Annotated in this window: 48 protein-coding genes and 3 pseudogenes (2 of these 51 only partly in view); 39 read left to right on the top strand and 12 right to left on the bottom strand. The window is 65.8% G+C overall.

Going from position 1 to position 57671, the window contains the following annotated elements:
- Together EDD27_RS01010 and EDD27_RS01005 are read left to right on the top strand one after the other, a co-directional pair.
- On the top strand, positions 1–312 hold the final stretch of the coding sequence (locus EDD27_RS01010; RefSeq protein WP_241563790.1) for an IS1380 family transposase. 1116 nt of this gene lie to the left of the window's left edge; 312 of the gene's 1428 nt are visible here — the last part of the coding sequence; its start codon lies off the left edge, out of view; it ends in the stop codon at positions 310–312.
- A 663-nt stretch (positions 313–975) separates the two neighbouring features.
- The gene (locus tag EDD27_RS01005; protein ID WP_127930630.1) at positions 976–1197 is read left to right on the top strand and encodes a hypothetical protein; all 222 of its coding nucleotides are present in this window, start codon (positions 976–978) and stop codon (positions 1195–1197) included.
- 28 nt (positions 1198–1225) lie between these two features.
- On the opposite strand, the gene EDD27_RS01000 is transcribed toward EDD27_RS01005, so the two are convergent.
- Both EDD27_RS01000 and EDD27_RS00995 read right to left on the bottom strand, forming a co-directional pair.
- Positions 1226–1534: a YrhB domain-containing protein gene (locus EDD27_RS01000; protein WP_164903415.1), complete on the bottom strand. Its 309-nt coding sequence runs from the start codon at positions 1532–1534 to the stop codon at positions 1226–1228.
- A gap of 13 nt (positions 1535–1547) precedes the next feature.
- Positions 1548–3158 (bottom strand): toxin glutamine deamidase domain-containing protein, encoded by a 1611-nt coding sequence (locus EDD27_RS00995; RefSeq protein WP_164903414.1) that lies wholly within the window; start codon positions 3156–3158, stop codon positions 1548–1550.
- 547 nt (positions 3159–3705) lie between these two features.
- Between EDD27_RS00995 and EDD27_RS00990 the strand changes: the two genes are divergently transcribed.
- From EDD27_RS00990 to EDD27_RS00960, 7 genes are all read left to right on the top strand, one after another.
- Positions 3706–4872 (top strand): hypothetical protein, encoded by a 1167-nt coding sequence (locus EDD27_RS00990; protein ID WP_127930627.1) that lies wholly within the window; start codon positions 3706–3708, stop codon positions 4870–4872.
- Positions 4873–5061: 189 nt separating this feature from the next.
- Entirely contained in the window at positions 5062–6921 is a 1860-nt protein-coding gene (locus EDD27_RS00985; protein WP_127930626.1) for an ADP-ribosylglycohydrolase family protein, read from the top strand.
- Positions 6922–6924: 3 nt separating this feature from the next.
- Complete coding sequence (locus tag EDD27_RS58515; protein WP_421914541.1) at positions 6925–7104, top strand: ADP-ribosylglycohydrolase family protein; 180 nt, start codon at positions 6925–6927, stop codon at positions 7102–7104.
- A complete protein-coding gene (locus tag EDD27_RS00980; RefSeq protein ID WP_127930625.1) occupies positions 7097–7945 on the top strand; it encodes a carbohydrate kinase family protein in 849 nt (282 codons plus the stop codon). Before EDD27_RS58515 ends, EDD27_RS00980 begins: the two co-directional genes overlap by 8 nt.
- 139 nt (positions 7946–8084) lie before the next feature.
- Entirely contained in the window at positions 8085–8669 is a 585-nt protein-coding gene (locus tag EDD27_RS00975) for a hypothetical protein (protein WP_241563789.1), read from the top strand.
- Complete coding sequence (locus EDD27_RS00970; protein ID WP_127930624.1) at positions 8666–9649, top strand: nucleotidyl transferase AbiEii/AbiGii toxin family protein; 984 nt, start codon at positions 8666–8668, stop codon at positions 9647–9649. The genes EDD27_RS00975 and EDD27_RS00970 overlap by 4 nt, the downstream gene beginning before the upstream one ends.
- Before the next feature lie 694 nt (positions 9650–10343).
- The gene (locus tag EDD27_RS00960) at positions 10344–10817 is read left to right on the top strand and encodes an NUDIX hydrolase (RefSeq protein ID WP_127930623.1); all 474 of its coding nucleotides are present in this window, start codon (positions 10344–10346) and stop codon (positions 10815–10817) included.
- 491 nt (positions 10818–11308) lie between these two features.
- Here EDD27_RS00960 and EDD27_RS00955 read toward each other — a convergent pair whose 3' ends face one another.
- Positions 11309–11887, bottom strand: coding sequence for a dihydrofolate reductase family protein (locus EDD27_RS00955; RefSeq protein ID WP_127930622.1), 579 nt, complete (start codon positions 11885–11887; stop codon positions 11309–11311).
- 360 nt (positions 11888–12247) lie between these two features.
- A complete protein-coding gene (locus EDD27_RS00950; protein ID WP_241563788.1) occupies positions 12248–12712 on the bottom strand; it encodes a macro domain-containing protein in 465 nt (154 codons plus the stop codon).
- 594 nt (positions 12713–13306) lie between these two features.
- On the opposite strand from EDD27_RS00950, the gene EDD27_RS00945 reads away from it, so the two are divergent.
- The 8 genes and pseudogenes from EDD27_RS00945 (at position 13307) to EDD27_RS00920 (ending at position 17660) form a co-directional block, all read left to right on the top strand.
- Positions 13307–14434 (top strand): IS630 family transposase, encoded by a 1128-nt coding sequence (locus EDD27_RS00945; RefSeq protein ID WP_206641188.1) that lies wholly within the window; start codon positions 13307–13309, stop codon positions 14432–14434.
- 94 nt (positions 14435–14528) lie between these two features.
- A complete protein-coding gene (locus EDD27_RS00940; RefSeq protein WP_206641187.1) occupies positions 14529–15404 on the top strand; it encodes an IS481 family transposase in 876 nt (291 codons plus the stop codon).
- Positions 15405–15605: pseudogene (locus EDD27_RS00935) on the top strand (transposase); the annotation flags it as partial.
- Between the two features lie 7 nt (positions 15606–15612).
- Positions 15613–15912, top strand: a pseudogene (locus tag EDD27_RS00930) (integrase core domain-containing protein); the annotation flags it as partial.
- On the top strand, positions 15909–16244 hold the full coding sequence (locus EDD27_RS59170) for a DUF6339 family protein (protein ID WP_479680926.1): 336 nt from the start codon (positions 15909–15911) through the stop codon (positions 16242–16244). The pseudogene EDD27_RS00930 and the gene EDD27_RS59170, both read left to right, overlap by 4 nt.
- 155 nt (positions 16245–16399) lie before the next feature.
- Complete coding sequence (locus EDD27_RS55205; RefSeq protein WP_206641186.1) at positions 16400–16897, top strand: transposase; 498 nt, start codon at positions 16400–16402, stop codon at positions 16895–16897.
- Positions 16827–17234, top strand: coding sequence for a transposase (locus EDD27_RS55200; RefSeq protein WP_206641185.1), 408 nt, complete (start codon positions 16827–16829; stop codon positions 17232–17234). The genes EDD27_RS55205 and EDD27_RS55200 overlap by 71 nt, the downstream gene beginning before the upstream one ends.
- 99 nt (positions 17235–17333) lie before the next feature.
- Positions 17334–17660 (top strand): hypothetical protein, encoded by a 327-nt coding sequence (locus EDD27_RS00920; protein ID WP_206641184.1) that lies wholly within the window; start codon positions 17334–17336, stop codon positions 17658–17660.
- A 177-nt stretch (positions 17661–17837) separates the two neighbouring features.
- Here the strand turns inward: EDD27_RS00920 and EDD27_RS00915 are convergent, their stop codons facing one another.
- Complete coding sequence (locus EDD27_RS00915) at positions 17838–18257, bottom strand: very short patch repair endonuclease (protein ID WP_127930618.1); 420 nt, start codon at positions 18255–18257, stop codon at positions 17838–17840.
- 336 nt (positions 18258–18593) lie between these two features.
- Here EDD27_RS00915 and EDD27_RS00910 point away from each other — a divergent pair, with 336 nt between their 5' ends.
- Both EDD27_RS00910 and EDD27_RS00905 read left to right on the top strand, forming a co-directional pair.
- Positions 18594–19550, top strand: coding sequence for an HNH endonuclease (locus EDD27_RS00910; protein ID WP_127930617.1), 957 nt, complete (start codon positions 18594–18596; stop codon positions 19548–19550).
- Positions 19551–19813: 263 nt separating this feature from the next.
- Positions 19814–20914 (top strand): DNA cytosine methyltransferase, encoded by a 1101-nt coding sequence (locus EDD27_RS00905; protein ID WP_127930616.1) that lies wholly within the window; start codon positions 19814–19816, stop codon positions 20912–20914.
- A 171-nt stretch (positions 20915–21085) separates the two neighbouring features.
- Here the strand turns inward: EDD27_RS00905 and EDD27_RS00900 are convergent, their stop codons facing one another.
- Positions 21086–21742 carry a hypothetical protein gene (locus tag EDD27_RS00900; RefSeq protein ID WP_127930615.1) on the bottom strand — a complete coding sequence of 219 codons (657 nt, stop codon included), beginning with the start codon at positions 21740–21742 and terminating at the stop codon, positions 21086–21088.
- A gap of 217 nt (positions 21743–21959) precedes the next feature.
- Here EDD27_RS00900 and EDD27_RS00895 point away from each other — a divergent pair, with 217 nt between their 5' ends.
- The 5 genes and pseudogenes from EDD27_RS00895 to EDD27_RS56180 form a co-directional block, all read left to right on the top strand.
- Positions 21960–26621, top strand: a complete 4662-nt coding sequence (locus EDD27_RS00895; RefSeq protein ID WP_164903411.1) for a sacsin N-terminal ATP-binding-like domain-containing protein — start codon at positions 21960–21962, stop codon at positions 26619–26621.
- Between the two features lie 2 nt (positions 26622–26623).
- Entirely contained in the window at positions 26624–28201 is a 1578-nt protein-coding gene (locus EDD27_RS00890; RefSeq protein ID WP_164903410.1) for a nuclease-related domain-containing DEAD/DEAH box helicase, read from the top strand.
- Complete coding sequence (locus EDD27_RS00885) at positions 28198–31344, top strand: helicase-related protein (protein WP_127930612.1); 3147 nt, start codon at positions 28198–28200, stop codon at positions 31342–31344. The genes EDD27_RS00890 and EDD27_RS00885 overlap by 4 nt, the downstream gene beginning before the upstream one ends.
- Entirely contained in the window at positions 31341–33158 is a 1818-nt protein-coding gene (drmB, locus tag EDD27_RS00880; protein ID WP_127930611.1) for a DUF1998 domain-containing protein, read from the top strand. Before EDD27_RS00885 ends, drmB begins: the two co-directional genes overlap by 4 nt.
- A 471-nt stretch (positions 33159–33629) precedes the next feature.
- Positions 33630–34858, top strand: a pseudogene (locus tag EDD27_RS56180) (IS1634 family transposase); the annotation flags it as partial.
- 139 nt (positions 34859–34997) lie between these two features.
- On the opposite strand, the gene EDD27_RS00870 reads toward EDD27_RS56180, so the two are convergent.
- Positions 34998–35741, bottom strand: coding sequence for an ABC transporter ATP-binding protein (locus EDD27_RS00870; RefSeq protein ID WP_127930610.1), 744 nt, complete (start codon positions 35739–35741; stop codon positions 34998–35000).
- 1436 nt (positions 35742–37177) lie between these two features.
- On the opposite strand from EDD27_RS00870, the gene EDD27_RS00860 reads away from it, so the two are divergent.
- Positions 37178–38500 carry an IS256 family transposase gene (locus EDD27_RS00860; protein ID WP_421917242.1) on the top strand — a complete coding sequence of 441 codons (1323 nt, stop codon included), beginning with the start codon at positions 37178–37180 and terminating at the stop codon, positions 38498–38500.
- Positions 38501–38575: 75 nt separating this feature from the next.
- Here EDD27_RS00860 and EDD27_RS00855 read toward each other — a convergent pair whose 3' ends face one another.
- Positions 38576–39883 (bottom strand): FAD-binding oxidoreductase, encoded by a 1308-nt coding sequence (locus EDD27_RS00855; protein WP_338324627.1) that lies wholly within the window; start codon positions 39881–39883, stop codon positions 38576–38578.
- Positions 39884–39998: 115 nt separating this feature from the next.
- Between EDD27_RS00855 and EDD27_RS00850 the strand changes: the two genes are divergently transcribed.
- The 4 genes from EDD27_RS00850 to EDD27_RS00835 all read left to right on the top strand — a co-directional run bounded on the left by EDD27_RS00850 (position 39999) and on the right by EDD27_RS00835 (position 43211).
- The gene (locus EDD27_RS00850; protein WP_127930608.1) at positions 39999–40892 is read left to right on the top strand and encodes a LysR family transcriptional regulator; all 894 of its coding nucleotides are present in this window, start codon (positions 39999–40001) and stop codon (positions 40890–40892) included.
- Positions 40893–40972: 80 nt separating this feature from the next.
- Positions 40973–41443, top strand: a complete 471-nt coding sequence (locus tag EDD27_RS00845) for a hypothetical protein (protein ID WP_127930607.1) — start codon at positions 40973–40975, stop codon at positions 41441–41443.
- 180 nt (positions 41444–41623) lie between these two features.
- On the top strand, positions 41624–41830 hold the full coding sequence (locus EDD27_RS53815) for a hypothetical protein (protein WP_164903408.1): 207 nt from the start codon (positions 41624–41626) through the stop codon (positions 41828–41830).
- 220 nt (positions 41831–42050) lie between these two features.
- Positions 42051–43211 carry a DUF418 domain-containing protein gene (locus EDD27_RS00835; RefSeq protein WP_127930605.1) on the top strand — a complete coding sequence of 387 codons (1161 nt, stop codon included), beginning with the start codon at positions 42051–42053 and terminating at the stop codon, positions 43209–43211.
- 295 nt (positions 43212–43506) lie between these two features.
- On the opposite strand, the gene istB is transcribed toward EDD27_RS00835, so the two are convergent.
- Positions 43507–44286 carry an IS21-like element helper ATPase IstB gene (gene istB, locus EDD27_RS00830; RefSeq protein WP_127930604.1) on the bottom strand — a complete coding sequence of 260 codons (780 nt, stop codon included), beginning with the start codon at positions 44284–44286 and terminating at the stop codon, positions 43507–43509.
- Positions 44283–45770: an IS21 family transposase gene (gene istA / locus EDD27_RS00825; RefSeq protein ID WP_127930603.1), complete on the bottom strand. Its 1488-nt coding sequence runs from the start codon at positions 45768–45770 to the stop codon at positions 44283–44285. The genes istB and istA overlap by 4 nt, the downstream gene beginning before the upstream one ends.
- A gap of 640 nt (positions 45771–46410) precedes the next feature.
- Here istA and EDD27_RS00820 point away from each other — a divergent pair.
- From EDD27_RS00820 to EDD27_RS00800, 5 genes are all read left to right on the top strand, one after another.
- A complete protein-coding gene (locus EDD27_RS00820; protein WP_127930602.1) occupies positions 46411–47004 on the top strand; it encodes an RNA polymerase sigma factor in 594 nt (197 codons plus the stop codon).
- A gap of 3 nt (positions 47005–47007) precedes the next feature.
- Entirely contained in the window at positions 47008–48126 is a 1119-nt protein-coding gene (locus EDD27_RS00815; RefSeq protein ID WP_127930601.1) for a hypothetical protein, read from the top strand.
- A 200-nt stretch (positions 48127–48326) separates the two neighbouring features.
- Positions 48327–48836, top strand: a complete 510-nt coding sequence (locus EDD27_RS00810) for a SigE family RNA polymerase sigma factor (RefSeq protein WP_127930600.1) — start codon at positions 48327–48329, stop codon at positions 48834–48836.
- Entirely contained in the window at positions 48836–49630 is a 795-nt protein-coding gene (locus tag EDD27_RS00805; protein WP_127930599.1) for a hypothetical protein, read from the top strand. The genes EDD27_RS00810 and EDD27_RS00805 overlap by 1 nt, the downstream gene beginning before the upstream one ends.
- 459 nt (positions 49631–50089) lie before the next feature.
- Positions 50090–50356: a hypothetical protein gene (locus tag EDD27_RS00800; protein ID WP_127930598.1), complete on the top strand. Its 267-nt coding sequence runs from the start codon at positions 50090–50092 to the stop codon at positions 50354–50356.
- A 323-nt stretch (positions 50357–50679) separates the two neighbouring features.
- On the opposite strand, the gene EDD27_RS00795 is transcribed toward EDD27_RS00800, so the two are convergent.
- The gene (locus EDD27_RS00795) at positions 50680–51171 is read right to left on the bottom strand and encodes a hypothetical protein (RefSeq protein WP_127930597.1); all 492 of its coding nucleotides are present in this window, start codon (positions 51169–51171) and stop codon (positions 50680–50682) included.
- A 198-nt stretch (positions 51172–51369) separates the two neighbouring features.
- Between EDD27_RS00795 and EDD27_RS00790 the strand changes: the two genes are divergently transcribed.
- The 4 genes from EDD27_RS00790 to EDD27_RS00775 all read left to right on the top strand — a co-directional run bounded on the left by EDD27_RS00790 (position 51370) and on the right by EDD27_RS00775 (position 57039).
- Complete coding sequence (locus EDD27_RS00790) at positions 51370–51945, top strand: hypothetical protein (protein ID WP_127930596.1); 576 nt, start codon at positions 51370–51372, stop codon at positions 51943–51945.
- Positions 51946–52304: 359 nt separating this feature from the next.
- Complete coding sequence (locus EDD27_RS00785; protein ID WP_241563787.1) at positions 52305–52979, top strand: RNA polymerase sigma factor; 675 nt, start codon at positions 52305–52307, stop codon at positions 52977–52979.
- Complete coding sequence (locus EDD27_RS00780) at positions 52966–53865, top strand: CU044_5270 family protein (protein WP_127930595.1); 900 nt, start codon at positions 52966–52968, stop codon at positions 53863–53865. The genes EDD27_RS00785 and EDD27_RS00780 overlap by 14 nt, the downstream gene beginning before the upstream one ends.
- 135 nt (positions 53866–54000) lie before the next feature.
- Positions 54001–57039: a S8 family serine peptidase gene (locus EDD27_RS00775; protein ID WP_164903407.1), complete on the top strand. Its 3039-nt coding sequence runs from the start codon at positions 54001–54003 to the stop codon at positions 57037–57039.
- 219 nt (positions 57040–57258) lie between these two features.
- Here the strand turns inward: EDD27_RS00775 and EDD27_RS00770 are convergent, their stop codons facing one another.
- On the bottom strand, positions 57259–57567 hold the full coding sequence (locus EDD27_RS00770) for a hypothetical protein (protein WP_127930593.1): 309 nt from the start codon (positions 57565–57567) through the stop codon (positions 57259–57261).
- Between the two features lie 83 nt (positions 57568–57650).
- Between EDD27_RS00770 and EDD27_RS00765 the strand changes: the two genes are divergently transcribed.
- Positions 57651–57671 carry the 5' end (the start) of a tyrosine-type recombinase/integrase gene (locus EDD27_RS00765; protein WP_164903406.1) on the top strand. 696 nt of this gene lie beyond the right edge of the window, so only the first 21 of its 717 coding nucleotides appear in the window; its start codon is at positions 57651–57653; its stop codon lies off the right edge, out of view.

Here is a 57671-nt window from a genome sequence, read left to right as displayed (position 1 = left end):
CGGGTGCGCGCCGGCAAGGCGATGGGCCTGCGCAACCTGCCCAGCCAGGACTGGACCGTCAACCAAGGCTGGATCGTGGCCGCCAACCTCGGCCACGATCTGGACTGCTGGGTACGCCTACTCGCTCTACACGATCAAGACGGCCTTGAGCGCGCCGAACCGGACACCATGCGCTACCGGCTCTACCACCTGCCCGCCCGCCTGAGCGCCCACGCCCGGCGTCGCTACCTGCGGATCGAACGCACCTGGCCCTGGGCCCAGGCGTTCGTCCTGGCCTGGCAGCGCCTCACCGACCTGCCCGCCCTCGCCTGAGGGCCGGACCTCGCCGCAACGATCAGGAAGGAGCCCAGCCCCGGGCCCGTGGAACCCGGCGCCCCCGCAGCGACATGCGACGGCCCACCCCAACCGCCTCGGGGACATTACGGGCAAACTGCGGAGCCACTCACGCAACACAGCCCGCTGACGAATTGAGGCTAACACCTCTCTACTTTAGTTGAATGACAATAGCGAACTATTCTTTACCTTTATTCAAGATCGCTGTGCAATGTGAAAAAAATCACGCGAAAAAAACACGCAACCCCGTAACGCTCGCGAAGTATTGGCCGATAAGTATGGCTATAAGTGCACGCTGAAGTGGTAATTCTCATTTTCGTCACAGGTCGTCTACCTGTCGTTGCGCAGCGCGATCTTTGCCATGATGGCGCCCTGTGTTTTCACCGTCGCACAGCAGGCGGCGCGCAGGATGGGTGACCAGCCTGGGGAACGCCCGTACAGCACGAATCCAAGCCGAAGCGTCGGCCAAAGCTCAGCGTCACGCTCAGATTCGCGAGGCACGTCGCACGGCCTACCTCGAATTCCTGGAGCAGGCCCACATCAGAGGCGAGCTCTACTACAGGCTCGGTGACGTCTACATGCAGCTGACGCAACCGGACGAGCGGCGGAAGAAGCCTCAGAACTTATGTACCGCTCTGCGGGATGCCTACGATCCGCTGGCCCGATGCGCCAGACTGGTCCTCCTCGAAAGCGGAAGCGATCACTGCAAGGGTGGAACCCGTCCAGGACGCGGTCTCGGACGCCAACGAAGCGCTGTGGGACATCACACAAGGTGCCCCTGATGCACAGGCGCGCTTCAACCACGCCCACCAGGTGTTCCGCGATCGGCTACAGAGCTACACCGAAACGGCCGAACAGCCATAGGGTGTCCGTAGCTGTCGTCCCTTCGGGGTCAAAGGTTCGGGCCGGGAGATATGCCGTGTTTTGCGGCATAGGCGGAGAGCTGTTCGTCTTCTGGCGCAAAGCCGCCCATCATCCACGTATCGCCGCTGTCCTTGACCACGACGATCGGGCCATATCCCGGGCCGCGGACGTGAGAGATATCACGCGTCTCAATGTATCGGACTGTGTTCCATGGGAAAACGAAACACCATCCTAGGTCGTCCACGGACTCGTCGTCATAAAAAGCCAACGGCTCCTCGGCGGTTGAGAAGCGCGCCAGATACCGCTCGGCGAGCACTTTGGCCTGCTCGATTTCCAATTCACCCTCCTGATCAGTTCGTGCGGAGGAATTCCAGCTGAGCGAACTGCTCGGGCCTTGCCCAGGTGCCGGTCTGGCCGTCGACGAAGTATATCTTGCCGCCACGGTTCACCACATTGAAGACGTGGCCTGCCCGAGGCAGGCCCGTTTGTGGATCAACGCGCATGCCGTGGATGATCCCACGCGCGCCGTCTCCAGCCCTGAGCAACTCTGCAACTATTTCGTCATAGTCCTTGACCGGGCGGAACGACCTTCCTCCGCCAACGCTGTCCGTCACGCTGTTGGGCCAGTTGAACGGATGCGTGGGGTGGTGCGGGACTGCGGATATCGGCGCCGATCCCGATAGAACCTGGTCTACGACCACCACGCAGCTCTGGCAATTATTCGTGTATTCCCATGCTTGCGAAGAGAACTGGGGGTTCACACCCTTGAGGTCAGAGAACCTTGCGTCGAACTCCTGCTGCGTAGCGTTGCCGCCATGGCGCGTGATATTCGGATCCTGGAATGGCGACTTCACAGGCAGCCCGGGAATTGTTGGTCCCTGGCGGCGGCTGCCGTCATCGAAGCCCTTGCGGAGCCGGTTGGCGGCGGTGACTCCGCTACCCGTCCCGGCAGTGACAACGGAGAGGATGACGTCAGGAAGCAGACGGCCGAACCAGCGGGCCGGATCCTTCTGCAGAGTTTCCAGATCGATGAGGGCCTTGCCGAACTCGACCGGCTGCTGCGTAGCGAATACGGTCGTCTCTCCGACCCCGCGCAGACGGTTCAGATAGCCGAGCGGATCGGTGATCAAGCCGAGCTGCGACCAGTTCCACGCGCCCTTGAGCAGCCCCCAGGCGCCCTCGTTCGCACCCTGGACGAACGGCGCGGCCACCGTGTCGACGTATTGCTGAGCGGCCTTGCCGATCTGCGGCTGGCCCAGTTTCACGCTGAGCCGCTCCACATTGCCGGCCCAGAAGTCGCCGTACCATGCGATTCCCTTGTTGATGAAAGAGGTCGCTTGCTCGGTGAATTCTTCGACGGGAGAGCTGACTTGGCCCCGTAGATCGAGGAGGGTGGGGATCCACCCGAGGATGGGTGCGGGTGGCGCCCCGCCGGCGGTGCCCGACGCTGTCTGCGTGCCCTCCATGACCGGCTGGGACGGGGTCTTCAGGAGTTCGGCGCGGCGTCGCTGAAGGTCGGTCCGCTGGTCGAGGATCCAACTCCCGGCCATGGTGACGGCCTGACCCGAGGTGGTGGCTAGGCCCAGCCGGGACAGCACGGCGGAAAGCTGATGGCCCGCCTCCTGCCAGTCCCTTCCCACACGGCCGAATTCGGCGTCCAACGCCTGCATGAGAGCGGGAGAACCACCGACATATCCGCCGGGCGGCGGCGGAAGAGCCGCCGGAGGCGGGCGAAGGTGCGGAGCGTCAACCTTGGGCAGGTGTCCCTCGGCCGTCGCGATCTGCTCGACCGCGTCGAAGGCGCGGAGAAACGCCTGCCGTACGATCGCGTGCCGCTCGGTCAATCCCTCGTGCATTCGCGTGGCGCCGGGTCCGAGCAGTGCGCCGTCGCCGAAGAGCCGGAACGTCTGTTCCAAGGCGTTTCCCTGCTCTTCGGCTAATCGCGCGATCGTCACCAGCATCAGCTGGGCTTCTTCGGGAGGGGCCATGCGCTCCCACCTGTCGCGGTATACGGCTTGCGCTACGCAAGAGGCTAAGAACGCCGAATGTCTGGCATGTCGAGGTATTACCAATGCGCATGATCCATCCACAGATACGTGGACGAGGGCGCGTGTCCGGGACCCCAAAACTGCGCAGCCGAGCACGTCCGCTCTGGCAGGCTTCTACAGGAGATCAGTCATGAGTCGGCGCATTTGGCGGTCATGACACGTTGATCAATAGCACTCTCCGCATGCCTCCCTGAGGGAGAATGCGCAAGATCTACAATTGCAGATGTTCGGCGCTGCGGAGCTGTAGAACAGGAGGCCCATTTCCAAGTGGGGGGAAGCGGGTCGACGCCCGGTGTAAAGCCGATCGAGACGGCTTCACACCACATCGGTCGTGACGAACAGCCTGGGCCGTACAACCCCGTTGAGATGCTCGTCTACCCGGGACGGGATACCACATGCGACTCACACACATATCGAGCTGACTGTGCCAATCTTTCAGGAGGGAGAAACCCGATCTGTAGTGGCACATGACCGCTCGCTCGATCTGTTCGCGAACCGCTTCGAGCTGACCCGGCATGTCGTCACACTTCTCAACGAGGACCCACCACCAGAGCGGATCCTCTACCTGCACGGACTGGGTGGTAACGGCAAGTCCCTGCTGCTGCGTCATCTGGAGAAGCACTGCTGCCTGCGTACCGACCGGTGGGAGAACGTTCGCGACGCCCCAGACCCCGAACTGCTGGAGCGGCTGGCCGAGCACGGTCGGCAGGTGCCAGTGGCCAGGATCGACTTCGGAGCCAGGCCGGCGGGCGAGAATCGTCCGCAGGAGGCGTTCTCGGCGTTGTTCATGCTCAAACGCCAACTCGCCCTGCACGGGATCGCCACGCCACGCTTCGACTTCGCCGCCATCACCTACCTCCACAAGCTCGGCTTCGACATCGCACATCGAGTGCCCGAGCTGTTCCCTCGCGGCGAGGTCAACATCGCGTTGGACATCGCCGATGCCGTGCTGGCCCTGCCGGTTCTACGCGTGGGGCAGCAACTGTTCCAGATGCTCAACACGCGCATGGACAAGGCCTTCACCCGCCGGCGGATGCAACGCCGTCCCTCCCAGCAGGACGCGGCAAACATCTTGGCCCTGGTGCCTGAGCCGGACCTCCTGCATGAGCTGCCGCGACTGTTCGCCAAGGATCTCAACGACGCTGCCGGTGACCATGCGCGGATCGTGTTGCTCTTCGACACCCACGAGGCGTTCTTCGGCGAGGCCATCGGGGATGCCGACAGCCTGATCCACGCTGACAAGCTGATGCGCGATGAGTGGCTACGCTGCCTGCTCGGCCACCTCGATCTAGGAGCCGGGATCATCGCCATCGTGGCAGGCCGCACCCGTCCACCATGGCCATCCGCGCCCGTCTTCCCCATCCCGGAGCGCTACATCGACCATCGGCTGGTCGGCCACCTGACCACCGCGGATGCGACGCAGTACCTCACCCTGGCCGGCATTACCGATCCAGCCATGCAGGCAGCGCTGGTGAACTACGCCTCCACCGCTCCCGATGAGGTGCACCCCTACTTCCTGGGCTTGTGCGCCGACGTGGCGCTGGCCGCCGGGTCCCGTCTGGATCCTGCCGACTTCGCCACGTTGGTGGACAAGGAACGGGACTTGGCTCGCAGGTTGCTGCAGTGAACGCCTGCCGAAGCCGAGTACGGCATCCTGGCCGTGAGTGCCTGCCGCGCCTTCACCGCCGAGACCTTCCACCACCTCGGCCAGGCGCTGGACTTCCCGTGCGATCGCAGCGCCTTCAGCAAAGTGACGGCCTTCTCCTTCATCTCGCCGCTACGGGGAGGTACGGCCAGCGGATCCGGCGCGTACACCATGCACAACATCCTGCGCCGGTCACTCCAACACGTCCGCCTGGCGGAGGTGCGCCGATCCCATGAGGTACTGGCCCGGCACTACAGCAGGCGTCAGGAGTTCACCGCCGAGCTGGAGGCCGCCTACCACCTGAGCCAGCTCGACACCGCCCGAGGCGTCACGGCCTGGGTCACGCTCATGGATCGCAGCCTGGCCACAGGCCGCTTCGACCGATGCCGCGCCCTCGCAAGCCTGCTCAGCGACCTCCGCATCGACCGCGACGAGGACAAAGGCCGCTGCCTGTACCGCGTGGCCCGCGCCTACCTCGGACTCGGCCGATGGAGCCAGGCCGAAGCCCTGCTGGACGGGCTACCTCACCGGTCAGCACACGCCGAGCTGCTCCGCGCCGAAGTGGCCTTCTGCAGAGGCGACTTCGCCAAGGCCGACAATCTCGCCCAAGCGGCGTTGGCGCTCACTGAAGGGGACGCTCGGGAAGGCTTCCTGTTCCGGTTGGCCGAGATCGAGCTGTATCGAGGGCACTTCGCGGAAGGACGCCAGCACGCCACCGAGGGCATGAACGCCACGACCGATCAGGCGCCCTGGCTCAAACTTCTCGGCGAGATCGAATACTTCTCCGGCAACGTCGATCGTGCCGACACACTCATCAGCCAGGCGCTGCAGGATGTGGCTGCCCGTCCCACCCACCTGCGCGACCAGGCCCTGTACGCCGGCCTGCTGCAGGACGCAGCGCTGGTCGCCGAGGCCACCGGCGCCTGGCAGATCGCGTTGGACAGCCAGAACAAGGCCCTCGACATCCGTAAAGCGTCAGAAGATGCCCGCGGAATCGCTCAGTCCCTCCACGGGCTGGGCAAGGCCCAATGCGGTCTCGGCCTAGTGCAACAAGCCGCTCAGACTCTCGCCCAGGCCGGACGCGCAGCCCGAGATCTCGGCGACGGCCTGCTCGCGGCGAAGGTCACCCACAGCGAAGCCGACGTACGCCAGGCCAACGGCGACCATATCGGCGCGTGGCAACTGACCATCCAGGCCCTGAAAGAGTTCGAGCACCACGGCACTCCCTATGACGTGGCCTCCGCCTGCCTTTCACTGGCCCGCCTGGCGCAAGGTCGCGAACGCGTCCGCTACGCTGACCGCGGACGGCGCGCCATCGAGCGGGGTGGCTTCGGTGTCCTCGCCCAGTTGTTCCCCGACCAGGCGATCCCATCTGCGGTCCGCCTCCTCAACGGGCTCACCGGTTTCTGCTGCGGCGACGCGCTCGGCGTCCCCTGGGAGGGCAAGCCTCCCCAGGACATTCGTCTCTCCGACACCCTCACCACGCGAGAGGGCTGGCCGCTCGGCAGCACGTCAGACGACACCGAACAGCTCATCTTGCTCGCCCGGAATCTGATCGACACGGGCGGCTCAGAGGCGGCGTTTCTCACCGCCCTCGCTGCGGCGCTGCCGACCATGCGGGGAGCCGGCCCCACCACTCGGAGAGCGGTGGCGCGCTTTGAGGCAACCGGGTCACTGGTCGCCGATGGCGGAGCGACCAACGGCGCCATGATGCGCGTGTTCCCCATCGGCTGGGCCCTGCCCGCCACCGATGCCGAACGCCGCCGTGAGCTGGCCATACGAATGACGAAAACGACCCATGCTGACCCGAAGGCCATAGCCACCGCCTGCGCTGTGGCCGCTATGGGATCGTGGGCGTTCGAGGCCTGCACTGCCGAGGACTTGATCTCCGTCGCCCGAGAAGAACTCGACCACTTCAACGTCCCCTTCACTGCAGGATGGGTGCCCGATTCGAGCGGAGTGTCGCTGGATGTCATGGACACATTGGGCGCGATCCTGCATGTACTCCACCTTCACGACGAACCGGTCTAGGCAATGCGGTATGCGGTCAGCCTTGGTGGGGACACTGACACCGTGGCTGCAATCATCGGAGGCATCCTGAGTTGCCGCCAGGACTCGGCGGACATCCCCTGGGCACCACAAGTCGCTCTCCCGGCAGGGCTGGACGCGCTTGCCGAAGGGCTGTGGGCCATGCGACGGGCGGCGTATGCGTGACTTCTGGATCACCGGCCCCATCGCCTGGGACCTCGCCCTGTACGTGGACCGCATCCCCGCCAGCGGTCACTTCGTCCAAGCCGGCGAAAGCGCCGAGCGTCCAGGCGGAACCGGCGCCAATGTCGCCGTCGCACTGAGCCAGGCCGGGGCCCGTGTCCACATGGTCGGCTACGTGGGGGCCGATGCCGCAGGCCAGAACATGACGAAGACGCTCACTGCCGCCGGGGTCGACGTCGATCACGTGCAGGTGCTGCCGGGGCACACGTCCTCCGTAGTTCTGCTCATCGAACCCAACGGCGAACGGACCATCATCGGCATCCACGCCGACCTGCTGAACACCATCACGATCCCGATCGACGCCGTGGCGCCAGAAGACATCATCTATTTCGCCGCCTGGCACCACTCCTTCACCGCCGCAGCCCAAGCCATGGCAGCCGCAGGAGCGCTGGTCACCAGCGTCCCGCCGGGCACCACCCCCGCCATGCGCTACCTGATCGGATCCCGTAACGACTTCTCCGAGATCCCTGAGGAAGCCACCGCCATCGTGACCGAAGGCGCCAAAGGCGTCACCGTCTACTCACCGGGCAAGAGCGACCACTACCCGGCCATCCCAACAGACGCAGTAGACGCCACCGGAGCAGGCGACGCCTTCGCCGCCGGCCTTCTCTGGGAGATCGGCAATGGAAGACCTCTGGCCGAAGGCGTGCATCTTGGTCTCGCCTGGGCCGCTACTACTGTTCGGGCGAAGTCATCCATGCCAAACACAACTTCGGTGCGTCTGCCCGGGACGTCAGACCCACGACCTAAGGAATCGCCAAGCGCTGATCGCTTTCGCTCCTGATGATGCTACGTACACGTCGGTCCTGCACTAACCGAGGAGAAAACCCGGTCGAACCGGGCGCCGTCCGATGGAACGATGTGCGGTCACGGGGAACCGATCGCCATCCGGCCTGGAGTTCGCAGGTGTCTTCGACATCCATGTGACCGTCGCGGCCGACACCGCATTCGAGCGCCTGGCCCCCTGGGCGGCCCGCAACGGCGGAAAACTCACCCACATCATGCTCGCCCGCGGCGAGGTCCCCTCCCAGCCCATGCTCACCTTCACCGGCCGCGGCACCCTGGCCAGCCAGCGGGCCGCCGCCGCGATCAGCATGGCGCGGCTGCGTGACGACGGCTTCGACGTCGTCCGGGTCAAGATCGAGGCCGCGCCGTGGAACGATGACGTGCCGGCGAGCGCAGAGGCGGCGGCCGCGCTGGCCGCGTGCTATTTCGAGCACCACGCCAAGGTGTCGGTCCGCGACGACCCGGCGGCGCTGGCCACGATCGCCGCACGCCATTCGGCGCACGTGTCACGGAACGCCAGGCGGCTGCGTGGCGACGGCTCCCACGAGCGGTTCGTGACGCAGCGCTGCAGGAACGTCGGCCTGCCCGAGGCAAGACGGCGGTTCGACGCGCTTCTGTCGGAGTTGAGCGCGGCCGGCTTCGCGGTGCTCGAGGCCGAGCAGGAGTTCGTGGTACACGACGACAACCCCGGCATCGACAACGGCTGGATCGAGGAACGATGACGTCGCGACGGAAGCAGAAGAAGCAGCAGCCCGTGTCCGACCGGTACGACATGCCGGCGAAGCAATCACCTGACGTTCCGGTGACGTACATGCCTCTCACGCGCGGTGACGGCGTCCGCCAGCCGCGGATCTTCGATCCGGCGCTGAAGCAGTTCACCTATGCCTTCCGTGCTGGAGAGCCGGTCTTCGAGGACGAGGAGACCGGGCGGCGCTGGCGGCGGGCGCGGCGGGAGGCGATCGACCACCTGGTCGACATCGTCGCGCACTCGCCCTGGTCCGAGAACCTCGTGCTGCGCGGCAGCCTGCTGCTGGAGGCGTGGATCGGGGCCGAAGCCCGGGATCCGGGCGACCTCGACTGGGTGGTGGTGCCGCATGACGTCGAACTCGAGAGCTCGTTCACGGCGGAGATGTTCAAGGGACTCATCGGCGCCGTGGCGGACAATCCCGACGCGTCCGGCACGGTGACCCTCGACGCCACCGGCATCCGCGTCGATGACATCTGGACCTACGATCGCGTTCCGGGGCAGCGTCTGGTGTTCACCTGGCACGCCGCAGGCCTGCCGTCCGGGACCGTTCAGCTCGACTTCGTCTTCAACGAACGGCTGCCGGTCCCGCCTGTCACGGCGCTGATCCCGCGGGCGGGTGGCGGCGAGCCAACCCTCGTCCAGGCCGCCACCCCCGAGCTGTCTCTGGCCTGGAAGGTCCTCTGGCTGGCCTCCGACATATGGGCTCAGGGCAAGGACCTTTACGACGCCGTACTGCTGGCCGAGCGCGTCACGCTGCCCTATGAGCTGCTCCGGCAGGTTCTGCAGGAGGCGCTGGGCGAGCGGGAGACGGCGGGGTTCGGCCTGGACATGATTCGGAGCTGGGACGTGGACTGGGATGAGTTCCAGGTCGAGTATCCGCAGGTCCAGGGCCACGCGCACGACTGGAAGAGGCGTCTGGCGCACGCACTGACCCCGACCTTCGTCAGCCGGTGAAGACGTCTATCCAAAGACCAGATGGCATGCGCGGTTACGGATGCGGAATTCAGGAAGAGAAGGCGGAAAGAGCTCGTCGCACTTCGCGCCGATCAACGATCCCTGTCGCTTCTTGCCCTCATCTTGCCGATCAATACGCCTGGGCTCTTTCACACGATCAGCGCGAGTCGTTGAATTCCTGCGCAGGACCTGGACGGTCCCACGACGCTGAGGCGGACGCGGCACGTTGGAAGTCGCTGGTCGATGACGGTTCGCCGACGATATCGCCTTGTTCTTCGACACCTTGGGACTTTGTCTGGTCCTCGCCGAGGGTGGCGGCGTTCGAGGCACGGACGGGGACGTCGATGGCACGGCGAGCACCACGGTCCGCTGGGAAACGATTGGGCGAGGCGTCCGCATCGAGGCGACCGTCGTTTGAGGTGGGGAGCCCTTGGTGCCCCATGAACTCGACCAGATGCCGATGCCTGCGCACACCAGGAAGCCAGCAATGAGCGCCAGTCGCGTTGGGCGATCCCAGCTTCGAAGAGGGGATCGTTCTGGCGGTACCGGGGCCGAGTACCTTCGCCTCAGGGGCGCCGGCAAGGTCTACACCGTCCCCAACCTGGGCAGCTTCGTGAAGGCCGACACCGAAGCCGAATAGACCAAGGCCGCCGATGCCCTCAACGACAGGCCCTCGGCAGCGTAGGATCCGGGCGTGAGCAAGCGGATCGACTACTACAACGACCCGAGCGCGCCTGCCGCGAACAGCCTCGTCCCGTCCGTGAACGTCGTGGTCACCAATGAGGTCGGCGAGCTGTTGCTCATCCGCCGCTCCGACAACGACAACTGGGCCCTACCCGGCGGAGCCATCGACCTCGGCGAATCCATCCCTCAGGCAGCCATCAGGGAGACTCTCGAAGAGGCCGGGATCCCCTGTGAGATCACGGGCCTGATCGGTACCCACAGCGACCCCGGCCACGTCATCCACTACACGAGCAACGACGAGGTCCGGCAGGAGTTCTCCCTGGTCCTCACGGCCCGGGCCGTTAGTGGCCAGCCAACGCCGAGTACGGAGTCGAGGGAAGTGCGCTGGGTACCTCGGCACGAGGTCAGCAACTACAGCATGCACCGCTCCATGCGGCTCAGGATCAACCACTACCTCCAAGGTGGCAGTCCCCACATCGGCTGAGCCAGCCTGGGCCAATGGCGTCAAGCATCAACCGCAACATCGGCTGTCACCAGCGTACATAACCGCAGCTCAGAGGCATGCTAGATCGATGCTGGAGCAATGATCAGAACCTGTGGATGGCCCTCGGCGAGGGCGTCAAGGAACGCACCCTCCCGAGGAAGATCTGAAATCCGATAGCAAGTCTGATCGGGGCCGGCGTTGGCGTGCTGGTTCGGGAAAGTGCGCTCATGCTCAAGGTGGTTCATCGCCATGGCCTTCAAGCTCATCGAGTCCGCACAAGCCCGCTGGCGCGGTCACCCCACCCCACCTGGTCGCCCTGGTCCGCGCTGGGCAAGGTTCGAGAACGGCTAGCTCCTCGAACGACCCGATGAATCGGGAGGTGATCAGCAAGCCGCGCGATCAGGGCGACCATGAGACCGGTCGGCATGTCGGTCAGCGGGAACTTCCGGGTCAGGTTCGGCTGCTTGACGGGGTGGGGTGCATGGATGGACTCAGACATGCAGGGTGGGCCGGTAGATGAGCTCTTGGATGTTGCCGTCGAGCGTCCGGCTCTCGATCAGCTCGAGGTCGAAGTCGGCCGCACCCTGGAAGATCGGGTCCAGTCCGGTCTGACCGGTGATCACAGGGAAGAGCGTCACCTGGACGCGGTCGACCAGGCCGGCGGCCATCAGCGCCCGGTTCATCGACAGGCTGCCGTGCGAGCGCAACGGCACCTCGGACTCCTCCTTGAGCCGGGCGACGACGTCGACGGCGTCACCGCTCACGAGGGTCGCGTCCGGCCAGTCGAGGGGTCCTTCCAGTGTGGTCGACACCACCGTTGCCGGCAGGTTCCTCATCCGGGTGACCCATGGGTCACGCACCTCGGAATCCTCGGTGCTCGAGGCCAGCATCCGCGCGAACGCCCGATACGTGTTGGCCCCGAAGACCATCCGCTGCTCCTCGCCGTACAGCGAGAGGCGGTGGTTCAGGAGTTCGGGGCCTTGCTTGCCCCAGTAGCCCGTCCAGTTGCCGCTGGCGGCGCCGAAGCCGTCAAGGCTGGAAAAGACGTCGAATGTGTAGGTAGCGGCCATGATGCTCTCCTCGAGTGCGGTTGATCGCGTGTCGGGGATACAGACTGGCAACCACGGCGAAACTCATCGGCCTTGGCCAAGAAGGTGGAAGGTCAGCGTGATCGGCGACGCGGCGGGCCGGAAGAAGAGCGTGGCACGGCGATCCACAGGTCTTGACTATTCCCTGCGCCACGAGGTGCTAGATCGAGGCGACAGAGGCGCTAGATCGATGTCAGGTCTCAGGACCTGCGCGACAGATCCGGCCCTAGAGGTGAGTGACACTCCAACTAGATGATCTTCGGTTTGTCCTGTAGACGACAGTACCGCGGGTTGGTGCGAGCAGGGATGTTAAGGGCTTGGATCTCAGTAAGGCCAAGACGGTTAGGGCAGGTCGTAGACCGTGACCGCGATACCGCGCTCGGTCAGCTGCTTGAGGATAAGCGGTTCGATCTGCTCCCAAGAGCCGCCCGCGAGACCAGCGCCGATCCGAGGCATGTGGACACTCGCGTGGAGGCTCAGAGCTTCGTCGCCCAGAGTGGACAGGCAACGGTCCAGGGCGTCGTAGCGGATAGGCGGGCCGTCCTTGGTGGGCCGGATGCCGTGCTGGCCGATCATGTTCGCGACCCATAGCTCGGGCTCGACCTGCACCAGCCGGATTGCACCCAGCTGGAAGTCGTTACCAGAGCGGTGCCAGGCTCGATAGTCGGCTTCCGGCTGCGGCCAGCGCCGGGAGAGGGCAAGGACGAAGCCCTTGCCCCAGCCGCCGATGTCGTTGCACACGTGGCAGATGACCTTTGGTCCTTGGCCGTGGGGATGGGTCGCGTCGCCGGTCACGTAAGAGATCATGGTGTGGAAGGTACGCCAGCGCCCCGACATTCGTGTCCCACGCGATCGCCAACAGAAAGCGTTCTGCGGCTGCCAAGCAGCGGAAACCGGTCACGTACTGTCACTACAATGCATCTGTGGCTGCGGCTTTCGAACTTTGAACCGGGCGATCGGCTTGGTGGTCGTGCGGGCGACCCGGCGATGATCTGGCCTGCGTGGGTGATCCGGAAGGTCCCGTCGGTGTCTTCGAAGGTCACGGTCGCTCCAGCGTGGCCGATGCCGACGCGGATGCGCTGTCCGGCGATGGAGAGCTGGCCGCGGCTGCTGACGCGCCGCGGCACGCCGAGGTGTTCGGGGGCCACGTGGGGTTCGGGTCCGGCGGGGCGGGCGTCCCGGAGGCGGGCTATCTCGTCGCTGGTGAGTGGGTTGGGCAGGGTGCGCAGCGGGATGTGCCCATTGGTCAGGTGCAAGGCGCTAGATCGATGTCATGAGACCCGACAAAGGCGCTAGATCGTGTCTAGTGCTGTGACCGGAAACGATCACCGGGTTGGCGCGTAGGACGCTCCTGCCAGTTGGATGGTGCTGATCACGTTCGATCGACACTCGGGAGGCCTGGTGACGCAACCGGTCAAGGTTCGCAGGCTCACGGACCAAGAAGGGCAGAAGCTGCAGCGCATCGTGCGGCGCGGCACGATGAGCACGGTCCGCTATCGGCGGGCGATGATCCTGCTCGCCTCGGCCGGCGGCAACACCGTCCCGGTCATCGCGCGCCTGGTCCAGGCCGATGAGGACACCGTGCGCGACGTGATTCACCGTTTCAACGAGATCGGGCTGGCCTGCCTGGACCCTCAGTGGGCGGGAGGCCGTCCCCGCCTGCTGAGTTCTGACGACGAAGACTTCGTCGCGGCGACGGCCACCACGCGACCGACCAAGCTCGGCCAGCCGTTCACCCGCTGGTCCATCCGTAAGCTCCTCGACTATCTGCACCGCCTGTCCGGCCGAACCATCACCATCGGCCGGGAAGCCTTACGCACCCTGCTGGCCCGCCGCGGGATCACCTTCCAACGCACCAAGACCTGGAAAGAGTCCCCGGACCCCGACTTCGAGACCAAGCTGGACCAGATCGAGTACGCCCTGACCCAGCGGCCCGAGCGCACCTCCGCCTTCGACGAGTTCGGGCCGCTCGGCATCCGCCCCACCGCCGGAACGGGCTGGGCACCCGCGGGCGAGCCTGACCGGCTCCCGGCCACCTACCACCGCACCCACGGCGTGAGGTACTTCCACGGCTGCTACTCCGTCGGCGATGACCTGCTGTGGGGCGTCAACCACCGGCGCAAGGGCAGCGACCACACCTGGGCCGCCCTGAAGTCCATCCGCGCCGCCCGGCCGGACGGCGCCCCGATCTACGTGACCCTGGACAACCTGTCCGCGCACAAAAACCGGCGCATTCGCGCATGGGCCAGGAAACACAAACACAAGGTCATGCTGCTGTTCACACCCACGTACGCCTCCTGGGCCAACCCGATCGAAGCCCACTTCGGACCGCTGCGCCAGTTCACCCTGGCCAACTCCGACCATCCCAACCACACCGTCCAGACCCGGGCCCTGCACGCCTACCTGCGCTGGCGCAACGCCCACGCCCGCCACCCCGACGTGCTGGCCGCCCAACGCCGCGAACGCGCCCGCGTCCGAAGCGAGAAGGGCATCCGCTGGGGCGGCCGACCCCTCGCACCAGCAGCCTGAAACCTGTTACCCAACCCGATGATCGTTTCCGGTCACATCTAAAACTGACGAACATCGTTGACACCCGGGTCTCCGGCCACTACGGAGATCCTCTATGTCGAACCCGAGTCCCCCGCTCGATCGTGAGGCCAAGCGGCGCCTGGCCATCATCCGCCACGTCGAGGAGGTCACCGGCAACGTCGCGCTGACCTGCCGCTACTACGGGATCAGCCGCCAGGCCTACTACATCTGGTACCGCCGCTATCTCGCCGAGGGCGTCGACGGCCTGCGCACTCGCTCTCGAGCGCCGAAGACGAGCCCGAACGCCACCCATGTCGAAGTCGTCGAAAAGATCATCTACCTGCGGAAGAACTACCACTTCGGCCCGGAGAAGATCGCCATGTACCTCAAGCGGTACCACGACATCACCATCAGCCGTTCCGGGGTGTGGCGCATCCTCAAGCGCCTGGACATGAGCCGGCTGCCGGCCTCGCAGCGCTACAAGCGCCACGACAAGCGCTGGAAGCGGTACGAGAAGCAACTGCCCGGCCACCGCGTCCAGATCGACGTCAAGTTCATCGAGCCGATCGCCGGCACCGCTGGCCGCCGGGGCGGACGCAACAAGTACTACCAGTTCACCGCCATCGACGACTGCACCCGGCTGCGCGTGCTACGCATCTACCCGCAGGTCAACCAGAAGACCGCCATCCAGTTCGTCGACTACGTCCTACAACGCCTGCCGTTCCAGGTGGAGGTCATCCAGACCGACAATGGCGCGGAATTCCAGTCGGCCTTCCACTGGCACGTCCTGGACAAGGGCATCAACCACGTCTACATCAAGCCCCGTACGCCCCGGTTGAACGGCAAGGTCGAACGCTCACACCGCATCGACGCCGAAGAGTTCTACCAGTTGCTGGACGGGGTCGTCATCGACGACGCCGAGGTGTTCACCTGGCAGCACCACATCGCCCGCCACCAGCTCGTCGCTTGACATAGAAGCATCAACGGCCTGCTGCGCCAGTACTTTCCCAAGGGCACTGACCTGTCGCGGTGGAATGCCGAGGAGTTGGCGGCCGTTGCGTTCGCACTCAACAGCAGGCCCCGAAAGACCCTCGGATGGAAGACACCGGCAGAAGCCTTCAGCGATCATCTAAACTGGCTGCTGAACAGCAGTGTTGCGACGACCCCTTGAACCCAAGCAATACACCTCCAAGGACTACGCCGCCCTGTGCCGCCGGCTGGGCGTCACCCAGTCCATGGGAGCCGTCGGGACCAGCGCCGACAACGCCGCCTGCGAAAGCTTCCACGCCTCCCTCAAACGCGAAACGCTTCAGGGCGCACCCCACTACGGCGACGCCGCCACCTGGCGACGCGCGGTGTTTCGATGGCTGACCTGCTACAACACGCGCAGAAGGCATTCGGCCAACGGGCACCTCAGCCCCATCGCCTACGAGCACCTACACCGGCAAAGATCGAGTAGCCTGACACTGGCCGCATGACACACCCCACCGCGTGTCCACTTCTGTGGGGGAAGGCCCCAACAAGGAACGGTGGATCGCGACCGACCACCCGGCACACGTGGGCCCGAGTGTCATGGCAGGCGGTGGTGTTCGCCGGTCACGAGCACATCCTGGCCGCGCTGAGCGAGAGCGATCTCAACCAGCTTCTGGAACGCCACAGCGTCTGCGATGATCCCTCTCTCGTTCGGGAGACCGCGCAAACCGTCACCGAGCACCCCACAAATGCTTCTCACAGAGCAGTGATCCGCGACGTCACGGCCCCGCTGCGACGGTTACCTGGCAGGCCCGGACGTCTAGGCCCTCTCCCATAAGCAGGGTCCGAGGCCCGTGTCGTTCGTTGACCAACGAGACGGTCATGCGCCCGAGAGGGCGGTCCGCGGGCCTATGCCCCTGATGTCGTAGTGTGATCGAGTGAATCTGTAGCGTTATTCCTGCCTGGTGGACTCGGCTGTGCTGGGATGGCAGGGTGAGTGAACGCAAGCCGTACGCGACGGACTTATCCGATGAGCGGTGGGCCTTGATCGAGCCGGTGATCACGGCGTGGAAGGCTGCGCACCCCTCGGTCAGCGGCCATCAGGGCAAATACGAGATGCGGGAGATCGTTAACGCGATCCTGTATCAGAGCCGGACCGGCTGCCAGTGGAGCTTGCTGCCTCATGACCTGCCACCTCGCAGCGCGGTCATGTACTACTACACCGCCTGGCGTAAGGACGGCACCGACAAGGCCATCCACGACCTGCTGCGCTTGCAGGTGCGGGAGAAGAAGGGACGATTAGCCGACCCCAGCCTGGTGGTGCTCGACACCCAGAGCGCGCGCCGCGGCCGGCGTCCCCAAGGCCACGACCGGACGGGATGCGGCCAAGAAGGTACCGGGTCGCAAGCGTGGGCTGGCCGTGGATGTGCTGGGCCTGGTCATCGCGGTGGTGGTCGCGGCGGCTTCGATCCACGACAACGCCATAGGTAACGCTCTGCTGGACCGGGTCGCTGCCGCCACTGCGCCCGGGAGCGTCCAGACCGCCCTGGTCGACCAGGGGTTCAAGAACGCGGTGGTCGCCCGAGGTGCCACCCACGGCATCAACGTGAAGATCGTCGAGCGGAACCCCGCCGAGGCCGGGTTCGTCCCTCAGCCCAAGCGGTGGGGGGTGGAGCAGACCTACGGCACGATGTCCCTGCACCGGCGCCTGGTACGCGACTACGAACACGATCAGGCCAGTTCCGAGTCACGGGTGTACTGGGCGATGACCGACGTGATGTCCCGCCGGCTGACCGGCCCTTCCACCCCCGCCTGGCGCGACACGTGAGCACCCCGGACCCCCGGCGCGTGGCTGCTGGACCGGATCGACTCCCGCGAGAAGGCGCTGACCGGCCACATCGAACAGATCCAAGCTCAGATCGAGGAGTTGACCGCCCGCCTGCGGGACCTCGACCAGGACCTCGACCATCTGCGGATCACCCGCAAGACCTTGCTCGTCCTCGCCCGCGAGCCCGGTCCGGCATCCCCGCCGCCCCCGGCTCCCGCAGTGCCCGACCATCCCGCCTACCAGCAGATTCTCACCCTCATGGCCGACACCGGCCAGCCCTCACGAGCGCGTGACCTCTGCTTGGCCCTGGACCTGCCCCTGGCGCGTAAGAACATCGAGAACACCCGCGCCAAGCTCAAGCGCCTGGTCAGCCTGGGCATTCTCGTGGAGATCGAGCCGGGATTGTCCGCTGAGCCGCGTCCATAGCCCGGCAACGAGCCAATGACCAGCCCTCCTCATGCAGCACAAGCGATCAAAGGGACATCAACTCGCGAACCGCCCTCTGAGGACAGGCGAATCCGGATCACCTGGAGGATCCAAACCCGACCCGGGAGATGTGCGAGACCACCTCAGGCCAGCGGTCGAACATTGGCGTGGAACGCATCAGTGCTCTGCCCGCAATCGCATGACTTCGTCGACGATGCGATCGACTGCCTCGGACGGATCCTCGTGCTCCCAGATACGGATGACCCGCCATCCTGCCCGATGCAGGTGCTCGTTGGTGGCAAGGTCGCGGGCGATGTTCTTCGCCAGCTTCTCGGACCACCACGTGTCGTTCGCGGCAGGGCGTGTGGCGTGCTCGGGGCAGGAGTGCCAGAAACACCCGTCTATGAAGACCGCGACCTTCGCTCGTGTGAAGGCTATGTCGACCGTCCGGCGCTTCATACCAGGTATCGGCCACGCAACCCGGTACCGCAGACCACGGGCGTGCAGGAGTTTTCGTACGGAGATCTCAGGCGCGGTGTCCCTGCGTCGCTGCTTGCTCATCCGCGCCGACACGCCGGCCGAACTGGGGAAAGGCATGGAGGCCACAGGAAAACGGTATATCCCGTCTGCAACGCCTGATGCAAAGGATTGCTCTGGATGACCGAGCCGCGAGGGCTCTCTGAACCGCACTCCCGATGGGGAACACGTTCAGGTAGGGGTCGACTTGCATCGTCAGAGACCGACATGGTCACGACCGACACGGAGAACCCGGCCACGCCCCTGTGTCGGGCTCCCCTCACTGTCCGTTCGAAGTCCTGAAACACCAGTCCCCGCCAAATGAGCAAGGTTGGCCGTCCCGCCACCACGACCGATTGCCAGGATAAACCCGGCTAAACTAGCCCACTCGATCATGTAGTCTCGCGGGAGGGCGCTGTGGCGAAGAAGACGGGCGTGTTACCTGGGCAGGCTCTGTCGGATCTGAAAACCACCGTGCAGAATTACCTGGACGCCATCGACCGTGTTCAGGCGGTATCGCTCAGTCATGACTCATGGTTGGAATCCGCCGCGCAGCTCGGCTGTCTGTCGGCTGACATGCGGGACGCTGTCTCACGAGTGAACCGGGCACTCGGGATCAGGTCCGGCCAGGACGCCATCTTGCGGTACCTGCGGAACCACGTCGGCACACCTGTGCCAGCCGATGCCCTGGGCGGCGTCGCAGGAATATCTGAGTGGGCACGGCGAGTACGCGAGCTCCGGGTCGAGTCCGGTTGGCCGATCGAGTCGGGCACAAACCGCGACGACTTGCCTCACGACCACTACAGACTCGCCGCGGACAAGCCCGACACCGACCTCGCGGAGCGCTGGCGAGTCGCCAAGGCCGCACGCAACCTCAAGAAGCCAGGAGGCGGGAAGAAGTCCGGGAAGGACAGACTCCTTCACTACCTCAAGGAGATCTCACCTCGCCCCGCCGACAAGGAACAGCTGGGTTATGTCGCGAACATCCAAGAATGGCCTCGCCGGATGCGTGAACTGGAGGAAGAGGGCTGGCAGATCGTCTCGAACATCGACGATCCGAGCCTGCCACCAGGTTCATATCGGCTTCCCACTCTGATCAAGCGTCCGGCTCGTGTACGCCAGGCCATCAAGCTTCGCCACAAGATCCTCGAGCGGGACAACAAGACGTGCCAGGACTGCGGCGCCGTACCCGGTCAAGGCGTTGCGCTCCAGGTTCACCATGTCCTGCCCGTGCACCAAGGCGGTGACAACGACGAGCGCAACCTGGTGACCCTCTGCTACAACTGCCATGGAGGGAGACACGCTCTGATGGGCAGCTCACCAAAGGACGAGTTGCTTCATCCAGAGGAGGAGCCAGATCTCTTGCGGCCATAGACGGATGGATCATCCACTCCTTAGCGCTTCCTCCCACTGCCACGGCTGCACTGGCAGAACAACCCCCATTACCGGGTCGTATTCCACCTCTGCCGGAAGCAGATACTTCGACCTCAGACAGTGCTCAACGTGCCATCCGTGACCCCTGATACTGTCGGTGGCCCCCAGTACGCTGTGTGGTCGTCCACCAGCTTGCCACCTCTGGGCCTACTGGCCACAGAAACTGTGGCAGCATCGTCCCGAATGACACCCCTGGAGATCAAGTGCACCCTGTCAAGATTGTTGACTTGTTCGCCGGTCCCGGCGGGCTCGACGTGGCAGCGGAGAAGCTCGGCGTCGCGACGGTGGGTGTGGAATGGGATGCCTCAGCTTGTGAGACGCGCCGGGCCGCAGGCCTGGTCACGGTGGAGGGGGACGTACGTAAGTACGGCCCTTCCGACTTCCCTGACGCAGACGTACTGGCGGGAGGACCACCGTGTCAGACCTTCACCGTCGCCGGCAGCGGGGCCGGCCGCAGGGCACTCGACGAGGTGCTGCGCTTCGTCAAACGTATGGTCGCCCGAGAAGACCGAGATGAAATCGACCAGGACCTGTCCAAACTGGAGGACGAGCGAACCGGGCTGGTGCTGGAGCCTCTCCGCTGGGCCCTTGAAGCGATCGACGACGAGAACAACACCCCCTATCGGGCGATCATTCTTGAGCAGGTCCCGGCGGTGCTCCCGGTATGGGAGGCTTACGCAGTGGCTCTGCGTGCTGAGGGTTATTCTGCGGAATGCGGCATCCTACGCACAGAGGAATACGGCGTCCCGCAGACCCGCAAAAGGGCAGTGCTCATCGCTCGTAAGGGCATAGAAGAGGTGACCCTGCCCGAGCCTACGCATCGGCCCTACCGGAAGGGCGTCCCACGCGAGGCCGGAGACCAGGCACGTCGGCCATGGACGAGGATGGCAGACGTGCTTGATCGACAGTCGCCGTTCCGCGTCATCTCGAATTACGGAACCGGCGGTGACCCCAAAGCTCGCGGTCGACGCGCCTCCTGGGAACCGTCCGCTACGGTAACCGGAAAGATCTCCCGTAACCGTGTCGTCTCACTGGACGGCGCCGAATTGAAACGCTTTTCCCTCGCAGAAGCAGGCTGCCTTCAGACCTTCCCTGTCGACTATCCGTGGTCAGGGCGCGATGTGGGCCAGCAGATCGGGAATGCTGTCCCCCCTCGACTGGCCATGCACGTCCTTTGTGCTGCATTCGGCTGGGGCACTCCAGATGAAGAGCTGTTGAAGAGTCTCAAGACGTGGAGACCCGAGAAGGCTTCAGAGCCGGCAACCGCCGACATCGCGGCTGAGCCCCACGTGGAATATGCCTGATGCCCGCCGGACGTATCACTGACAATCCTCCAGTGCCTTCTCGCTGCACTTCAAGCGGACAACCTGGAACATTTGCGGTCCCACACAGACCGTCCTGTTCGCATGGCACTGACTCTTGTGGGGAATGCAGAGGGGGCGGTACGGCCGGTAGGAAGCTGCGACTTGCGTGAGTCATAGCAGCAGGCGGTAGCTACCCGGAGCCAGTTGCGGATCCTCATCGGAAGATCGGATATCCCAGCCATCGGCCCTTAGGTCATCGATCGACGATTTCCAGGTGCCGGTCTTGGTGACGTAGTCAAGATCCTCCCGATCAGCAGCCTCAGGGCTGATGGCCTTCAGGTAGGCGAGGATGCGGTCGGGGACCGCGCCACCGTGCCTCCGGATATCGGCGGCCAGCCGCCATCTCCTTGCCAGATCTTCATCCGGTTCCGGTCGGAGGAGGATGTACTGGTCGGAGCGAAGATCAGGTGACTGGACCCCGCTCTCGATAGGCCAGCCATGCTCCACGCGTAACTCCCGGACTCGCCGCGCCCACTCAGCGATCCCAGCGACGCCGGACAGCTCCGGGCCGGAGACGATCTGGCCTACGTGTCTCAGCAGAAACCGAAGCAGACGCTGCTGCGCTCCGCCCAACCCCAGGAGAACGCCGACTCGCGCCATATGTTCACGGTGAAGCGCCATGCTGAGCCCCACAGCCGCGCTGACGTCCTGCCAGTCGTCCTCCATCACTCTGTCGACTCTAGCGATCTTGTCCAGATGGTCGACAGCAACCTTCAAGGCATCACGCGCGCTGGCTATTTCAGATCGTAGCTGGTCGTCCGAACGCATGGGCATAGTCTGACACGCACGATATTCTGTACGCTCGCGATATCTGGCTGTACATTGCGCTTCCAGTGGACTGGACGGCAGTCCCGGGGACCCTATGATGATCTACCGTCCGCACGGCTCAGGATCAGCGACATGGGACCACACGCGCAAGTACTCCAAATCCGATCCAGACACGTTCATAGAGGGACACAATGGTGAACACGGGACGGGGGTATTGGTGACCGCCGATGGCAGCTGGGGTCAGGAAGACCCGGATCTGGTTCACTGGCTCAAGCAGCACCGCGCGAACACACTCAGAGCATACGAAGCGGATAGGCTCCTTCTCGGCGAGCACGCCAACCAAGAGGACAGCTACAGGACTGGCGGCTACTCGCGGCGACAGATTCTCGAATTAGTCCAAAATGCCGCTGATGCGCAGTACGAAGACCATCGTGGGCAAGTCGAGGTGCGCCTGGTCAACGGCACCCTTTACTGCGCGAACGAGGGCAAGGCCTTCTCCCGTGAGGGCCTTGAGGCTATCTGCCACGCTTTCCTCAGCGACAAGCGAGACGAAGCGATCGGCCGGTTCGGCCTCGGCTTCAAGTCCGTCTTGGGCATCACCAGGTCACCAGCCGTATTCAGCCGGTCGATCAGCTTCTCCTTCGACGCTGAACGAGCGGCGCAGGCATTGCGACCTCTCGATCCCGGTGCCACGCGGTTTCCCGTCCTCCGTATGCCTGCCCACCTCGACGTGATGGAGGAGATCAGCCGCGACGCGGTACTCGCCGAACTGACGGCTTGGGCGACCACAGTCGTCCGTTTGCCTCTGTCGGGAGATGCGGCTCGTTTGGAGAAGGAACTCAAAAAGTTTCCCGTGGAGTTCCTACTGTTCGTGCCCAGGGTGTCGGTACTGCGGATTGTGGTCGACCACCCTGGATCCGAACGACTCGAGCTGGAACACGAGTGCGTTGTGCTCTCCGACGGAGTACGCCGGCTGCAGACTCGAGATCGTGAGCCATCGGACTGGCGTGTGTGGCACGACTTGCACAGTCCCTCGCCTCAGGCCCTCCAAGAGGTCGGGGAGGCGATCAGGCGCACGAGTATCACCGTGACCTGGGCAGCGCCGTTGACCGGCGACGTCTCGGCGCTGGGGCAGTTCTGGGCTTACTACCCGCTGACTGAGACAACCTCGCTGCGGGGGATTCTGAACGCCCCTTGGCAGGTCAATGACGACCGTACGAGCCTCCTCCGCGGACGGTTCAATCAGGAGATTCTCGAGCGGATCGCCATCCTGGTGGCGGAGGGTCTACCTACCCTCGGGAGTGCGACAGATCCTGCTCGCCACTTCGACTACCTGCCCGCGCGAGGTCGTGAGGCGCCGAATTTCGCCGACCGGTTCCTCGCTGAACGCGTGCCACAGTTGGTCTCGGCGGAAGCCTGCATTCCTGACCGTGAAGGGGTGCTCCGCCGCATCGACGCGCTGCGCTTTCCGCATCAAGAGCAGGTACGACTCGATCCCGCCTTGCTCCATGCCTGGTATTCGTCACCCGGGTGCCCTCGCTCGGTGCCCCATGTCCAATGCTTCCGCAATGCGGTTCGACAGGCGCGTCTGCGTAGCCTCATCCGAGCGGACGACGCGCGTGCGACGGATGTTGAACTGGGGGCCGCAGAGTGGCTACAACAGATCATCGGTAACGCGACCGACGAGGAATGCGCGTCTGCACTCCGGGTTGTCGCGGTCACGAAAGATGGGAACACCCGCCGCGGTTTTCTCTCCGCCAAGATCCTTCCCGACGACAGCGGTCGCCTGTGGCCGCTGAATGCGACTCGGGACGTCTTCCTCCATGGGAACGTTCTGACCCGGCAGGCCGAAATAGCCCTGGTACGACAGTCTCTGCTGGCGCACTCCGATGTCGAACGTTTCCTACGCGACCTCGGCTTCAAGGACGTCGATCCCGGTCACGAGCTTGCCAAGCTCACACGTGCGGTCACCAAGAAGTGGACAGGGGTCGAATGGGCCGAGTTCTGGCGGCTGGTCTCCGAGGTACCTAAATCCGTGGCGGAGCAACATCTGGAGGACTATCTCGCCGAGGGGCGCCGGCTCAAGGTCAAGTGCCAAGACGGCTGGTGGCATTACTCCGACGAAGTGGTGGTTGCCGGCGAGATCTCGCCGCAAAATCCGGTGATGGTCCTCAACGAGGACTTCCATTACGACCTGCATGCCGACCTGCTGCGACGAATAGGCATCGCTGCCCGCCCTCTGATCAGCCGTGCTCTGACTCAAGACTCGACATATTTGGAGTATCTCCGGCTGACCCGGACGGACTATCTGGCGAAGCTACCGGCGCGAGGACGACCATCGGACAAGGAGCTCGGATTCCTCGACCACGATCCGGTGGGTCCTCTGCACGTACTCCGCAGATTCCGCGATTCCGGCGACCTCGATGCATGCGTGGGTTGGACTCAGGCACTCCTTCGAATGGATGTCCCCGACACGTGGCTGTTCGGGCACTTCACCCGCAAGTCCCTTCCACAAATCCAGGTGCCCGCCCCCTCTGTGTGGGCAGCCCGCGAATACGGCCTACTGGCCACTTCTTGGGGGCCACGTCCAGCAGCACTGAGCGTGGCCAGGTCGCTCTCGAAGTACGCGCCGCTCCTGCCTGTCGCCGAGTGTCAAGCGGCCGACAAGCTGTCGCTGACCGAGTCTCTTGAGGGAATCGCTCCAGGTATCTGGCGGGAGTTCCTCGATCGTCTGCCTGCTACCGGAGATCCGTGGACGCTCGGCACATTGGTCGCCGAGGCAGCTCGCAGTCTGTCCGAGGATCAGGTTCCCGAGTATGTTCCCGCAGTCAGCGGCTCCTCGGGATGCCGAGTTCTGCGCGAGGAACTCTTGATCGCCAGAACGGAGGAGGAGAAGCGAGTTCTGGCCGAACGTCGGCCTCCCTACCTCGCGGTCTCCGACGAGGCACTTGCCGCACTACTGGTCGACAGGTGGGGATGTGCTCTTGCTTCCTCCCGACTGCGGGTGGAGGTGCTGGCGGAGAGTCCCGCCGAGCCAGTCGTCGTGTTGGACCGATACAGAGGCCTCCGTCCGCTGGCGGCCGGGGCTTTCAACCACGTGGAACTCATCGAATGCGGGGAGCTCTTCCGGCAGATCACTGGACCTGACGGTGTGGATCGGGAACCAACGAATCTGTTGCGCGACGGCAACGTGGTCTACCACCGCTCGGACCTGAGGGATGAGGATCTCCTCTTGCGGCTCGCGGAGGAGTTCGACGTCGAACTGACCTCGAGTTCCGTCAGCCGCATCCTCAACGATGCGCAGGACGAGGCGGTCGAGAGAAGCATCGCGCTTTGCCGGGCTGAACGTGACCATGCCAGAAAACTGCTGTGTCTCCTCGAAGTGAGCAAGCTCGAAGCAAGGCTTCCGACAGGGCTGCTGGAGACAGTGCGCAAGATCGATGACAACAAAGGGCCTCTACAGGTTGCCCGGTTGTTGCTGGATGTCCACGGTTACGACGTGCTGAGGGAATGCCGTCACGACCTGGAGGCTGCAGGCTTCCCGGTACCCGACCGCTGGGCCGGAAGTCCGCCCGCCGTGGGTTTCGTTCGTAGACTCGGCTTCCCTACCGAGTACGCCGGGGAACGCGGTTCGTACCTCGAACCCGACTTGACTGTGTTCGGTCCACCTCGCCTCGGCCCTCTCCACCCCTATCAGCAGGAACTTGCGGACAGGATTCGACACCTTGTCACTGAGCGCGAGCGGGGCCTGATGTTCCTGCCGACCGGTGCCGGCAAGACAAGGGTGACTGTCCAGGCACTGGCGACGGCGTTCATCGAGGACGGTTTGGTCGGCCACCTGTTGTGGGTTGCCCAGAGCGAGGAGTTGTGCGAGCAGGCCGTGCAGACGTGGTCTGCCGTCTGGCGTGACATCGGGGACGGTCGTGCACTTCGGATCTGTCGACTCTGGGATCGCAACGAGATCGCCGAGGGCGAGAACGAACTCATGGTGGTCGTGGCCACCGATAAGAAACTCGCTGTCTGTCGTGACAATCCGGACTACACATGGCTCGCGCGCCCCACTGCGGTCGTGATCGATGAGGCACACGAAGCAACCGGCAAGGACTACACCCAGCTTCTTGCCTGGCTCGGCCTGGACGATCGTCACATGAACAGGCCGCTGCTCGGGTTGACCGCGACACCGTTCAAGGGGACGAGCGAAGAGAAAACCCGGCGGCTGGCGGGACGGTTCGGCAACAATCTGATCGACGTTCTCGGCGAGGACCCCTACGGAGTGCTGCAGCGTCTGGGAGTCTTGTCTCAAGTCGAGCACCAGATCCTCGACGGTGGAGCCGTGTCGCTCGACGCCGAGGAAGCCGAGATCACCCAACGCACACGACTGTTGCCGTCTCGAGTCCTGGAGCTCCTCGGGCGTGACGAGGCCAGAACGTTGCGGCTGTTGGACCACATCGAGAGCCTGCCGTCGGACTGGCCAGTCCTGGTGTTCGCTGCTTCTGTGTTGTCGGCCCAAGTCCTGGCCGCTCTCCTCCGGGTGCGGGGAATCTCCGCGGCTTCGATCAGCGGCTCCACACGCATCCACGAGCGGCGCCGGAACATCGAAGGGTTTCGAAGCAAGAACATCAGGGTTCTCACGAACTGTAACGTCCTGACCCAAGGTTTCGACGTCCCGGGGGTCAGAGCGCTGTACATCGCCCGCCCCACCTTCAGCCCCAACGCGTACATCCAGATGGTCGGACGCGGCTTGCGCGGCCCGGCCAACGGCGGCAAATCTCATTGTCTGGTGGTCAACGTGGCCGATACGTTCGGGCAGTTCGGCGAACGTCTCGCGTACAGAGAATTTGATCACCTCTGGGACCGACAGGGCGGACAGCACACATGAGGATGATCCCGGCCATCGAGAGCTTCGGCCGTGTCGACAGTGCTGCGGAGCGGCGGGTGGCAGAACTTCTCGCTCAGGTGGACTTGGGCGTGCCTACGGCTTGTCTGTATTCGTTGCGATTGCCGGTCCACGAATACAAGCGGATGTCCGAGGTGGACTTCCTTGTGGTGTGGGACGACACAGTCCTGGTCATCGAAGTCAAAGGCGGACGCATCCACCGCCGAGATGGACTCTGGACCTTCACGGATCGCTACGGGCAGGCCCACCAGAAACGCGAAGGCCCTTTTGAACAGGCAAGCTCTGCCATGTTCGCGCTGGAGAGCCGGCTCAGAGATCGTTTGCCGAATCTCAATGTTGCCTTCGGGTTTATGGTGCTCACTCCGGACCAGGAACTCGCCCAGGATCTGGAGTGGGAACCATCCCAGCACGCCGGCCCTCGTGCCATGAGTGTCCATGGCCTGGAACAGGCGCTGCGACGTGCCCGCACCTTCTGGCACCAACGCCTTGGGCGTCGAGTACGAGGTGGCGCCTACAGGCCATTGCTGAACGTCCTGCGACCGGATTTCGACCGAGTGCCTACCTTAGCCGCGCGAGTCGTCGGGCTCGAGCAGGAGTACGTCCAGCTGGCCGAACGGCAGTACGACCTGATCATCGGCCTCGAAAGCAACGACCGGATCGTGTGCAACGGCGGTGCAGGGTCAGGAAAGACCCTGCTTGCTGTGGAAACGGCGCGTCGCGCTGCGGCCTCCGGCTGCAAGGTCATACTGACGTGTCGTTCCGTGCTGCTCGCCGGCGTCCTTGGCGACGCCCTCGCAAACTGCGGCGTCGTCTGCGGTGCGTTGGCCGAGCTGAACGGGACACCACCGGCCGACGTCCTGATCGTCGATGAAGCCCAGGACCTCATGGACGTCGACTCCCTGCTGCAGTTGGACGGGCTGGTCCAAGGCGGATGGGCGAACGGTCGCTGGCGAATCTTTTGCGATCCCAACAACCAGGCCAACGTCGATGGTGTGTTCGACCAAGGTGCTTTCCGAGAGCTCACAGCCACCGCCGTGTCCATCAACCTGCCGTACAACTGTCGCAACACCGCGCCGGTGGTTCTGCAGACCCAACTTGTCACTGGTGCAGACCTCGGAGTTCCCAGGGCAGGGGCTGGTCCCGCTGTCGAATACAAGCGTTACGATGACGACCTGCACGCGGCCCGACTGCTGGACGCGCATCTCAGCAGGCTACGGCAAGAAGAGGTCGACCTGGCCGACGTGGCCGTCATCACCCTTCGAGACCGAGCGCAGGACAGCTCTGCCATTCACTCCAAAGCATTTCGCTCCGGCAGACTCAAGGATCACCCTGATCCGAGAGCACGGCGGCCCGGTACCGCTCAGCTTGTTACGACTGCGCAGATCAAAGGGCTGGAAGCAGCCCACGTCTGCCTGATCGACGTCGAAGACATCAATGACACCATCGGGTCGGCGCGCCTCTATGTGGCCATGACCCGACCACGCATCAGTCTCTGGCTCGCCGTCAGCACTGTTGCCTGGCAGCAGATCGAGCAGGGCCACAGCGAAGGGATCACGCAATGAGCCAACGCGATCCGATCGATGTACGCGACGATCTGCTCACTTACCTGCGTAGCCAATACCTGGGCCCGGCCTCCGGACCAGAAGAGGTCATCCATACCAGGCCAGAACACACCTACCTTGTTGGCACGCTCTATCCGCAGGGTCTGGCAGCAGAACGGCACTTCGGCGACAGTCTCGGCGCGGATGCTCATGACGAGGAACTGGATGAGCCCATCGAGATGGCCAACAATTGGCACCCGGCTTCGGCAGCCATCTCTTTCCTGCACGATGCCCCACAATTAAACTGCCGGATCACGGCCGGAACCTACGAGAAGGCTCACAGAAAGGAAGCGCACAGCCACCGTGACCACTGGGTAAGACGCGACTGGCGCGACGAGGTGATCCTGCACGCCAATGGTACTCCGGACGAAAACAAGGTCGACCTCTTCGAGGGCCGAGCCAGATTGATCTGCGTCTGGCGCAAAGAAGGCACGGCCTGGCTCGTCACCGTCGCCTTGGAGAATCTTGCCGAGCACGACGAGGCGGAATCCCCCCCACCGACTGAGATGTGCCTTTTCCAGGCGGCCTTTTCCTGCCACGTCCAGGGTGGCCATATCCTTCCGTACCCCAGCAGTGCGGACTTGTCCGACGATCCCGAGGATCAAGAGCTACGGCTGCTTTACCGGCACCGGCGCGTCTACGGCATCGGGCACGGCTGCTCGGTCGACTGGGTCAAGGATTCGGACGGGGAAATCTGCACCGTGCGGACTGAAATGCTGCCCAGCACTGTCGTACTGGGTGTCGCCCCGCCGGCCGACGGAGGTGATGTGCTCCGACTGGCTCACCTCGCCGACGAGTCGGTGCACGTCGATGTTCTCTGCCGAGAGCTCACAGAATTCGTCAACGAATACGAAACTTGGATTTCGGATCGCGCACAAGAGGCTCGCACTCTCGAGCAGTTCCACCGATCCGCTGCACAGCGGCTCCTCGAACGCATGCGGCGGGCAGTAAAACGGATGCACGAGGGAATCAACCTCCTACGTCGAGATCCTAAATGCATGCTGGCGTTCCGTCTCGCCAATGCGGCCATGTACGAACAGATCTGCCAGACGCGACACATGAAGGATCACCCAGGCACATTGGGTGTACCGCTGACCGAGAGGGGCACGCCCAGCGAACCTCGCTGGCGGCACTTCCAACTTGCGTTCCAACTGCTCAGCCTGGCATCGACCGCCGACAGAATGCATCCCGACCGCGGCGTTGTCGATCTCATCTGGTTTCCCACGGGCGGCGGAAAAACCGAGGCCTATCTTGGGCTCGCTGCCTTCGAAATGATCCGCCGGCGGCTCGTGGACGGCCTACGCGGCGGCGGAACCGCGATCCTTACCCGCTATACCCTTCGACTTCTGACCAGTCAGCAGTTTCAGCGTGCGGCCACACTGATCTGTGCCCTCGAACGTCTCAGAGAAAAGCATCCCGATCTGCAGGACTCCCCGCCTTTCACCATCGGTCTGTGGGTCGGCGGCGACACAACCCCGAACACCTACAAGGACGCCCTCGACAGAACCAAGGATCTCTTCCTCGCACAGAAACCGGAGAACCCTTTTCAGCTTCAGAACTGCCCGTGGTGTGGCACTTTGATCGTCCCGGAGCGACGCCAGCCGAGCGCTCCCGACGGGGGACCCAGCCCTGCATACGGCGTCAGGTCCACGAAGAACACTTTTGAGCTCTTCTGCCCGCATCCGGATTGCGCGTTCCACGATTTTCTACCGGTAAGTGTGGTCGACGACCATATCTTTGCCGAGCCTCCGACACTGGTATTGGCGACTGTGGACAAACTAGCCCGCTTGCCCTGGGTCCAGGAGGCGGGCCGGCTGTTCGGGCGAGGCTCCGTGCCTTATGACGCACCTAGTCTGGTTATCCAGGATGAGCTGCACCTGTTGTCCGGTCCGTTGGGGACAACCGTCGCGCTGTACGAGGCGGCGGTACACTCCTTGTTGGGCTGGGACGGGGGCAATCCCAAAATTGTCGCATCGACAGCCACCATTCGCGCAGCAGACGAGCAGGTGCGCGGTCTCTACGGCACGGCCGTAGAGCTTTTCCCACCCAGCGGACTCGATGCGGACGACAGCTACTTCGCGCGCACCGACCAGACAAGCCCGGGCCGACTGTATCTCGGCCTGATGCCCCAGGCGTTCACCCAGGCTTCGGCCACGATCCTGAGCAGCGTAGCGATTCTGCAGGCACCTTCCGTGCTGGGGTTGTCAGGCGATGATCGGGATGCCTACTGGACACTGGTCGTGTACCACAACAGTCTTCGGGAGCTGGGACGAACGGTGACTCAGGTCCGCGACGACGTCGATGCCATGCTGCAGGCGCGTAGAACCGATGCTGCAACCTTCCGAGGGCTACGTGGCGACGGGGTCGTAGAACTCACCAGCAACGTTCCTGCAGACCAATTGCCCGAGATCATCAGGCGTCTCGAGCGAAAAGTCGATCAGGGCGATGCCGTCGACGTGTTGGCCACCACCAACATGCTCTCGGTGGGCATAGACATCGGCAGGCTGGGAGTGATGCTCATGAACGGCCAACCGAAGACGACGTCCGAGTACATCCAGGCCACCAGCCGAGTCGGTCGATCCGCGGTGCCTGGTCTGGTGATCACACTGCTTCGGGCCAACAAGCCACGCGACCGCTCCCACTACGAATCCTTCCGCGCCTACCACGAGTCCCTATACCGGCATGTCGAGCCCACGAGTGTCACGCCCTGGTCGCTGGCTTCGCGCGAGAGATCACTGCGTGCCGCGTTCGTCCTGCTTGTGCGCCATGGGGTCGGACTTCGCCGAAAGGACCAGGCCGGAGAGTTCCTCATCGAAGATCCGCTCGTGCAACTGGCTCTTGACCGCATGATCCAGGCTGCTCGCCGGGCCGATCCTGATGAGGCCGAGGCAAGCGAGCGAGAACTGCGGCGAATCGCCGGCGAGTGGCACGAACGAGCGCAAGCAATCACCGCGCGCGGAGAAAAGCTGTACTACAGATCCAGGGACCATGCCTCCTTGCTGAAGGATTTCGGGGCAGGCGGCGAGGGCTGGCCGACTGCCCATTCCATGCGATCTGTTGATCGCCAAGTTCGCATCATCGCCGTTGGGGAGGGACCTCGATGAGAACCGTGCGGCTGAGCCAGACCATCTCTCCATTCGGCGTAGGGGCCATCGTGGATGTCATGGGCGAGTCACTCATGGGCGTCGACATCAGCCAATGGCCCTACGAACGAACCGTAAGGGTGGAATCGAAGAGGCTCGAGGAACGTCTCGGAGTCCAGGAACTACGCTCGCCGCCGAGTGTCCCGGCAAAGCCGTCGACCAACAGCCCGGGGATCCTGTATCAGCGTTTCCCCCGCTGGCTGTTCTGTCAGGACTGCCGCCGAATGCACCATTACCGCACCCAGCAAGAAACCGGTCAGCCTCCCCAGTGCGGCCAGTGTAGGGGAAAGTTGGTGCCAATGCGATTCATTGCAGTGTGCGCAACGAAAGGCCACGCCCGAGACATACCCTGGGACAAATGGGCGCACTCCGCACCCGAGTCAGAGGCCCAGCGACGTTGCCACGACCACGTGCTCAACTTCGACACAGCTGTCCGCGGCAACGAAGGGCTCTCCGGCTTGGTCGTACGCTGTCTGACCTGCGGTGCCTCCCGAGATCTCGGTGACCTCCCATCCAGAAAGGCGCTCCACCGGATCGGAGTGACCTGCACCGGCGGACAGCCATGGCAGCACAACACACCACCCTGCGACGACCCGCTCGAAGTTCTGCAACGTGGGGCAACCAACGTCACACTGGCCGACACGACCACCGCACTTGACATACCCGAGCCATCGGGTGCTGCCCGGGACATCGCTGCAGAGGTTCACCAACACCGCAACTTTGAGGACGTACAAAGTGCACCCCACGGTCCCAGAGCGGCAGTCCTCATCGAGCTCATCGCTGAGGACCTCGGTATAGATGAGAGCCAGGTCCGCCAGGCCTTGGATGGCGACCCGAATGAGGTTCTTCGCGAATCGCGGCGAGGTTTGCTCAGCGATGAGTGGGACGCATTTCTTGAGGCCACTGGGTCGACCGATGGACCTGTCGGAACGCCGGACTTCGTCATCAGCGCGACGCCATTTACGCGCCCAGACCTCGATACCTCGCCGGTGACTGCTCAACTGAGCGAGTACATCGACGCCGTGGTCCTGGCTCACCGACTGCGTGAAATCCGAGTGCTGCACGGGTTCCGCCGCTACACCGGGGATGCCGACCTGGTCGACGTGAATCTGGGAAGAAGAGGACGCGGACGCTGGCTTCCTGCCGTCGAGTCCTTCGGGGAAGGAGTGTTCCTCTCACTTGACCAGGAGCTTCTCAACGAGTGGGAGCAGCAGGAGGAGGTCCAGGCTCGGGTCGCCGTGCTCGAGTCACGACGCCGCCGCAGCATCATGGGCTCCCGCCTCTTCGAGGCGACACCTCGAGCAGTGCTGCTCCACACATTGGCGCACCTCCTGATGCGTCGACTCGCCTTCTCATGCGGATACTCCTCCGCTTCGCTACGAGAACGTGTCTACGCTGAGACCACACCGCGTGCTGAAGCGGGGCTTCTCGTCTACACCGCCTCTGGCGATGCTGAGGGCACTCTCGGAGGACTCGTACGCGAAGGGGAAGCGCCCAGGCTCGCCCGTACACTCGTCGCGGCGATAGAGGGGGCCGCATGGTGCTCCTCCGACCCTCTCTGCAGGGAGAGTCGCGGACAAGGAATGAACAGCCTCAATCGTGCTGCCTGTCACGGTTGTTCACTTGTCGCCGAGACGTCATGCGAACGGTCCAACGTCCTCTTGGACAGGGTGCTCGTCGTAGGGGACGACAATACACCTGGCTTCTTCCAGAAGATCCTTGAAGCCATCCGAGCTGAGACGATATCCCGATCACGACGCCTTACCGATGATTAGTGCCCTGCATCATCACGCAACACTTGCCGGCGATGGCGCTTCTCTCAGCTACGGTGAAGAAGGATATCGCGCTCTGGCAGGACATGTATGAACGCCATTTCGGCCTGCGCCGCAATGCGGGAGCAATTCTTGGTCACGGAGACCTTCCGCAGGCCGAGGATACTGATCAACTTCTAGCTCCTGAAATAGGTTCCGGCCCTAGCCCCGCAGACAGCTCCGCCGTATGATCGCCGGTGTGGGATTGGCTCCACACGCGGATGGGGCGATCATTGCCGCAGGGCCTCCTGAACGCGCCGAGTCTGGTGGAGACCTTCAAGGAACCCAGCATGTTCAGCTACCTGGCGCTACGTATTACCTGACTTGGCTCACGTTCAAGATCGAATTCGAGTCGTAGGTCGCTGACCTTGGGATTCGCCGTCGAGGATGGCGAAAAGTGCGCACTAAACCGGCAGCATCTCTACCCTGTAGGCCGTGTCCCCGTACGTGCGGACGGTGAAAATAGCCTCAGGTGCGCGGGCGGTGCAGATCGTGCACTCCTCGCGCCGCGGGTCCCGGGAGATCGAGCAAATCGGATCCGCCCACGACGACGCCGAACTGGAGATGCTCAAGGCCGTCGCGCGTCAGCGGCTCGCTGCCGGGCAGGAAGAGCTGGACCTCGGGCTGGATGACCACCCGGCCGCGGGTGGTCCGCTGGAGATCGCCAGTTCCCGGATGGAACATATGTGGGATGCCCTGTCCCGCGCCTATGCCGCGCTCGGGTTCGACGCCGCGTCCGAGGGTGATGAGGTGTTTCGGCAGCTGGTGCTGGCCCGGGTGATCGAACCGACCAGCAAGCAGGACAGCCTGCGCGTGCTGGACGAAGCGGGCATGACCCCGGTGTCGTATGCGACGGTGAAACGCCGGCTGCCGCTGTATGCGGCAGACCGCTGGCGCACGGCCCTGGCCGAGGCGTGCGCGGCGCACGCCCGGCTGAGACCGGCCTCGCTGGTGCTCTACGACGTCTCCACCCTGTATTTCGAGACCGACGCCGGGGGACGGCTTCCGCGAACCCGGCTTCTCCAAGGAGCGGCGGCTGGACCCGCAGATCACGATCGGGCTGCTGACCGACGCCTCCGGGTTCCCCCTCATGGTGCAGGCCTTCGAAGGCAACAAGGCCGAGACGCACACCATGCTCCCGGTGATCCGGGCGTTCATGACCGCCCACCGGCTCGCCGACGTCACCGTCGTTTTCGACGCGGGGATGATCTGCGAGGCGAACAAGCGGGCGATCGAGGAGGCAGGCCTGTCGTTCATCCTCGGCATGCGCATTCCCGAGGTCCCCTACGTGGTCAAGCCGTGGCGGCGCGAACACCCCGACACTCAGATTCCCGACGGGCACATTTTCATCCAGCCCTGGCCCGCCGCGGCCACGCAGTCCGCCGGGACCAGATGATCTACTACCAGTACCGGGCCGACCGCGCCCGACGCACCCTGCGCGGGATCGACGAGCAGGTCGCCAAGGCCGAACGCGCCGTCGACGGCCAGGCGCCGGTCAAACGCAACAGGTTCATCCGGCTCGACGGCGCGCCAAGAGCGTCAACCGGGACCTGGAGGCCAAAGCGCGGGAACTGGCCGGGCTCAAGGGCTACATCACCAACCTGCCCGGCGTCACACCCCCGTTCGTGATCGAGGCCTACCACCGGCTGTTCGAGAGCGAAAAGGTGCCGATCAGGCTGCCCCAGCGGCCGCGCGCAAGATCCCAGGCCAGGGAGAGTGAACCGTCAGCGCGCCCCCGGCTGCCTGTCGCGCCCCGGACCTGCCAGGCTTCGCGCGGCGCTGAGACAGACTTTGTGGTTCGCTTCAGCATGCCGTCACCTCCAGGCTCGCCATACGGGCCGCAATCGTCTCCGGCCCGGGGCCGCCGGTGAGCTCGTCCACCACACGGCCGTCGGCCAGGAACAGCACCCGGTGGGCGTACGCGGCTGCGACCGGATCATGCGTCACCATGATTACGGTCTGGCCCTGATGATCCACGAGCCCTCGCAGCAACTTCAGCACGGCCCGGGAGGTCGTGGTGTCCAGGGCGCCGGTCGGCTCGTCGGCGAAGATCACCGCGGGCTTGGTGACGAGCGCGCGGGCGATCGCCACGCGCTGCTGCTGGCCACCGGACAGCTCGCTGGGCCGGTGCCCGGCTCGCTCGGCCAGCCCGACCTCGGCCAGGGCAGCACGTACCTTCGTCGCATCGGGCCGCCGCCCCGCCAAGCGAAGCGGGAGGGCGACGTTCTGCTCCGCGGTCAGGGCGGAGACCAGGTTGAAGGACTGGAAGACGAACCCGACCCGCGCGCGGCGCAGCAGCGTCAGCTCGTCCTCCGTCAGCGTGCCGAGGTCAGTGCCGTCAATGACGACTTTGCCGTCGCTGGGCCGGTCCAGCCCGGCGGCGCAGTGCAGCAACGTGGACTTGCCCGAGCCGGACGGCCCCATCACCGCGGTGAAGGTGCCCGGCGCGAAACCCGTGGTCACGCCGTCCAGCGCCGCCACCGCCTGATCTCCGGAGCCGTACACCCTGCTCACCGACCACAACTGGACGGTATCTGTCGATGTCATGCCTCGATCCAACCGGCACGAGGATCTTGACACACGGGCGCTGGGGTGAAAAGGGCCGGTAGCCCCAGCACTACCCCGTCCCCGCACACTCCCGCTGACCAGGTCCCGCGAGTCCTCGCCGAATGCGGTCAACCCTGTGCTCAAGAAGGCCGACTTCACCACCGTAGACGATCACGAGACGGCGCTTGGAGCGTCCAGATCCAGGTGCCGACTCATGTCCGACTCCAGTCGGCCGTACGAAGACGGGCATCAATTCGTACTGGAGGGTCTGCACGTACTGCTCCAGCCGCCACCCCAAATGGTCCATCGTCTCTCCCAGCAGGAGGCACGAGGTCGGAAGCGTCAACATCACGGCCAGCGTCGTCATCAACGCCCATGCCGAAGGCCGGCAGGCGAACACGGCGCGACGACGGGGTAGGCGTGGCGCGCCATCCCCGGGACATTCGGCTGAGGAGTGGGAGGCCAATCAGCAGACCGAGTACTGGTGGACGTTCCGGACGAACGCCGCGCTGAACGACTCCAACCGGGACGCGATCTCTTACTGCGCCTTCCGGCCGTACCTGGTACCAAGCACGGGCAACAAGATCACGCGCCCCGAGCGTGAGGTGCGACAGTTCGCCCTCATACCCCTCGCACCGCGCCGGGGCGGTTCACACAACGTCCGGTCCTTCGACATGATCGTGACGGAAGATCGCCGGTTCAGGAACAGGCACCAGGGCTTTCGTGGAGCTGTCAAGCACGTGAGTTCTCAGGACATAGGGACGGAGATCCAGTAGAACGGTGATCTTCCACAACCAGCCGTCGAAGAACTGGATCTCCGTTGATTGCCGAGTATGCCAGCTCTGCTGTTTCCCACGCCGTCCAGACGGACTCTTCACCCCGCTGGGTGTCCGGGAGATTGTTCGCTCCCGGACACTTGGGTGAGCTGACCTCGCTCGTGCCGTTCGAGCTCGTCGATGCGGTCCTTGAGGAGACCGCAACGTGCAGCGACGCCTGCGCGGTCTCCCCTCGCGTGTCGGGGTCTACTTCCTAGCCCCACACTCCCGCAGCGCGGTTCGGGGCCTACCGCAAGGTCTCCTTCGATGCTGCAGCTCGCTCAAGACCCCTGACACCGCCCCGCAACCGGGCGTGGCTGTGCAACCCCGGCCACGGCGGCTACCCCCTGCTGGAGCTGATGACGCTCGTCGAGACCCGGAACTGGTTCCAGCTGTCTGACGGGCATGGGGGTATCACTCTAAGTGTGGAAGTGATCACTAAGGGTAGATGAATCAAGGTAGATCATCTAACGCTTCGGGGGAGCGTCAATCATGTCGAACACACGAGGAACATCGGCTCTGACCACTGCTTTCGCGCAGGAACATGAACGGGCGGGAGGCTTGGCACGGGCTGCTCATCATGGCGGGGAAAAATCCCCCCTTCACCAAGGGAAGGTGCCGCTGCGGGAATTGCTCGGCGATGAGGTGCTGGACCTGCTGCTGGAGCGCTCGAGAGACGGGGCGGGCGGGCTGCGGCTGACCGGCCAGGGCTCGATGCTCGGCGAGCTGGTCAAGGCGGTGCTGGAGCGGGCGCTGGAGGCCGAACTGTCGGCGCATCTGGGCTATGGCAAGCACGATCCGGCCGGCCATGGCTCGGGCAACTCCCGCAACGGCAAAATCGGCAAGACCGTGCAGACCGGGGTGGGGCCGGTCCGGCTGGCCGTGCCACGGGACCGGGAGGGCAGCTTCGAGCCGGTGCTGGTGCCCAAGCGGGCCGGGCGCGTCTCCGGCGGCCTGGACGACATGATCATCAGTCTGTACGCGCACGGCATGAGCGTGCGCGACATCCAGCACCACCTGCGCCAGATCTACGACACCGAACTGTCTCATGAGGCCATCTCCAACATCACCGACGCGGTGCTGAGCGAGGCCCGCGCCTGGCAGTCACGCCCGCTGGAGGCGGTCTACCCGGTGGTGTTCCTGGACGCGATCGTGGTCAAGGTTCGCGACAACAACACCGTGCAAGCCAAGCCCGCGTATCTGGCGGTCGGCATCGACACCGACGGCGAAAAACACGTGCTGGGCATCTGGCTGGCCAAGACCCCGCTCGATGCCGCAACCGCCGGCGAAGGCGCCCGGTTTTGGGCCTCGGTCATGACCGACCTGAAGAACCGCGGCGTGCGCGACATCCTCATCGCCTGCACCGACGGCCTGGCCGGCTTCGAAGACGCGGTGCACCAAGCCTTCCCGCACACCACCGTCCAGACCTGCGTCGTCCATCTGATCCGCAACGCACTGCGCCCGGTCGCCCGCAAGGATGCCGCCGCGGTGGCCGCCGAACTGCGCACCATCTACACCGCGGCCAACGCCGAAGCCGCCTTCGACGCGCTGGCCGCCTTCGCCGACGGCCAATGGGGCCGCAAATACCCCCAAGCCGTCCGCGTTTTCGAGAGCGCCTGGGACCGCTTCACTCCCTTCTTCGCCTTCACCGGCCCGGTGCGCAAGCTGCTCTACACCACCAACGGCATCGAAAGCCTGAACTACCAGCTGCGCAAGGTCACCAAAGCCCGCGGGCACTTCCCCGGCGACGACGCCGTGATCAAACTGCTCTGGCTGGCCATCATCAACATCGAGGACAAACGCGCCCGCGAACGCGCGCTCAGGAAGGAGAAGACCGGCAAACGCGCCGACCAGCCCGCCCGCCTCATCGAAGGCCAGCGCACCATGGGATGGCGTGAAGCCCTCAACGAACTCGACCTCGCCTATCCAGGACGGATCAGGTAAAGAGGGTTCTCCATCACCCAGAAACGATCTTTACACACTTCAGGTGACAAGCTCTCGGGCATAAACGAAATGCATTCAGCCGGAGATGGGGAAGTTGGCGCGGAAGGTGTTGTGCGGGTTGTGGTGGCGTTCGAGGTCGCGAAGGCGATGGAGCGCAGCGGGAGGGAAGGCGTCGGCCGCTGTCTCGCCGGGGCTGAGAAAGGTGAAGGGTTTGCGTCCGCTCACCGGGAGAGCGTCGGCGAGCGCGCGTTGTTTGGCGGTGATGGCCTCGCCCGTCGCCGGGTCGGCCGGCACGCCGAACAGGTAGAGCGCGTAGGGCTCGGCCAGTGGGCCGTGGGGGCTGTCGGACGGGCGGGTGAACGCGCCGCCCAGGTGGCGTATCTGCACGCTCATCAGCGGGGCGATCGGATCGGCCAGCAGGGTCTTGGCCGCGGTGTCGTCCAGGTCGGTGAGCAGTTCGGCGCGTGAGGAGCCCGCGCTGGGGTCGGTGGGTTCGGCGGTGATGGTGCCGAGTTCGGCGACCGTCATGGTTCGTCTGCTGTCGGCGAGGGGGTGGGGCAGGCGGTCCAGGGGGCTGAGCAGGTCGCGGGCCGCGGCGGCCTGGCCGAGGTAGGCGGCATCAAGGGCGATCATGGGGTCGGAGCCGGGGAAGTGCAGCAGGTCCAGCCAGACAGTCAGGTCGTCGGGGGCGGTGGCGGTGATCTGGCGGTAGGCGTCCATCACGTCCGGGGCATGCTTGGTGGGCCACAGTAGCCGGCCGCCGTACAGGTGCGGCGCGTGGTGGAGGGAGAGCTCCAGGGCGGTGACGATCGCGAAGGAGCCGCCACCACCGCGCATGGCCCAGAACAGGTCGGGGTCGGTGTCGGCAGTGAGGCGCCGCTGCCGCCCTTCGGCGTCCACGATGTCGAATGCGGTGACGCTGTCGGCGACCCAGCCGTACTTGCGGCCGAACCAGCTCAGCCCGCCGCCGAGGGCGACACCGTTGACGCTGACGACCGGTGAGCTGCCGGGCAGGCCGGTCAGGCCGTGCGGCGCTGCGGCGGCCTGGAGGCTGCCCGAGGACACGCCCGCGCCGACGCGGGCGCGCCGGGCGGCCGGATCGATCTGGAGGGAATCCAGACGGCGGGTGCGCAGCAGAATGGCGCCGTCCAGGTTCGTGGTGGCGCCATGGCCGTTGGGCTGGGCCGAGACGGCCATTCCGCGGGCGCGGGCGAAGCGGACCACGGCCGCGACGTCGGCGGCGTCGGCCGCTTCGACCACGGCGGGAACAGCCTGTTCGACTGCGAGGTTCCAGGGGCGCCGGGCCTGGTCGAAGCCGTCGTCTCCGGGGAGCAGAACCCGTCCGCGGACGAGGGTGCGCAGGTCGTTGACCTTGTTGATCATCTTTCTTCCGATCTTGGGTGGAGGGAGGGGGTTCCACTCTCGTCTGGGGTGAGGGGCCGATCAATGCTGCCCTGTGCAAGAATCGTGAAGCTGGAGTTAACGATCTGGGGGTGTCATGCTGGAGCGCCACGAACTGGAGGCGTTCTTGATCCTGGCCGAGGAGTTGCACTTCGGCCGCACCGCCGAGCGCCTGCGCGTGTCCACTGCCCGGATCAGCCAAACGATCGCCAAGCTGGAGCGCCGCACTGGGATGCCGTTGTTCACCCGCACCAGCCGCCGGGTGGAGCTGACCGCAGTGGGCCGGCAGCTGTACGAGGAGGTCCGGCCCGCCTGGGACCAGATCGCCGCGGCGTTCGCGCGGGCGATCGACACCGGGCGCGGCCTGACCGGCACCCTGCGGGTGGCCTTCGTCGGCGCGGCGGGCGGGCAGCTGCTCGCCGGGGCCGCCGAATTGTTCCGCCGTCGCCTGCCGGACTGCGAGGTTCGGCTCCGCGAAGCGCAGATGGTCGATCTGATGCCCTGGGTGCGCGATGGCCAGGTCGATCTTGCGCTCGGCACGTTCCCCATCGACGAGCCGGACATCGTCACCGGTCCGGTGCTGGTGTCCGAAATGCGCATGCTCGCCGTACCGTCCCAGCATCCATTCGCCCGCCGTACGTCGGTCTCGCTCGACGATCTGGCCAGGGTGAAGCTCCTCCAGCTACCGGACACCCTGCCCGTCTCGCTGCGAGAAGACCGCACCCCGCGTGCCACTCCTGCGGGACGGCCGATCGAGCCCGGCCCCTCGGCCTCGACGTTCAACGAGATGCTCACCCTCATCGGCGCCGGCCACGGCGCCTTCCCCGTCGGCGCCCAGGCCAGGCACTACTACGCACGCCCCGACATCGCCTACATCCCCATCAGCGACGCCCCGCCACTGCGATGGGGCCTGCTGTGGCGGACCGACGGCGCCACCGTTCGGGTCCACGCCTTCGCCGAGGCCGCTCACGACCTGGTCACCTCCTCCTGAACGGCGGCATCCACCGTTCGGTGGACTCTTCGGCGCCAGGACTGACTCGCTGATCATCTCTGCACCCTTACGCCCTTTACGTGTACGTGGCTGTGCACTTCAAGAAGTACACCGACACGCGTGGGGCAGGGGCCGGGATATTTCCCGTGGGCGCGGTGGTGTTCTCGCTCCCGTTCGCGATCGAGTTGGTCGAGGCCGGGTGCCGGGAGACGATCCGGTTCTCCCCCTGGGACGCCGTTCTGGTCCGGCCCCTTCCTGAACTACTAGGCGACGAAGCGACCCGATCGGCGGCGCGGGAGGCCCTTGAGGAGATCGACGCCCGCCCAAGCCGCCGCCGATCGGGCCAAGGCCGCCGAGGTCACCAGGCAGCGGCAGAGCGAATACGACGACGCCCTGCGCAGGAAACGGGAGGCCTTCGCCGCCCAGGCCATCGCCGAGTTCTGCGACGGCGCCGAGCGGCCATCAGCGCCGTCCGCGACCTCGCCACCGGCTCAGCCCTGGACGACGCCGCGCTGGCGGCGTTCCTGGACGAGAACGGGAAACTGCGGTGACCCCGCGGCGCGACGCGATGGGCTGGACGCAGGCCGAGACCGACGTCGCGGAGGTGATGATCTGGCTGCAGAGCAACCACGGGCGCGAGGTCAGCAACGCCGACATCGCTGCCGGAATCGGGATCAAGGTCAGCCACCGGCTGCGGCGGGCCGTCCGTGTCGCCCTGCGCCCGCGACGCGATGTCCACCGCACGAACGGCGATGACGGCGATGAAGGAGATGCACCGCGCCACCACCTTCGAGGCCGGAAACCCCCGCTCGATCGCCTGCAAGGAGTTCGCAGCGATGGCCAAAGCGGCCGATGAGTGCATCACGAGAGTCGCCGACATCGACACGGTCGGCCCGCAGGCGGTCCGGCACGAGAACACCAGCCTGCTGGCCAGATGATCGCCGACCTGAAATCCTGGGAAACGCCCGAAACCGTGGATTTCCTGGCCTGAGAGTAGCCATCACCAGGTGCAGCGCCCCGGCCAGCCGGACCTTCACGCCGTTCAGGCGAGGCGGTCGCCCTCGCCCGATCAACCGGCCGAAAGTACGGTCTCGGACGCCGTGAACCCTGCTTTCAACCGGTGCCCTCCCCCGGGCGGCCCTCGCAGGATGAGGCCTCATGCCACGCGAAGATCTCCCCCAGCAACCCCCCGGCAAGGGCGCGGCCAGCCATCCCGGCCACCGTCTCGCGCACGACGGATTCGCCACCGCCTCCCCCGATCGGCCCCAGAGCGCCGCGCCCGCGTCCGGCCAGCCCCAGACCGCTGCGCTCTCCTCCGGTCGGCCCCGCATCATCGCGCTCGACGTGTTGCGCGGGTTCGCGCTGTGCGGAATCGTGCTGAGCAGCGTCCCGTCGATCGCCGCCGTCGGCGATGCCCTGAAGGCCACAACCGGCAGCTCCGACGGCGACTGGTTCGGGCTGCTGGTCCACCAGCGCTTCTTCCCGATCTTCTCCACGCTGTTCGGGATCGGCTTCACGCTGCTGCTGAACTCCGCGAGACGTCGCGTCCCCCGTCCGCGACTGCTCCTGCTGCGCCGCCTCCTGGTGCTGCTCGCCATCGGCCTGGCCCACATGTTCCTGCTGTGGCCGGGCGACATCCTGACCACCTACGCCGTCGTCGGCCTGCTGGTGCTGCTGCCCTCGACCTGGCTGCCGCGCTGGGCCGTCGCCGGGCTCGCCGCCGTCCTCATCGTGACGCCGCTGGTTCTCGGCCACAGCGGCCCGTCACTGGCGCCCGGGCTGTTCCTGCTGGGCTCCACACTGGCCCGCTACGGCCTGATCGACCGGATCGAGCGATCCACGCTGGTACCGGCCGGGCTGGGCCTGGCCTTCGCAGCGGGAGCAGTGCCCGCGGTGTGGCTGCAGGTCGACTCAGAGGCCGCCGGCGCGGGCCGTTCCACCTCCTGGTTCGCCCCCGCCGGATTGCTCATGGCGGGCCTGTACGTGTGCACCCTCCTGGTCCTGCTCAGGACGCCGCTCCGGCCGGCATTGCAGGCGGTGTTCGCACCGCTGGGCCGGATGACGCTGACCAACTACCTGACCGCCACCGTCCTGGTCCTGGTGACCGCCCACGTCATCGGCGGCTCGCCGGACACCTGGTCCTCGACGACGGTGCTGCTGATCGCCGGTCCCGTCCTCGCCGTCCAGTGGCTGTGGTCCGCCCTCTGGTTGCGCCGCTTCCGCCAGGGCCCGATCGAGTGGCTCTGGCGCTGGGCCACCTGGGGCCGCCGCCCGCCCCTCAGGGCCCCACTCGGGTCCGCGTCACCAGCCTCAAAGTAGCGCTGAGTAACTATCGTTACCCTCTGCGGTCGCGAGGTTGGTCATCTCAGTGTCGGATAACGGCCGTCTGTCGACAGTCACCGGGCCGATCACGGAACCGCAGGTGAGCACTGTCGATAACTCGTGCCGAAAATCAATGTCGGTGAACGGTGCGTGGACTAGATTTCGACAGTGCTCTTCGGCTACGCGAGGATCAGTACCGTCGGCCAAACCCCCGACCACCGGATCGATGTCAACGGCCAAGTGCGTGTCGCCGCTGGTGGCCACGTAAATGTCCCCAGGGTCGCGGAGTTGACTACTTCTTGGGGAGGCGTTCTGGGCCCCGGCTGCGGGCCTGCCGCATGCGAAACGACTCACCCTCGGTGACCACGACGATGCTGTGGTGCAGCAGCCGATCAAGCAGGCTGACAGCAGTGGTGTGTTCGGGCAGGAAGCGGCCCCACTGGTCGAAGGGCCAGTGCGAGCCGATCCCCAAGGCGCGCCGCTCGTAGGCGGCCGCGACGAACCGGAACAGCAGCTGGGTGCCGGTGTCATCGAGTGGGGCGAACCCCACTTCGTCGATGATGACCAGGTCGGCGCGCAGCAGGTTCTCGATCACGCGGCCGACGGAGTTGTCGGCCAGCCCTCGATAGAGGGTCTCGACGAGTTCGGCGGCGGTGAAGTAGCGGACCTTATGCCCGGCCTGAATGGCGGCAACGCCGAAGGCGATGAGGCTATGGGACTTGCCGGTGCCGGCCGGGCCGACCGCGCAGTAGTTTTCCGCCGCGCGGATCCACTCCAAGCTGGCCAGGTAGTCGAAACTCGCCTGAGGGATCGAGGAAGCGGCGATGTCGAACTCCTCGATCGTTTTGATCACCGGGAAGGCGGCGGCCTTCATCCGCGCCCGGGCGTTGGACTCATCACGGGCGGCCAGCTCGGCATCGATGAGGGTGCGCAGGAACTCTTCGGGATTCCAGCGCTGGGTGCGGGCGGTGACCAGCAGCTCGGGCGCCAGCCTGCGGATCGTGGACAGCTTCAACCGGCGCAGCCCGCTATCGAGATCGGCGGCCAGAGCGGGGACGCTCGCGGCGGTCATGAGGCGTCTCCGATCCGGTCGAGCTTGTCCAGGGTGTAGTCCGCCAGGGAGCGGGTCGGGACGTGCGGCAACTCCAGGACCAGGGCGTCTCCAGGCGGGCGGACCTGCGCCGTGCCGGCTCCGGCGGCCAGGATGGCGCGCACGTCATCGGCGCGCCAGCGGCGAAAGGCGATAGCCCGCTCCAGCGCGGTCAGCAGCGCCGCCTGGCCGTGAGCCGCTTGCAGCGCGGCCAGCTCGACCAGATCAGCGGCCAGGCGGGTGTTGCCGGAGGCGGCTGAGCCGGTCAAGAACGTCTCGGCGATCGGGCCGAGTGCCAGGAACGCCTTCTCGGTCTCGGTGCGGGCGCGGGCGGCCCGGCGCGGCGTGGGCCGAGGGCCGCCGTAATGCTCATCGATGACCGACGCCTCGCCGGGCGGGACCGGGGCGTGATCGGCGACGATCTGTCCGGTGGCCAGGTCCGTGATCAGCAGCCGTCCGGCCGTCTCCACCACGGCGACCCGCGTGCCGATCAGCCGGGTGGGCACCGAGTAGCGGGCCGAGCCGAACCGCACGCACGACAGCCGGTCGACCTTGCGCGTCGCCGGCGGCTTGCCGATCGTCGGACGCAGTGAGGGCAGCGCGGTCAACACCTGCCGCTCGCTGACCAGCCGTTCGGCCGGAACCGCGCAGATCTCCGAATGCACCACGGAGTTGACCTCGGCGCACCATCGGCGGGCCGCGAGGTTGGCCATCGTCAGGTCATCGAACGGCGCCTGCGGCACGACCAGGTCCCGCTTGGCATAGCCGACCAGGTTCTCCACGATGCCCTTCGATTCCGGGTCGGCGGCCTCGCACCAGTCCGGCCGGAAGGCGTAGTGCGTGGCGAAGCGCACGTAGTCGGCGGTCGGGATGACCTTGTTGGCCACCACGCCGCCTTTTAGGCAGCCCATCCGATCGGCGAGCACCACCTTGGGCACGCCACGGAGTTCCTCAAAGCACTCGGCCAGGAAGGCGAGCGTGGTCTCGGCGCGCTCGTTGTCGGCGAAGCGGACGAACCGCACCCGTGACCAGGCCAGCACCGCGCAGAACACGTGCAGCCCGCGCCCGGCATCTCCCCAATCGATGACCAGCATCTCGCCCGGTGTCCAGACTGCCGGCCGCCGGCCGCGCGGGTGCTCGCGCCGCCAGTTCTTCTTCACCTCGGCCACCAGGCGGCGGAAGTTGCGCGCCGACCCGGCATATCCCGCGGCTTGCGCCAGTGGCAGCAGCCGCTTGGCCGAGATCTTCCCCGCGGTGGCCTTCACCTTCTCGACGACCAGATCGGTGACCTCGTCGAAGTTGTGCTCGCGCCGCTTACGGCTCGGCGCCTTGTCCCCGGCCAGCGCCTTGTTGATGATGCGTTTGACGGTCTTGTGCGTGGTGCCGCACATCTCGGCGGCTCCGCGATAGGTGCCTACCTCCCGGTAGGCGGCGATGATGTCCATGACTTCCCCCGCAGACTTCATGGCCGGGCAGACCCCCTGAGCGGTGATCTCGTGACTGGCTGACACCGTCACGATCACCGCTCAGGGCACACCCCTCCTCGCGACACGCGAACAGCACGAAGGAGAAGTGGGGACCTAAACCGGCCGCCAGTGGTGACCTCGAACTGGCCACCTGCGGGGACTTTTACATGGCCACGGACAATCGACGCGCTGCTGCGCGCGGGCGTCGGACCGCGATGACATCCCTAGACAAGGCCAGTGGCGCCAAGGCCTCCCGGCCCAGCCTCACCGCGGGCACGCTTGCCTGCTGGTGGTCGCGACTCTGCGGCTGCGCCAACCTTCGGTCAACGCCATGGCGGGCGTTCGGAAGCGCCGGTCATGACAGCCACGTCGGCCGTAGTTGACAGATGAGCGAACACCTCCTGCTCCTGCTTAGATGTGATCTTCAGCACACCGCCCAACAGCGGCCGCCGATCTCTGGTCCGCCCGCGTAGCGGTACGCCGGGTACAGTGACCTGCCCTGGCTGATCGGCGTGGGGCGCTACGGGCCATGGCGGGACGCTGATCGTCATCGCTCTCCGGCGGGCTCCGCGAAATAACCGCGAACAAGGACGCCCGCATCGGGCAATCAGCGCCGACCCTCTTTCGAGAAAGGCGCCGGATGCATGACCCTGCTTCATATCCCGCCACACGGCTGGCCGCGGAGCCGGACGACGCGTCGGTCATCGCGAACTCGCGGCACGATCCGGAGTGGTTCTCGATGATCTTCGACCGGTACTTCACCACGATCCACCGCTACGCCGCCGCCCGGCTCGGGCCCGGCGCCGCCGACGACGTGGCCGCGGAGACGTTCCTGGCGGCGTTCGACCAGCGCGACCGCTACGACCTGACCCGCCCGGAGGCCAAGGCCTGGCTGTACGGCATCGCCACCAATCTCATTGGCCGTCATCGCCGCGGCGAGCTCCGCCTCTACCGGGCCCTCAGCCGCTCGGCTGCCCGCGACGACGTGGAGGGCCACGCCGACCGGGTCACCGACCGGGTGACCGCCGAGCAGCTCAGCCCTCGGCTGGCACGCGGCCTGGAGAGCCTGTCCCGGGGCGACCGCGACGCGCTGATGCTCGTGGCCTGCGCCGACCTCAGCTACGCGGAGGTGGCCTTCGCCCTGGGGATCCCGATCGGCACTGTCAGCTCCCGGGTGCACCGGGCCAGAACCAAACTACGCAAGACACTGGGTCACGCGGCGAGGGGGGTCTGAATCATGGAAGAACTGCAGGAGCTGCGCCGCTACCACGACGCGCTGCCGGGGGCCGCTCCGGAGTCCATCGGCGCGGCCCGGTCCCGCCTGGCGGGTCACATGCGCGGGAGCAGGCGTCGGCGGGCCCGCCGCATCCGGCCGGTGTGGGGGCTGAGCCTGGCCGGGGCGGCCGCCGCCGCGCTGCTCGCCGTGGCCACGACGGTCGTCCCGGACGTCACTCGGGAAGCTCCGGACGTCACTCGGGAAAAGGGCGTCGAGGTTCCCCGGGTGCGGCCCTCCGCCGCCGTTACCGAGCTGCGGCTGCGCCCGGTGGCAAATGCCCAGGACCTGGCCGACAACGCGGCGGTGCTGGCCTCCGACGAGCCCGAATGGAGTGCCGGGCCCACGCAGTGGGGCTACGTGAAGAGCCTGCGCGCCCAGACGCGGGTGGACGGCGGGGAATGGCTGCGCGGCAAGCCGGCGGTGACGAACACCCGCGAACAGTGGCGGCAGCTCAACGACAAGGCGTTCGCCACCGTCGAGAAGGGCAAGCTCGAGATCTCCAAGGGGTCGGAGTTCGAGGTGACCTACCCCTACCTGCTGGCCCTGCCGACCGACGCCGATCAGTTGCTGGCCCGGATCTACGAGACCGTCGACACGGAGAACGCCAGGCATCGCGCCTCCTCCCTGCGCTCCGCTCAGGAACGGGCGGAGAACAGCGGCAAGACCCCCGAGGAGGCGAAGCGGCTGGCCGAGGAATCATTCCCCCCTCTCACCTCCGTACAGCGCGACAGGTGGGCGTTCCAGATGATCGCGATGGGCATGGGGGACGCCGCCCTCCCACCCAGGCTCCGCGCCGCCATGTACGGCGCCATGGCCAAGATCCCGGGCGTCCGATACGAAGCCAAGTCCTCCGATCTGCTCAACCGCCGGGGCATCACCCTCTACCACGTCCTGGACGGCTACCTGCGCGACGAGATCTTCATCAATCCGAAGACCTATGAGTACCTGGGCTACCGCACCATCGTGGTCAAGGACCACAAGGACGGGCCCTTTGACACCATGAAGAAGGGCGAAATCCGCAACTGGGACGCCCTGATCAAGGCCGCTGTCGTCGACAAGGCCGGGCAACGGCCCGGCTGACGCCGGAACCCGTTCCACATCGCTCCGGAATCCTTCTGAGCGCCATGCGGCGCGCGCACTTGAGCCACAACACAAGATCAGTCCGGTTCTGGGAGCCATGACGACTCCCCTGTCACCCCGTTCACTGATCGGCCCTCGATGCAACCCCTGAACGGGCTCGACGCATCCCGTCTGTGTGAAGCAATCTTTCTTGGAGACCGATGAGCCTCGATGAGGAGTACACCGCCTATGTACGTGGGCGGCTGCCATGGTTGCGGCAGATCGCCTACCCGCTGTGCCAGGACTGGCACCGTGCCGACGATCTGGTGCAGACGGCGATCACAAGGCTGTACGTCAAGTGGCGCCACGCGCGCCTGGCAGACGACCTCGACGCCTACGTCCGGGTGATCCTGATCCGGGTCTTTCTCGCCGAGCAGCGAGGAGGCTGGTTCTCCCGGGTACGGCTGACGTCCACGCCGCCCCCTTCCTCCTTCGAGGGCAACGACCGCGACACGGCCATGGACCTGCGCCGCGCACTGGCCGCGGTTCCGCCGCGCCAGCGTGCGACCCTCGTGCTGCGTTTTCACTGCGACCTGAGTGTCGAGCAGACCGCCCGCACACTCGGCTGCTCCACCGGAACCGTCAAAAGCCAGACCGCCCGCGGCTTAGCCACCCTGCGCTCGACACTCGGCGCGCAGGACACCCGTGTAGCGAAAACGGAGGAGTACTGATGGACACCAGGAACCTGTTCGACGGGCTGGCACACCAGGAGCAGCCGCCCATGTCGGTGCGGGTGGACCAGGCCATCGCCGCCGGACGCGCGACACGCCGCCGCCGCCGGACAGGCGCCGCTGCGATCTCGGCGCTGTCGGTGTGCCTGGCCGTCACAGTGACCTGGCTCGCTCTCCCGCAACCGGGACAGCGCGATGGCGTTACCCTCGCCGTGCCCGCCGGTGCCCCGCCCACTGAACCGTCTGCGGTGGCCAAGACGGAGCCGTCCGGTGCGGGGTTCAAGAAGTTGAAGGAGAAGTACCCACCCGTCGGGAAGATCGCCTCCATGCCGGAGATACCGATCTGGATGTGGCTGGGCCGGCGGTCAACCGTCGACGCGAAAGGTGTTGTCCTGTGCAACGCGTGGGATTCGCGCGGCGCCACCTGCGCCGGGTTTCCTCCGCTCAATGCCAAGGAGTTCGCTCGCACGCAGGGCTCCACGTCGGGCATTCTGGACGCGAAGCAGATGCGAGCCCTCCATCCCGATGCCACCTCGGAGCAACTGCGCAGGCTCATTGATGAACAGGAGCGCGTGAACGCCCTCGGAAAGATCTTCTTCGGCATCGCCAGGGCCGAGGTTCACGGCATCATGGCGGTCACCACGGATGGGCGCAAAATTGCCGGAAGCGTCGCGCGGAGCGTCGGAGCGGGGTACGGGGTTTGGGCGGTGAAATTCCCTTCCGACGTCACAACGGCAGCGCTCGTCTTCACTGACGCGAACGGGAAGACCCTCCAGCGGATCCGACGCGGCTGACGCTCAAACCCCGGTGTCCTGTGTGGCCAGGCCCTCGGACGGCGTCCTGTAGCGGAGATCGAGGAGATCGCCCGTCGCTCTCATGAGGGCCACATCCGCCTCCACCTACTCACCGTGCACGGCCAGACGGCACTGGTTCGCCCCACGCCGAACCTGTGACTTGGATCTCTTGATGACGTGATTTTGGGATCGCTATTTGTCGTGGTGCGGCATGGGGAAGATGGGTTGGTCGGCGTACGCGAGAAGGGCCGTTGTTCTCTTGCTCGGTGAGAGCCGAAGCACGAGAACAACAGCTCTTCCAGAAGACGCGCCCTGGTGGGTCTCGGGTTTTGGGCGACCGGGGTCACATCGTGCCGATGACGAGGTTCTTGCGGGCGGCTTCGACGACCTCCTTGGTGACGATTGTCCCGCAGCGGCAGGTCACGGCGCTGCCACAGGGCCTCGATCAGGTGCCGGTCGATGACCTTCGTGGCGTCGGAGTCTTCCCGGCGCCGCTCGATCAGCGCGGCCAGGTCGGTCATGCTCCACCGCGCGGCGGCCCAGGTGGTGAAGGAGCGCAAGGCGGAGCGGTGGCGGTTCCGGGTGCGGGCGGCCGCGTCCCCCCACGCCGCGGTGAATACCGCTGCCGTCGGCTCGGCCGCCAGGTCGGTCAGCAGAGCGCCGTCTCCCAGTTTGGTGCGCAGGCGGGTCAGCGTCTCACCACGACCTGCGGGCGGCCGCCGGTGACGGCCAAGACATTGTCAGAAGCGGGCGACATCCTCGACGTATCTGAGGCTTTCAACGCGACGACCCATACGATCACGACCACCGAGACCTGGACCCGGAACTGCCTGCCGGCCATTCCCGTCCGGGAGAACAAGCAGGAGCAGGCGAAGAGCAAAGCGGCGAAGGGAGGCAGAATGAGCGTCGCCTTCAAAAGATCGACGTACCACCATCAGCACAAGTGCCACCGCCGCATAACCCGGACAGCACGACCTCGCTCCAGCCGAAGCTGGTGCGCGGCGTTGGCGCCAAGAAAGGGACTCAACAGCACACCGAGCTTTCGAGGCTCATAAATAGCTGAACTCGAATTCCCAGGTGGGCACCCCGGAACCGCCGGACACAGGGGCGCCGTCCGACATCACCTCAACGACCGCATCGATGGTGCCGTGCGAGAACTTCTTCGTCAGCTCCGGAATCTGGCCGAACAGATCGAGTTCCTCGAAGGTCTCATCAAATCGCCAGCCTTCCCGGTGCATCACCGCCAGCGCATCCCGCACATGCTGGACACCCGCCACTGTTACGACCACGCTGGCGCTCGGTGAGGGAGTCAAGTCAGGGTCCGGTTCGAACTGGCAGTTATCCTCACGGTCGATGGCTGTGACCGAGTCCGCGGGGAACAACCGGGTCAGCAACGGGGTCACGTTCCGCTCCAGCACAGGATGCTGCTGCGCCACGCGTATCTTGCACATTGTCAGATCCACCGCCGCGTACCCGTAGGCCAGGGTGAAGAACAGCGCCGCGACCGCTAAGACCGCGACCGCTATTTTGATCATCCTCACCGGCCACAGCATGCCACCCCCGCCCCGGCCTCGCCATCCAGTCAGGTCGAGTGGTGCAACTGCAGGCCCAACTATGTCCCGCGTCGATCCCTTACAGCTTCAGTGGACTCGACAGCGTCGCCAGGCGGACGCCGTGCAGGCCGAGGAGCGGAGAACGGCGGCGGAACTATAATCTGCTATCCCGACCATTGAGGCGCCGTGGGCCGCGCGCCGAAGTCCGGCCGGACGCGGCAGCTCGGCATGGTGTTCAGCGAGCACCTGACGTACGCCTTCGACGATCCGCAGGCGGCCCGGTTCCTGGCGGGGATCGCGGAGGTCTGCGGCGAGGAGGACCCCAGGCCCGCCGTCGTCCAGGGCGGCCCGGCCCGCGAGGGCATCACCTGCGTCACCCAGGACGACCACGAGGCCGCCCGCGCCGTCGCCGCCCACGGGGCTGCGCGACGGCCGGACGCCCGGCTCGCCCCGCGCCCTCTCGTCATCGCAATGAGCGACGAACTCGCCTTGGGAGCCCGCCAGGCTCTCTACGACGTCCACCCGGACGCCGCCTACCTCGGCGGGGACGCCTCCCTGGACGGCCGCGGCGCCGGCATCACGTCTGTCACGAACCCGCTGCGCGACCAGGGCCGCCGCTGCGCCCGAGCACCTCATACCGGCTCATCGCCCGGGCACGCCGCCAGAGCGCCCGCTGTCAGGCTTGGCCCGCGCATGGCGTTCGCGCTCAGTGCTCACCCTGTCATCGTCCGTTCCCACAACCGATGCCCACCACACCCGTGAAGGCCACGGTTTACGGCAACCTCCACACACCGGGGACCTGCGGACTATCACTTCCCAATGGAGTCGGTGGGAGGGGGCACGTGCTGACCGGTGGCCCGCCATGTTGAGACAGACGGTTTCGGGTGGACTCGTTCAGGTCTTGTTGTCGGTGAGGGGCATGGGTTGTGGCGCGACGCCGATGTGCCTCGGCCTGTCCTTGGCCCATCCCCGGCGAGATCCCCGTGACTGCTGCCGGCGCCACCGGGCGGGCCGGTCTCTGGCCGCCTAGGCCGACGAACTCGCGGCCTGATCGGGGACGGCCTCTACCCGTTCGGAACATCTACTGGGAACTCCAAAACGCCCTACGGATAAAGACGGTCGTGACAACCACCTCAGAACGGGAGCTCGTCTTGACGGATCCCCCGCCTCCCGACGACCACCGGCCATCGGTGCGCGGCCAGGCGGAGTTGGCGGATTGCCAGGACGACTCCGCCATCATCGCGGCATCCCTGGACGTACCCGAGCGCTTCGCGGCGCTCTTCGACCGGCACGCCACCGTCCTGCACCGCTACGCCGCGCGGCGCCTCGGGCCCGACCACGCCGAGGACGTGGTGGCCGAGGCGTTCACCAGGGCTTTCGAGACGCGCCACCGGTACGAGTTCGGCTGCGCAGAGGCGTTGCCCTGGCTGTACGGCATCACCACGAACGTCATCGGCCTGCACCGGCGTGCCGAAGTGCGCGGTTACCGGGCCATAGCCCGTACGGGCGAGGATCCGGTGGTCGCGGCGTTCGACGAGCGGGTGGCCGCCCGGGTCTCCGCATCGGCCACCCGGCAGCGCCTGGCCGCCGCGCTGGCGAAACTCGGCCGCGGTGAGCGGGACGTGCTGCTGCTGATCGCCTGGGGCGATCTGACGTACGAGGAGACGGCCCAAGCGTTGCAGGTGCCCATCGGCACGGTTCGCTCGCGCCTGTCGCGTGCCCGCCGCAAGGTCGCGCACGCTCTGGGCGGCGCCAATCCCATCGAGACGAGAGAAGAAGACCATGAACGACCTTGAGCTGATCAAGCAACTGCGATCGGAGGTAGCGGAAACCGACCCGGACGCCTTGACCGGCGCGCGGGGGCAACTGCTGGCCGTGATGGCCCGCACGCCAGCTCCTCGGCGCTCCCGGCGGCCACTGACCATGCGGGTCACGGGCCTTTCCGCCGCCGCCGCGGTCGCGGCCGCCGCCGCCATCGTGATCACCACCGGTCCGGCCGCCGTGCCCGTCAAGCCACCTGCCTCCGCCCGTGACGTCCTGCCCCTGACCTCTGCCAAGAACGTCCTGCTCGTGGCCGCCATCAGCGCGGAGCGTACGCCACAGGGTTCTGGGACCTACTGGCACATCAAACGGGAGAGCGAGGACGGCCGGCACTTCTGGGGCGAGAGCTGGACCACGCGCGACGGGCAGCGGTGGAGCAGAGGGGAGCCAGGCAACGGGCCCGGCGTGGTGAAGGAGCCCTCGGGCACGTTCTGGCTCGGACCCGCCGACAGCGGCACCGAGGTCTCCATGGAAGATCTCGAGGCGTTGCCGACCGACCCCGAGGCGTTGCGGCAGAAGGTCACCGCGATGCAGAAGGGTGGTCCCGTCGGCGAGCACGACATCGCCCTCCTGCCGCTGGCCTCGCTGATCTCGGAGCTCCCCGCGCCCGCGGGCGTCCGATCGGCGGCGTTCCGCGCGCTCGCCGAGCTGCCGGGCGTGCAGCGGCTGGGCGCGGTCGAAGGCGGCGAGGAGCTGATGATCCAGGGCGGGAGGCATGAGAGCAAGCTGGTCGTCGATCCCGAGACGTCCCAGGTGATCCGCACCAGTTGGCTCCCCACCGCTACGGGAGGGCTGACGGGTACGAACCACGGGTTGTTCATCAAGCTGACCACAGGTTGGACGGACGAGCTTCCCCGGTAAGGGCCTTCTCCTTCGTACGTGAGGTAGATCATGACTTTAGGCAAGTCGCTCCTCGCCGCTTTGCTGGCGGGGACGATCGGTGTCACACCCACACAGGCACCGGCATCACAGGCTCCATCCCCACCGGTGAACGGGGTGACGCTGATCACCGGTGATCGGGTGGTGGTCACCGCCCAGGGGCATCGCGTGGAGCCAGGGCCTGGCAGGCATGTCGACTTCTCCAGCCAGGTGCGCGGGGGCCACCTGTATGTAATCCCGTCCGACGCCGCGCCGTTGCTCGCGCAGGGTGTGCTGGACCGGCGGTTGTTCGACATCACCCAGCTGCTGGCCTGGCGGTACGGCGACGCCGACACCCCCGACATCCCCGTCATCGAGCAGGGCATCACCACACCACTGGGTTCCTCGCAGGTGCGGCGGCTGTCCAGTCTGGGCATGAGCGCGGCACGTGTGTCCAAGGCGAACGCCTCGCAGACCTGGCGGACTCTCACGGGAGCTCGCACTCTGGTGGCGGGCCGTACCAAGTTGTGGCTGGACGGCCGCAGGAGCTTCTCGTTGGACGAGAGCGTCAAGCAAATCGGCGCGCCGCAGGCGTGGCAGCAGGGCCTGACGGGCAAGGGCGTCACGGTCGCGGTCCTCGACTCCGGCTACGACCCTGACCATCCGGACCTTAAGGACGCAGTGACGCATGAGGGGAAATTCAGCAAGGAACCGGATATGCGCGACAACAATGGCCACGGCACCCACGTCGCCTCGATCGTGGCCGGCAGAGGCGAGAAGTTCCGGGGCGTGGCCCCGGAGGCGAGCCTGGCCATCGGAAAGGTGGGCGAAGGCAATAGCCTGACCGAGTCTGAAGGCCTTGCCGGCATGGAGTGGGCCGCCGTCGAGGTGAAGGCCAAGATCGTCAACATGAGCTGGGGCGGTCCTGACGGCCCGGAGCTGGATCCGCTGGAGCAGGCGGTCAACACGCTGTCGGAACAGACCGGCGCACTGTTCGTCGCGGCGGCGGGGAACGACGGCGTCAAGGGCAGTGTGATCAGTCCCGCCAGCGCCGAGGCGGCACTCACTGTGGGCGCGGTGGACAAGCAGGGCCGGATGGCCGACTTCTCCAGCCAGGGGCCGCGCGTGGGCGACCACGCGATCAAACCGGACGTGGCCGCGCCCGGGGTCGACATCATGGCCGCCGCCGTCGGGGGCGGCTACCGATCGATGAGCGGCACCTCGATGGCCGCCCCGCACATGGCGGGAGCGGCGGCGATCCTGGCTCAGCGCCACCCGGACTGGACGGGCGCGCAGATCAAGTCCGCGCTGATCGGCAGCGCCGCCCCGGTCCAGGACGCGACGATCTATCAGCAGGGCGCCGGGACGATCGACCTGGTACGCGCGCTGCGGCAGCAGGTCGTGCCCAAGCAGGCCAACGTGTGGGCGGCTTTTCCCTGGAACGGCACCGGCGGCCGGACCGCGACCAAGACGATCACCTACGCCAACGCGGGCGACACCCCGGTCGCCCTCAGCCTGTCGGCGGACAGCGAGGTGCTGAAACTGCCGTCCGACCAGGTCACGGTCCCGGCCAAGGGCGAGGCGTCGGTCACGCTCACCATCGACGCGAGCGGGAAGGCCCCGGACGAGTACCCGGGAACGGTCACCGCCAGGTCGGGCGAGACGGTGATCCGCACGCTGGCCGGCGCGTACGTCGAGCCGGAGTCCTACGACGTCACCATCACCGTCGTCGGCAGGCAGGGCCTGCCGGTCAACCCCCAGGCAGGCGAGATCTACGAGGCCGAGTCCGGGACCGTCCACGCGCTGTCCTTCCAGAACGGGACGGCCACCGTACGACTGCCCAAAGGAGACTGGAACCTCTACACCAGCATCAGAGAGAAGATCGACGGGCAGCCTGTGCTGACGATCGCCGACTCCCCGCTGAAGGTTGACGGCAGCGACCAGCGGCTCACCGTGGACACACGTCAGGGCAAGCCGGTGAAAATCACCGTCGACGACCCGAGCGCCCAACTCCAGCGCGTCTCCTCCCTCGGGCTGGACCACGGCGCGTGGAACCTCTGGAGCCGCATGTTCGGCCTTGACGCCAACTCCCAGGTCTTCGTCATCCCCGCCGCGTCACCAGGTCTGACCTACACCCTGGCGACCACGTGGCTCAGCAAGGACCTCTCGCCCAGCCCGTACGTCTACACCCTGGTCGACCGGCGCAGCGGCGGTCTTCCGGACGATCCCACCTACCACGCCAGAAAGAAGGAACTGGCCAAGGTCACCGCGACCTACCGAGCCTCCGGAGCGGCCGCCACGGGCTCACCCCTGGTCAGCCTGCACGTCGGCGATTCGATGGTTGAGTTCCCGGTTTCGTCGGTAGGTGACATCGCGCTGCCCGGCACGCTCGTCCACTATCGGACTCCGGGTCTGGTCTACGACAGCAGCCTCCAGGTCGGCACCGCGCTGACCTCCGACGGCGGCAAGCTCATGAAACGCGGTCACACCAGCGAAGTCTGGAACGCAGCCGTCACCGGGCCGTCGTTCCTGCTGCCGGCCGGCCACCGCACCGGCGACAGCCTGACCTTCGCCGCGACGGCGATGTTCGCCGACGGGCAGCCGGGCAGGACCGGCTCCGACACCGCCGCCACCGGCACCGCCACCCTCGCCAAGGACGGCAAGGCGCTGGCCACCGCCGACCTCGCCGACTGCGACGCCCACCAACCGCAGAGCTGCGGACTGCGCGCCGACCTGCCCGCCGGATCCGGCGCCTACACGCTGACCACGTCGATGCGCCGGCAGGCCACGCTCTCCACGGAGGTGAAATCGGTCTGGACGTTCCCGTCCACGACCACCGCCAAGCGACAGCCGCTGCCCCTGATGGCCGTCCGCTACAGCCCCGAGGGCCTGGACGACTCCAACCGCGCCAAGCCCGGCAGCACAACCCGCATGCCCATGTGGGTCGAGCGCAACCCCGGCTCCACGAAGGCAGAGACGAGATCGATCCGGCTGGAGGTGTCCGCCGACGACGGCGCCACCTGGCGTCCCGTCCCGGTCACCCGCACCGGCTCCGGCTGGACCGCCACGCTGACGAACCCCCGTACGGCCGGGTTCATCTCCCTCCGCGCGGCAGTCACCGACACCGCTGGCGACGGGGTGACCCAGTTGATCACCCGTGCCTACGCCGTCGGCTGATCCGCAACGGTGAGGGCGTCCCAAGGCGCCCTCACCGTTGCGGCAATAGGACGTGTCCATTTAACGGCGCGTGCTTTCCTCTTCATGAGTGTGGCCGACCCCATCCGGCGCCGGTTCTCTTCAGGAAACAGCCCTTCCATGAAGTGACCTGGTGGCATGCCTCACCGGACGCCCAGGTCGACTGATCCGTCCCCCGGGTTGGACCGCGCCGAAATCACTTCACGAAAGGTGGTTGGGCTTCCCGAGCGGCTCGATCCGGCCGACGACAGCCTCCTCGCGTGGGTGGAGCGCTACCTCGATCTGGCCGTGCGCGGAGTCCGCTCGGCGGAGGTCACCGCCAAGATCTCCCGTCATCTGGAGCGCTTCGGCGTTTGGATTGTCGACGGGCTCGGGCACGACCGGCTCTCTTCCGTCACCGTGCGCGAGGTCACCGCCTGGCGCGACCACCTGTTCGCCGCCGGCAACCTCGGCCGCGACGGCAAGGTGGCGCCGATGGCCGCCGCGACCGTCAATAACCATCTCGCGCACCTGTCGGCGCTGTTCTCCTGGATCACCGCGTCGCCCCGGCCGCCCTGCTGCGCCACGGCGATCCGACCAAGCAGGTGGCACTGTTGCCGCTGCCCGCCCCGCAG

Source organism: Nonomuraea polychroma (assembly GCF_004011505.1).
In the GTDB taxonomy this organism is placed as follows: domain Bacteria; phylum Actinomycetota; class Actinomycetes; order Streptosporangiales; family Streptosporangiaceae; genus Nonomuraea; species Nonomuraea polychroma.
This window is presented reverse-complemented; position numbering and strand designations above follow the sequence as displayed.

Coding starts and splice junctions, on each gene's coding strand:
- EDD27_RS01005 (WP_127930630.1), top strand. CDS start 976: ATGCCTACGATCCGCTGGCCCGATGCGCCAGACTGGTCCTCCTCGAAA.
- EDD27_RS00995 (WP_164903414.1), bottom strand. CDS start 3,158: ATGCTGGTGACGATCGCGCGATTAGCCGAAGAGCAGGGAAACGCCTTG.
- EDD27_RS00985 (WP_127930626.1), top strand. CDS start 5,062: ATGCACAACATCCTGCGCCGGTCACTCCAACACGTCCGCCTGGCGGAG.
- EDD27_RS58515 (WP_421914541.1), top strand. CDS start 6,925: ATGCGGTATGCGGTCAGCCTTGGTGGGGACACTGACACCGTGGCTGCA.
- EDD27_RS00980 (WP_127930625.1), top strand. CDS start 7,097: ATGCGTGACTTCTGGATCACCGGCCCCATCGCCTGGGACCTCGCCCTG.
- EDD27_RS00970 (WP_127930624.1), top strand. CDS start 8,666: ATGACGTCGCGACGGAAGCAGAAGAAGCAGCAGCCCGTGTCCGACCGG.
- EDD27_RS00955 (WP_127930622.1), bottom strand. CDS start 11,887: ATGGCCGCTACCTACACATTCGACGTCTTTTCCAGCCTTGACGGCTTC.
- EDD27_RS00950 (WP_241563788.1), bottom strand. CDS start 12,712: ATGATCTCTTACGTGACCGGCGACGCGACCCATCCCCACGGCCAAGGA.
- EDD27_RS00940 (WP_206641187.1), top strand. CDS start 14,529: ATGTCGAACCCGAGTCCCCCGCTCGATCGTGAGGCCAAGCGGCGCCTG.
- EDD27_RS59170 (WP_479680926.1), top strand. CDS start 15,909: ATGACACACCCCACCGCGTGTCCACTTCTGTGGGGGAAGGCCCCAACA.
- EDD27_RS00915 (WP_127930618.1), bottom strand. CDS start 18,257: ATGCCTTTCCCCAGTTCGGCCGGCGTGTCGGCGCGGATGAGCAAGCAG.
- EDD27_RS00900 (WP_127930615.1), bottom strand. CDS start 21,742: ATGCGTTCGGACGACCAGCTACGATCTGAAATAGCCAGCGCGCGTGAT.
- EDD27_RS00890 (WP_164903410.1), top strand. CDS start 26,624: ATGATCCCGGCCATCGAGAGCTTCGGCCGTGTCGACAGTGCTGCGGAG.
- EDD27_RS00885 (WP_127930612.1), top strand. CDS start 28,198: ATGAGCCAACGCGATCCGATCGATGTACGCGACGATCTGCTCACTTAC.
- drmB (WP_127930611.1), top strand. CDS start 31,341: ATGAGAACCGTGCGGCTGAGCCAGACCATCTCTCCATTCGGCGTAGGG.
- EDD27_RS00870 (WP_127930610.1), bottom strand. CDS start 35,741: ATGACATCGACAGATACCGTCCAGTTGTGGTCGGTGAGCAGGGTGTAC.
- EDD27_RS00855 (WP_338324627.1), bottom strand. CDS start 39,883: ATGATCAACAAGGTCAACGACCTGCGCACCCTCGTCCGCGGACGGGTT.
- EDD27_RS00850 (WP_127930608.1), top strand. CDS start 39,999: ATGCTGGAGCGCCACGAACTGGAGGCGTTCTTGATCCTGGCCGAGGAG.
- EDD27_RS53815 (WP_164903408.1), top strand. CDS start 41,624: ATGTCCACCGCACGAACGGCGATGACGGCGATGAAGGAGATGCACCGC.
- EDD27_RS00835 (WP_127930605.1), top strand. CDS start 42,051: ATGCCACGCGAAGATCTCCCCCAGCAACCCCCCGGCAAGGGCGCGGCC.
- istB (WP_127930604.1), bottom strand. CDS start 44,286: ATGACCGCCGCGAGCGTCCCCGCTCTGGCCGCCGATCTCGATAGCGGG.
- istA (WP_127930603.1), bottom strand. CDS start 45,770: ATGAAGTCTGCGGGGGAAGTCATGGACATCATCGCCGCCTACCGGGAG.
- EDD27_RS00820 (WP_127930602.1), top strand. CDS start 46,411: ATGCATGACCCTGCTTCATATCCCGCCACACGGCTGGCCGCGGAGCCG.
- EDD27_RS00815 (WP_127930601.1), top strand. CDS start 47,008: ATGGAAGAACTGCAGGAGCTGCGCCGCTACCACGACGCGCTGCCGGGG.
- EDD27_RS00810 (WP_127930600.1), top strand. CDS start 48,327: ATGAGCCTCGATGAGGAGTACACCGCCTATGTACGTGGGCGGCTGCCA.
- EDD27_RS00805 (WP_127930599.1), top strand. CDS start 48,836: ATGGACACCAGGAACCTGTTCGACGGGCTGGCACACCAGGAGCAGCCG.
- EDD27_RS00800 (WP_127930598.1), top strand. CDS start 50,090: ATGACCTTCGTGGCGTCGGAGTCTTCCCGGCGCCGCTCGATCAGCGCG.
- EDD27_RS00780 (WP_127930595.1), top strand. CDS start 52,966: ATGAACGACCTTGAGCTGATCAAGCAACTGCGATCGGAGGTAGCGGAA.